Below are 49,574 nucleotides of genomic sequence, written 5' to 3'. Positions count from 1 at the left end.
TGAAAGATGATCAGGTTGATAGGTTCGAGGTGGAAGCATGGTGACATGTGGAGCTGACGAATACTAATAGATCGAGGACTTAACCATATAATATGAAGCAAATGTTATCTAGTTTTGAAGGAATATACCTTCATAAGTCTGGTAATGATGGCAGAGAGGTCACACCCGTTCCCATACCGAACACGGAAGTTAAGCTCTCTAGCGCCGATGGTAGTTGGGACTTTGTCCCTGTGAGAGTAGGACGTTGCCAGGCAAAAACCTAAGTCGTTTCGACTTAGGTTTTTTTGTGTTCATTTTTATCCTGCTATTTGTGGGAGATAACTGTCTGTAAATACCCGATCGGTGAGAGCTTTTCATCAACGGAGGATGAAGAAAAGCCCATTGATGGAAGTTTCATTTTATTTGCCAAATGTCATAATCCACAAATTTAGCAATGCCAAAAGTGAAAAAAGAATAAAGAAGAGGCTATTTAAAATAATAGCAATTTGTTTTGGTTTTCCAGGTTTTCCGAAAGAACCTAAAATAATTCCGATAATGGGACTGATTATTTCTACAAAAAGTATAAATTTTAAGTAATGGGAATAGAAAAAGTGAGATGTTATAAAAGAGGATGCAATAATTGCAGCAGTTATTGCGATAGAAAAACATAAATATGACAAGATGTTAAGTTTCTGCATAATTAAATCACCTATAAATTAGTGTGAATTTATAATAATAGTATCATAGGTGATACTATTATTATACAAAAAATGGAATTATTTGCACCTTGAATTGATTACCTTTTCAAGTGTTCAGATTAAGGGGAGTATGAATTTGAAAATAAATAACTGTTATTGTTATAAGTTATAACTTTCGAAAATGAAGTTCGATTAAATCATGGTTAAGGTATTTTATCGCTAAACCACCAGATTTTCATATGATACATCTGATCCTCTTATCCTAATTTCGTTTTTTACTTGCATATATTTTCATTTATTCTTTTTATTATAACTAAAACACGAACGTTATAATGAACTGTCTAAAAAACATTCGATTATTTGTTGACATATTTGAATGACACCTGTTAATATAACGGTAGAAACAATATTATATCGTACCTCATATAATCGCGGGGATATGGCCTGCAAGTCTCTACCTAACGACCGTTAATCGTTGGACTATGAGGGGAAGTCACTCGGTATTTTTCTATTCACATGGGATACGTATGCCTGAGTAGAGCACTTTCTCTCATAGTAAAAGAGGAATGTTCTATATCAGGCTTTTTTTATTTGAATCGGGGGGATTCTAATATGAAACCACTAGTTGGAGTCATTATGGGAAGCACGTCAGACTGGGAAACAATGAAGTATGCTTGTGAAATATTAGAAGAATTAAATATTCCGTATGAGAAGAAAGTCGTATCTGCTCATCGGACTCCAGATTATATGTTTGAATATGCAGAAACTGCTCGTGAGCGTGGATTAAAAGTTATTATTGCTGGGGCAGGCGGAGCTGCTCATTTACCAGGAATGGTTGCTGCGAAGACAAATCTTCCTGTAATCGGTGTTCCTGTTCAATCAAAAGCGTTAAATGGTCTAGATTCGTTATTATCCATTGTTCAAATGCCAGGAGGAGTTCCAGTTGCAACTGTTGCAATTGGGAAAGCTGGTTCAACAAATGCAGGTCTACTTGCAGCACAAATACTTGGATCATTTCATGATGATATACATGATGCATTAGAACTGAGACGAGAAGCAATTGAGAAAAACGTGCGTGAAAGTAGTGAACTGATATGACGAGAATCATTTTACCTGGAAAAACAATTGGAATTATTGGCGGTGGCCAGCTTGGAAGAATGATGGCGCTAGCGGCGAAAGAAATGGGTTATAAAATTGCTGTGTTAGATCCAACAAAGCATTCACCATGTGCACAAGTTGCTGACATTGAAATTGTTGCATCCTACGATGATTTGAAAGCGATTCAGCATTTAGCAGAAATAAGCGATGTTGTCACATATGAATTTGAAAATATTGATTATAGATGTCTACAATGGCTTGAAAAGAATGCTTATTTGCCACAGGGCAGTGAGTTATTATATACAACACAAAATCGTTATACAGAAAAAAATGCAATCACGAAAGCGGGTTTACCAGTAGCACCATACAGACTCGTTCAGAAGCAAGACGAACTTTTAGCAGCAATTACGGAACTTTCCTTCCCTTGTGTGTTAAAAACAACAACAGGAGGATATGACGGTAAAGGGCAAGTTGTTTTAAGAAGTGAAGCTGATGTTGCAAGAGCAAAAGAGCTTGTCGATCAAACTGAATGTATTCTAGAAAAATGGGTGCCATTTGAAAAGGAAATATCCGTTATTGTAACTCGTAGTGTAAGTGGGGAAACGAAAGTATTTCCTGTAGCCGAAAACATTCATGTTAATAACATCTTACATGAATCTATTGTGCCAGCCCGTATTGCAGAAGAACTTTCACAAAAAGGAATTGAATATGCACAGGTACTTGCGGATGAACTTCAGCTTGTGGGAACACTGGCAGTAGAGATGTTTGCTACAGCTGATGGTGAGATTTATATTAATGAATTAGCACCAAGACCGCACAATTCTGGACACTATACACTTGATGCATGTGAAACGAGTCAATTTGGGCAACATATTCGAGCAATCTGTAATTTACCTCTTGGAGAAACAAATTTGTTAAAACCAGTTGTCATGGTAAACATTTTAGGCGAACATATAGAAGGGGTCCTAGGACAAGTGAATAGATTAACCGGGTGTTATTTACACTTGTATGGAAAAGAAGAAGCAAAAGCGCAGCGTAAAATGGGGCATGTAAATATTTTAAATGAAAATATTGAAGACGCTTTAGAAAAAGCGCAAAGTTTGCATATTTGGGACCATCAAGAACAACTGTTGGAGGGAAAAAGATGATTAGTCGTTATACACGCCCTGAAATGGGTGCGATTTGGACGGAAGAAAACAAATTTAAAGCATGGTTAGAAGTTGAGATTTTAGCTTGTGAAGCATGGGCTGAACTTGGAGATATTCCGAAAGAAGATGTGAAAAAGATTCGTGAACATGCATCTTTCGATATTGACCGTATTTATGAAATCGAAAAAGAAACACGTCATGATGTGGTAGCATTCACTCGTGCGGTATCTGAGACACCAGCATTAGGTGAAGAACGTAAATGGGTACATTACGGATTAACATCTACAGACGTAGTAGATACAGCGTTATCTTTCATCTTAAAACAAGCGAATGAAATTTTATTAAAAGACTTAGAGAACTTCATTAGTATCTTAGCGAATAAAGCAAAAGAACATAAATACACAATTATGATGGGAAGAACACATGGTGTTCATGCAGAACCAACAACATTTGGTTTAAAGCTTGGCCTTTGGTATGAAGAAATGAAACGTAACTTAGAGCGCTTTAAACAAGCAGCTGATACAGTTCGCGTTGGTAAATTATCTGGTGCAGTTGGTACGTACGCGAATATTAACCCATTCGTAGAAAAATATGTTTGTGAAAATTTAGGATTAGAAGCAGCACCGATTTCAACACAAACGCTGCAACGTGATCGCCATGCACATTACATGTCAACACTTGCACTAATTGCAACATCTATCGAAAAAATGGCAGTCGAAATTCGCGGTTTACAAAAAAGTGAAACACGTGAAGTAGAAGAGGCCTTTGCGAAAGGACAAAAAGGTTCGTCTGCAATGCCACATAAACGTAATCCGATTGGGTCTGAAAATATGACTGGTTTGGCTCGTGTTATCCGTGGTTACATGATGACAGCTTACGAGAATGTTCCATTATGGCATGAGCGTGATATTTCACATTCATCTGCGGAACGTATTATTTTACCGGATGCAACGATTGCATTAAATTACATGTTAAATCGCTTTGGTAATATCGTGAAAAACTTAACGGTATTCCCAGAAAACATGAAACGCAATATGACACGAACATACGGTTTAATTTACTCTCAGCGCGTAATGCTTACGCTAATCGATAAAGGTATGGTACGTGAAGAAGCTTATGATATCGTACAGCCTAAAGCGATGGAAGCTTGGGAAACACAAGTACAATTTAAAGAGCTTGTAGAAGCTGATGAGCGCATTACAAGCAAATTAACACAAGAAGAAATCAATGAATGTTTCAACTACGAACATCACTTACAACACGTTGATACAATTTTTGAACGTCTTGGCTTAAACTGATAATTTTATATGGCACAGAATAGGATCATTCTGTGCCATTCTCTTTAATTATACTATTCACATTTTTCAAACTACAGGGGGCTTGCGAAGTGCAAAAGCTAGAATTGCTGTATGAAGGAAAAGCAAAAAGAATTTATCGTACAGAAACAGCAGATATGGTTTGGGTAGAGTACAAAGATAGTGCTACTGCTTTCAATGGGGAAAAGAAAGCGACGATTTCTGGAAAAGGTCGCCTGAACAATGAGATTACAACTCTTTTATTCAGAAAGTTACAAGAAGTGGGAATCAAATCACACTTTGTTGAGAAAATATCGGAAACAGAACAAATCGTAAAAAAAGTGAGCATCATTCCATTAGAAGTTGTCACAAGAAATGTAATTGCAGGCAGTCTTTCAAAACGACTAGGAATGGAAGAAGGAACTGTACTTACAACACCGATTGTGGAATTTTACTACAAAGATGATGATTTAGGAGATCCACTTGTAACAGAAGATCATATTCGTGTGCTAAACGTTGCAACGCCAGAGCAAGTAAGCATATTACGAGAAAAAGCTCTACAGATCAATCAAGTATTGATTGAGCATTTCGCAAGTTGTCGTGTAAGATTAATAGATTTTAAATTAGAGTTTGGAGTAACAGAAGAGGGAGAAATTTTATTAGCGGATGAAATTTCACCTGATACATGCCGTTTATGGGATGAAACGAGCAATGAAAAATTTGATAAAGATGTATTCCGCCGCGATCTTGGTAATTTAACAGATGCTTATGAAGAACTTTTAAAACGATTAGGGGGAGCTTCACATGTATAAAGTAAAAGTATATGTAACGTTAAGAGAAAGTGTATTAGATCCACAAGGAACAGCGGTAAAAGGGGCGCTTCATAGTCTTTCGTTTACAGAAGTACAAGATGTTCGTATCGGTAAATATATGGAGTTAACAATTGATAAATCAGTTACAGATATTGATGCAATGGTAAAAGAAATGTGTGAGAAATTACTAACGAACGTAGTGATTGAAGATTATCGCTATGAAGTTGAGGAGGTTGTCGCGCAGTGAAATTTGCCGTAATCGTTTTCCCAGGTTCGAACTGTGATGTGGATATGTTTCATGCAATTAAAGATGAGCTTGGCCAAGATGTAGACTACGTTTGGCATGATACAGAAAACTTAGATGAGTACGATGGAATTTTACTACCAGGCGGTTTCTCTTACGGAGATTATCTTCGCTGCGGAGCTATTTCTCGCTTTGCAAACGCAATGAAAGGTGTACAAAAAGCAGCTGAAGCAGGAAAACCAATTTTAGGTGTATGTAACGGTTTTCAAATTCTAGTAGAGTCTGGATTGCTGCCAGGTGCATTAATTCGCAATAAAAACTTAAAATTTATGTGCCGTACTGTTCAGCTTCGTGTTGAAAATAATACGACAATGTTCACATCGCAATATGAGAAAGACGAAGTTATCGATATTCCGATTGCTCATGGTGAAGGAAACTACTACTGTGATGAAGCAACATTGAAACAGTTAGAAGAAAATAATCAAATCGTGTTCCGTTATGTAGAGAATCCAAACGGAAGCGTTTCAGATATTGCAGGGATTGTAAATGAGCAAGGGAATGTACTTGGCATGATGCCGCACCCAGAGCGTGCTGTTGATGAATTACTTGGAGGAGCAGATGGTCTAAAAGTATTTCAATCTATTTTGAAACATTGGAGGGAAACATATGTCGTTACTGCTTGAGCCAAATCCAACTCAAATTAAAGAAGATCGCATTTATGCAGAAATGGGATTAACAGACGAAGAATTTGCAATGGTTGAAAAGATTTTAGGTCGTCTTCCAAACTATACAGAAACAGGATTATTCTCTGTTATGTGGTCAGAACATTGTAGTTATAAAAACTCAAAGCCAGTTCTTCGTAAGTTCCCAACGACTGGTGAACGTGTATTACAAGGTCCTGGGGAAGGTGCTGGTATCGTAGATATCGGTGATAATCAAGCGGTAGTATTTAAAATGGAAAGTCATAACCATCCATCTGCAATTGAGCCGTATCAAGGTGCAGCGACAGGGGTTGGTGGTATTATACGCGATGTGTTTTCAATGGGAGCACGTCCAATTGCTATGTTAAACTCACTTCGCTTCGGTGAGCTACAATCACCGCGCGTGAAATATTTATTTGAAGAAGTTGTAGCAGGTATTGCAGGATACGGTAACTGCATTGGAATTCCAACTGTAGGCGGAGAAGTACAGTTTGATCCATGCTATGAAGGAAATCCACTTGTAAATGCAATGTGTGTTGGTTTGATTAACCATGAAGATATTAAAAAAGGTCAAGCGCACGGTGCTGGTAATACAGTAATGTATGTTGGTGCAGCAACTGGTCGTGACGGTATTCACGGTGCAACATTTGCATCAGAAGAACTATCTGAGGATTCCGATGCAAAACGCCCGGCAGTGCAAGTAGGCGATCCATTTATGGAGAAGCTTTTAATTGAGGCATGCTTAGAGCTTATCAAATCTGATGCACTTGTCGGTATTCAAGATATGGGAGCGGCAGGCTTAACATCATCTTCTGCAGAGATGGCAAGTAAAGCAGGTATGGGTATTGAAATGTACTTAGATGATGTACCACAACGTGAAACAGGTATGACGCCATATGAGATGATGCTTTCTGAATCACAAGAGCGTATGTTAATCGTCGTGAAAAAAGGCAGAGAACAAGAGATTGTAGAGTTATTTGAAAAATACGGTCTTGCGGCAGTAACAATGGGAAAAGTAACAGAAGATAAAATGCTTCGTTTATTCCATAAAGGAGAAATGGTTGCAGAAGTGCCGGCTGATGCATTAGCAGAAGAAGCACCTGTTTATCATAAGCCTTCAAAAGAAGCAGCGTATTTTGCAGAGTTCCAACAAATGAAGATGGAAACACCAAAAGTAGAGAATTATAAAGAAACATTATTATCTCTATTACAACAACCAACGATTGCAAGTAAAGAGTGGGTATATGATCAATACGATTATCAAGTACGCACAAGCACAGTTGTTACACCAGGATCTGATGCAGCAGTTGTTCGTGTACGCGGAACAAAGAAAGCATTAGCAATGACAACAGATTGTAACTCTCGCTACATTTATTTAGACCCAGAAATGGGTGGGAAAATTGCTGTGGCAGAAGCAGCTCGTAATATTGTATGTTCTGGCGGTGAGCCGCTTGCAATTACAGATTGCTTAAACTTTGGTAACCCAGAAAAGCCAGAAATCTTCTGGCAAATTGAGAAATCAGTAGATGGTATGAGTGAAGCGTGCCGCACGTTAAATACACCTGTTATTGGCGGAAACGTATCAATGTACAACGAACGCAGCGGTGAGGCAGTATACCCAACACCAACTGTTGGTATGGTTGGTCTTGTACATGACGTGAAGCATGTAACAACGCAAGAGTTTAAGCAAGCTGGCGATCTTGTTTATGTAATCGGTGAAACGAAAGCTGAGTTTGGCGGTAGTGAGCTACAAAAAATGTTACATGGTAAAATCTTCGGCCAGGCACCAAGCATCGATTTAGAAGTAGAAGAAAAACGTCAAAAACAATTACTAGCAGCTATTCAAAAAGGTCTTGTACAATCAGCGCATGACGTTGCAGAAGGCGGATTAGCAGTTGCTTTCGCAGAAAGTGCAATGGGTGCAAATGGATTAGGTGCAGATGTGAAGTTAGCTGGAGAAGTAACAGCAATGTTATTTGCAGAATCACAATCTCGCTTTGTTGTTACGGTAAAACGTGAGCAAAAAGAAGCGTTTGAAAATATGATAGATGCACTTTATGTTGGGGAAGTCACAAGTGCAAATCAATTAACAATTCGTAATGAAGAAAACGAAGTATTGCTTACAGCAGATGTTGATGAAATGAGAACGGCTTGGAAAGGGGCTATTCCATGCTTAATGAAATAAAGGGGCTAAATGAAGAATGCGGTGTTTTCGGAATTTGGGGGCATGAAAATGCAGCTCAAGTTACGTATTATGGACTGCATAGCTTGCAGCACCGTGGCCAAGAAGGCGCTGGCATTGTTGTAAATAATGGAGAGAAAATCATTGGTCATAAAGGGCTTGGTTTAATATCAGAAGTGTTTTCACGCGGTGAGCTAGAAGGTTTAAACGGAAAATCAGCGATTGGGCACGTTCGTTATGCGACAGCAGGCGGCGCTGAAGTTGCAAATGTTCAACCACTGTTATTTCGCTTCTCAGACCATAGTATGGCATTAGCTCATAACGGTAATTTAATTAACGCAAAAATGCTTCGTCGTGAATTAGAAGCAGAAGGAAGCATCTTTCAAACAAGTTCGGATACAGAAGTATTGCTTCATTTAATTAAGCGCAATACAAAAGGTACATTAATTGAAAGTGTAAAAGATGCACTAAACAAAGTAAAAGGTGCTTTTGCATATTTATTATTAACAGGAAACGAAATGATTGTTGCATTAGATCCAAATGGATTCAGACCTCTTTCAATTGGAAAGATGGGAGATGCGTACGTTGTAGCATCTGAAACATGTGCATTTGATGTTGTTGGTGCAACATACATTCGTGATGTAGAGCCTGGAGAAATTATTGTTATTAATGATGAGGGAATACACGCAGATCGCTATACAAATGATGTAGAACATGCAATTTGTAGTATGGAGTATATTTATTTCGCTCGCCCTGATTCAAACATTGCTGGCGTTAACGTTCATGCAGCACGTAAAAATATGGGGAAATTGTTAGCAAAGGAAGCTCCAGTTGAAGCAGATGTTGTAACAGGTGTACCGGACTCCAGTATTTCGGCTGCAATCGGTTACGCGGAAGCGACAGGAATTCCTTATGAATTAGGGTTAATTAAGAATCGTTACGTTGGACGTACCTTTATTCAACCTTCCCAAGAATTACGTGAGCAAGGTGTAAAAATGAAGCTTTCAGCAGTACGTGGTGTTGTTGAAGGGAAACGTGTTGTTATGATCGACGATTCTATTGTGCGTGGTACAACAAGCAAGCGAATTGTTCGTATGCTTCGCGAAGCTGGGGCAACAGAAGTACATGTAAGAATTGCTTCGCCGCCGCTTAAGTATCCGTGCTTCTATGGGATTGATATTCAAACAAGAAAAGAATTAATCGCAGCAAATCATTCAATAGAAGAAATTCGTCAAATCATTGGAGCAGACTCTTTAACATTTTTAAGTGAAGAGAGCTTAATCGATGCAATTGGCCGCCCATATGAAGGGAAATATGGCGGTTTATGTATGGCTTACTTTAATGGAGATTATCCAACCGCTCTTTATGATTACGAACAAGAGCTGTTAGAAAGTATGAAATAGAGTAGAGCAATAAGAAAGTATAGCAGCTTCTACTATATGCTGTGTAGAAGCTCGCTTTTTCTTGAAGTTTTATAGTTTTACTGTTCGGTAGACGGGAGAAATTCTTTCAGTATAAAAAGACGAGGTGTATAGAAACAATGGCGAATGCATATAAGCAAGCAGGAGTAGATATTGAAGCTGGATATGAAGCGGTATCTCGCATGAAAAAACACGTGCAAACAACGATGAGAAAAGAAGTGCTAGGTGGCTTAGGCGGTTTTGGAGGAATGTTTGATCTTTCAAAATTTGCATTAGAAGAGCCAGTGTTAGTATCTGGAACAGATGGTGTAGGAACAAAATTAATGCTCGCTTTCATGGTGGACAAGCATGACACAATCGGCATCGATGCAGTTGCAATGTGTGTGAACGATATTGTTGTTCAAGGGGCAGAGCCGCTCTTTTTCCTAGATTATATTGCTTGTGGTAAAGCAGAACCTAGTAAAATTGAAAACATCGTCAAAGGAATTGCAGAAGGATGCCGTCAGGCTGGTTGTTCACTAATCGGCGGAGAAACAGCTGAAATGCCAGGTATGTATTCTGAAGAAGAATATGACTTAGCTGGTTTTACAGTTGGTATTGTTGATAAAAAGAAAATTGTTACGGGACAATCCATTGAAGCAAATCAAGTATTAATCGGACTTGCTTCTAGCGGAATTCATAGTAATGGTTACTCTCTTGTACGTAAAGTATTGTTAGAAGATGGAAAGCTTTCACTTGATCGTATTTATGATCGTTTAGAACTACCACTTGGTGAGGAACTATTAAAACCAACGAAAATTTATGTCAAACCTATTTTAGAACTATTGAAGAAATATAACGTAAGTGGTATGGCTCATATTACTGGTGGTGGATTTATTGAAAATATTCCACGTATGTTGCCAGACGGCATTGGAGCACAAATTGAACTTGGTTCTTGGACAGTTCATCCAATCTTTAATTTACTGCAAGAAGTGGGTCAATTAAATAGAGAAGAAATGTTCAATATTTTTAACATGGGTATTGGTATGGTAGTAGCAGTTAAAGAAGAAGATGCACAAGGTGCTATTAAGCTTTTAGAAGAACAAGGGGAAAAAGCTCATATCATCGGACGTACTGTACAAGGTTCAGGGGTTACATTTAATGGGGGAACGCAATCATGAGCCGAGTAGCAATTTTTGCTTCAGGAAGTGGTTCTAACTTCCAAGCACTTGTGGATGCGGTAGAAGCTGGAAGATTAGATGCACAGCTTAGTTTACTTGTATGTGACCAACCTAGCGCGCGTGTTGCCCGGCGTGCAAATGATCATCATGTTCCTTGCTTTGCCTTTTCAGCGAAAGATTATGAATCAAAGGAAGCATTTGAACAAGAAATATTAAAGAAATTGCAAGAATCCGAGATTGATTGGATTATTTTAGCAGGATATATGCGTTTAATTGGTCCAACGTTACTAGCTGCTTATGGAGGCAGAATTGTTAACATTCATCCGTCGTTATTGCCAAGTTTTCCTGGAAAAGATGCAGTTGGGCAAGCGATTGAAGCTGGTGTGAAAGTAACAGGAGTAACAATCCATTACGTGGATGCAGGAATGGATACAGGACCAATTATCGCACAGGAAGCGGTAGCAGTTTCTGAAGATGATACACGAGAAAGTTTACAAAAGAAAATTCAACTTGTCGAACATAGATTGTACGTGGATACGGTGAAATCTTTATTACATTCTGAAGTAAAGTCATAAGAGCAGCATTTTAATACAACTAGGGGTGAAGGATAAATGAAAAAGCGTGCATTAGTAAGTGTTTCAAATAAAGCTGGAGTTGTAGAGTTTGTAAAAGGATTACTTGAGCAAGGTATTGAAGTTATTTCAACAGGCGGAACAAAAAAATTATTAGAAGAAAACGGCTTACAAGTGATTGGGATTTCTGAAGTAACAGGTTTTCCAGAAATTATGGACGGTCGTGTGAAAACATTACACCCAAACATTCATGGCGGATTGCTTGCAGTACGTGATAATGAAACACATATGTCCCAAATGAATGAGCTTGGCATTCAGCCAATTGACTTTGTTGTTGTAAACTTATATCCATTTAAAGAAACGATTGCAAAGCCAGATGTGACATTTATTGATGCAATTGAAAATATTGATATCGGCGGACCAACAATGATTCGATCTGCTGCGAAAAACCATGAGTTTGTAACAGTTATCGTTGATCCAACAGACTACGACGTTGTATTAGAGGAACTAAAGGGAAGCGGCGAAGTTTCAAAAGAAACAAAACGTAAATTAGCAGCAAAAGTATTCCGTCATACAGCGGCATATGATGCATTAATTTCAAACTATTTAACAGAACAAACAGGAGAAGAAAGCCCTGAAACGTTAACTGTTACGTTTGAGAAGAAACAAGATTTACGTTACGGCGAAAACCCGCATCAAAAAGCAACATTCTATAAAGCGCCATTTGCAGCAACTTCTTCTGTGGCATATGCAGAGCAGTTACATGGAAAAGAGCTATCTTATAACAATATCAATGACGCAGATGCCGCGCTTAGCATCGTGAAAGAATTTACAGAACCAGCAGTGGTAGCGGTAAAACATATGAATCCATGCGGCGTTGGTGTTGGTACAGATATTCATGAAGCATATACACGTGCTTACGAAGCTGACCCAGTATCAATTTTTGGCGGCATTATTGCAGCAAACCGTGAAATTGATAAAGCAACAGCAGAAAAATTACATGAGATTTTCTTAGAAATCATCATTGCACCTTCCTTCTCAGCTGAAGCGTTAGAAGTACTGCAAAGTAAGAAAAATTTACGTCTATTAACAGTAGATATCGCAAAAGCAGAAACAGCAAGTAAAAAACTAACTTCAGTACAAGGAGGTTTACTTGTACAAGAAGAAGATACATTATCATTAGATGAAGGTTCAGTAACAATTCCAACAAAACGCGAACCAACAGAGCAAGAATGGAACGATTTAAAATTAGCTTGGAAAGTTGTCAAACACGTAAAATCAAATGCAATTGTGTTAGCAAAAGATAACATGACAATTGGTGTTGGTGCCGGCCAAATGAACCGCGTTGGCTCAGCGAAAATTGCCATTACACAAGCAGGTGAAAAAGCACAAGGAAGTGCACTTGCATCTGATGCATTCTTCCCAATGCCAGATACGGTAGAAGAAGCGGCTAAAGCAGGCATTACAGCAATCATTCAACCAGGCGGATCCATTCGTGACGAAGATTCAATTAAAAAAGCGGACGAGTACGGCATTGCAATGGTATTCACTGGAGTACGTCATTTCAAACATTAATTTAGAAACAAAATAGGAGCAGAATAGCTCCTATTTTGTACTTATCCCGCTTTAATGGGCAGTAAGCTCCCTTACTGATGGAAGCTTCACTTTATTTGAATAATGGAGGATGAAATATGAATGTTTTAGTAATTGGCCGTGGTGGACGTGAGCATGCATTAGCATGGAAATTTGCACAATCCAAGCAAGTAGAGACTGTATATGTTGCGCCGGGAAATGAAGGAATGAAAGATGTCGCAACGCCTGTAGCAATCGATGAAAATGATTTTGATGCGCTTATTACTTTTGTGAAAGAAAATAATATTGGTTTAACGTTTGTTGGTCCAGAAATTCCGCTGATGAACGGAATCGTTGATCGTTTTGAGGCAGAGGGCCTTCGCGTCTTTGGACCAAATAGCAAGGCAGCCGTTATTGAAGGTAGTAAAGCTTTCACGAAAGAGCTTATGAAAAAGTATGATATTCCAACAGCGGCATATGAAACATTTACAGAGTATGAAGCAGCTGTACGATACATTGAAAAAGTTGGTGCTCCAATTGTAATTAAAGCAGATGGCTTAGCAGCTGGTAAGGGCGTAACAGTTGCCATGACATTAGAAGAAGCACTGCAAGCTGTAAAAGAAATGCTGCAGGACGTAAAGTTTGGAGAAGCGAGCAAAAAGGTTGTTATTGAAGAATTTTTAGACGGTCAAGAATTTTCACTTATGGCATTTGTAAACGGAACAACTGTATATCCAATGGTAATTGCACAAGATCATAAACGTGCTTTTGATGGTGATAAAGGACCAAATACAGGCGGAATGGGTGCTTATTCTCCGGTACCACAAATTCCGCAATCAGCAGTAGAACAAGCGATTGAAACTGTTCTACATCCAACAGCTCAAGCAATGATACAAGAAGGACGTTCTTTTACAGGTATTTTATATGCAGGGCTTATTTTAACAAGTGAAGGACCGAAAGTAATTGAATTCAATGCGCGCTTTGGCGATCCAGAAACAGAAGTGATCTTACCTCGTTTAGAAAGCGATTTAGTTGATGTATGCAATCATGTACTAGATGGAAAAGAACTTACTTTAGAGTGGTCTGAAGATGCAATAATTGGTGTTGTATTAGCTTCTAAGGGATATCCAGAAGCTTACGAAAAAGGTGCTGTAATTCGAGGACTAGAAACATTGGAAGATGTTATCGTATTTCATGCCGGAACAGATGTTAAAGATGGAGAATTTGTAACTAACGGTGGGCGTGTGTTGTTCGTTGCTTGTAAAGGAAAAGACTTACAAGAGGCAAAGGATAAAGTATACGCAGAAATTGCAAAGATTGAAAGTGATGGTTTATTTTATCGAAGTGATATAGGGTACCGCGCAATTGCGAAAGTGGATTGCTAGAGGAGGACTCCATTTAAATACCAGCTCTATTAAACAATAATGTTGATAACCGAGTGAGTTGCACTCCTTAAAACGACGAAATAAGGATCCAAAGTGAAAGTACATTTTGCTTTGGATCCTTTTATTTTATTCTACTATTTCCGGACAGCAAGACCCTCACCTCAAGATTGAGAGAGAAGTAAAGAATATAGGTGATAGATACAAATTTATCTTAATTTCATGGATATGTATGGTGCCTCCTATATTATAATTATATATATGATGAAACTTATATCTAAAAAGGGGGCTCTAATATGTACAAACTCAAAACAACAGAAACCGACAATAGTGTAATTGAGTTTATTGAAAGTGTTGAAAGTCCTAAAAAACGAGAAAACGCATATCAATTATTAGATATATTTACTGAAACAACAGGTTATACAGCAAAGATGTGGGGACCGAGCATTATTGGATTTGGAACATACCATTATAAATATGCATCTGGTCATGAAGGTGATGCCCCATTAGTGAGCTTTTCCCCTAGAAAAGCCAAAATTAGTTTATATTTTGCATCTGGTGACCCTAGGCGAGAAGAACTATTAAAAAACTTTGGAAAATACACATCTGGAAAATCATGTATATATATTAATAAAGTGGCAGACATTGATATTCATGTTCTAAAAGTGCTAATCAAACAATCTGTAAATTTTTTGAAAGAGACGTATCCAAATCAGTAATGAAATTTTATGTAGCTTTTTAAATAGTTCCTATTCATTCTTATTTAAGCTTAGCTTGATGGTGATACCCCTAAAAAGAAAACGAGTCCTACTTATTAAAAAGTTAGGACTCGTTTTCTTTTTTTATCTTACCTTTTTGCTTTGCCATTTCGCGAAGTAAATATTCAATATGACCATTTACACTCCGAAATTCGTCGTTTGCCCATTTTTCAATAACTGCATACAACTCGGGATCGATTCGTAATGGAAAGCTTTTCTTTTTCGCCATAATTACCGACAACCTTTAATATAAACTTCCTGCATTAATGACCGGCTGTGCTCCTTTATCTGAAACAATGGCAACTAATAAGTTATTGACCATATTTGCTTTTCGCTCGTCATCTAAATCAAGTATACCTTCTTCATCTAGTTTTTGAATAGAATCTTTCGCCATTTGTACGGCACCTTCTACAATTTCTTTTCTTGCAGCTAATACTGCTTTTGCTTGTTGACGCTGAAGCATTGCATGTGCAATTTCTGTTGCATAAGCTAAGTGTGTTAAACGAGTTTCGATTACTTCTACTCCTGCAATCTCTAAACGTGCTTCTAATTCTCGTTTTAACTCTTCAGAAATCTCTTCTGAGTTTCCACGCAGTGTAATGCTGTTTTCATCTTGGAAACTATCATACGGATATTTCGTTGCCACATGGCGAATTGCTGTTTCGCTTTGAATTTCTACGAAGGCATCATAATGTTCGACACCAAAGATGGCTTTTGCAGAATCAATGACTTTGTATACAACAACAGCGGCAATTTCAATTGGATTCCCATCTACATCATTTACTTTTAATTTCTGACTATTAAAGTTTTCCACGCGTAGTGAAACGGTTTGGCGAAATGCAAATGGAACTGTTAAAAACAGACCATTTTCACGGATTGTTCCTAAATAGTTACCGAAAAATGTAATAACTTTTGCTTGATTTGGTTGGACAATGCCAATGCCGCTTGCGAGGATTGATGCTAATAAAAACGCGATAACACCACTAGAAAATATTTCATTAATAAGGCTCAATACACCAATACCAACTAAAACTAAAACTGCAACCATTCCTAAAAATCCATTGACATGAAATACTTGTTTTTCTTTCATGACCTCGCCTCCTTTTGATATAAAAATGATATCACTTTTATATCAAAGATGACAATAGGTTCATATCCAAATTTTTCAAAAAAAATAAAAAATCCACAAAAAACGAACGTTAGTTCTTGTTTGTGGTAAAATAAAAGAAAACTTAGCCGCCCACTGCAGCAGCTAAGTTTCTTTTAGAGCATCTTGCCTAGTGACAAATGATTCAAAGCGGTTTGGACATAAGAGCCTTTTCAAGTTCAGACTCAATTTCCTTATCAGAAGCATCATAACTTTCAGAGCTTGTTTTTTCTTCGTCATGAGAAGTATGATGTGCTTCTTGTTTATTAGATTGTCCATTCTTCATAAAATCCATGCCAGGCATTTTTAAATCCGGGATATTCATATATTTACTGAATTTACATGCAGCTACAATAGGACAGAAACGAACGATTCCTTCTGCAATTTTCATTGCTCCAACCCAAAGCATAATTTTGGACCAAGTACACTGTGGTCTTCTTACAAGCTTTGCTGTATTGCAGCTAAGCAGAACAAGACCAATGGTAATACGAATAAAGGCATTCATTGTGCCGATGTTTTGCTTGAACAAGATATTCACTCCCTCTTCATCAGCTTTAAAATAGAAATATCTATTTCAAGAGTTATTGTTCCTTTCATACTTTCTCTATATACAATCCAACATTTGACGTAGAAAAAGATGTTGTGTGGAACGTGTGTCAGCACAGTATTTTTTGTTATAATGAAAGAATGTGTAAAGGCGATTAGATAAAAAGAAAGGGTGTTTTCATGTACGATATTTCACAGTGGAAACATGTATTTAAGCTTGATCCGAATAAGGAGTTAAGCGACGAACATTTAGAGCTTATTTGTGAATCAGGAACGGACGCTGTTATTGTAGGCGGAAGTGACGGAATTACAATTGATAACGTATTGCATATGCTAGTAAGCATTCGTAGATATGCGGTTCCTTGTGTATTAGAAGTTTCAACGATGGATTCTGTTACACCAGGATTCGATTTTTATTACATCCCGAGCGTATTAAATAGTCAAAAGGTGGAATGGATAACGGGCCTTCACCATGCGGCATTGAAAGAGTTTGGGGATATTATGAACTGGGATGAAATTTTCATGCAAGGATATTGTGTGTTAAATCCAGAAGCGAAAGTGGCAAGGTTAACGGAAGCAAATTGTGAACTATCAGAAGATGATGTGATTGCATATGCACGTATGGCGGATAAACTCCTTCATTTACCAATTTTCTATTTAGAATACAGCGGCACATATGGAGATGTGGAACTCGTAAGAAAAGTGAAAACCGAACTGCAAACTGCAACATTATATTACGGCGGCGGAATTGCAAGCGCAGATCAGGCGAAGGAAATGGCACAGTACGCGGATACAGTTGTCGTTGGAAATTTAATTTATGAAGATATAAAAAAGGCTTTAGCAACAGTAAAAGCTGTAAAAGGAGAGTAGGTGACCGAATACATGAGTATAACAGAAAAATTATTAACAGGATTAAATCCGCAGCAGCAAAAAGCTGTACAAGCAACGGCTGGACCGCTATTACTTATGGCAGGTGCAGGTAGTGGTAAGACGCGTGTGTTAACGCACCGAATTGCTTATTTACTTGGTGAAAAAGGTGTTGCACCGTGGAATGTATTAGCGATTACGTTTACAAATAAAGCAGCACGTGAAATGCGTGAGCGTATTGATAAGCTTGTTGGTCCAGAAGCGGAGGATATTTGGATTTCAACATTCCACTCCATGTGTGTTCGCATTTTACGACGCGATATTGATCGCATCGGCATTAATCGTAACTTTACGATTTTAGATGCAAGCGACCAATTAACAGTTGTGAAAAAAATTATGAAAGAGCGCAATATTGATCCAAAGAAGTTTGAACCTCGTTCTGTTCTTGCGACAATTAGTAATGCGAAAAATGAATTGTTATCTGCAGAAAAGTATGCGAAAGAAATCTCAATTGCAGATCCATACGAAAAGATGACAAGCGATGTGTATACAGAGTACCAAAAGCGTCTTCTCAAAAATAATGCGCTTGATTTTGATGATTTAATTATGACGACGATTCAATTATTTGAGCGTATACCAGAAGTACTGGAGTTTTATCAACGTAAATTCCAATATATTCACGTTGATGAGTATCAAGATACGAACCGTGCTCAGTACATTCTCGTTAATAAATTGGCCGCTCGTTTTAAAAACCTTTGCGTAGTCGGTGACTCGGATCAATCAATTTATCGCTGGCGCGGGGCAGATATTGCTAATATCTTGTCGTTTGAAAAAGATTATGAAAATGCACAGGTTATTTTACTGGAGCAAAACTATCGCTCGACGCAAAGTATTTTAAACGCAGCGAATGCTGTTATTGAAAATAATATGAACCGTAGACCGAAGAAGTTATGGACGGATAATCAAGTAGGGAGTAAAATTTCGTATTACCGTGCTGCAACTGAAAAGGATGAGGCTTACTTTGTCGCGAAAAAGATTCGTGATGAAGTGCAAATAGGCAATCGAAAGTACACAGACTTTGCGGTACTATATCGTACAAATGCTCAGTCTCGTATGGTCGAGGAGATTTTCCTGAAGTCCAATATTCCATATAAAATTGTCGGTGGAATTAAGTTCTACGATCGTAAAGAAATTAAAGATATATTGGCATACTTACGTTTAATTGCGAATCCTGATGATGAAATTAGTTTCGCTCGTATTATTAATGTGCCAAAACGCGGTGTTGGAGCAACATCAATTGATAAAATTATTAATTATGGTGTGCAAAACGGCCTTTCGTTGACGGCTGTATTAGATGAAATTGAACACGTTGGACTAAGTGCAAAAATTACGAAGACAGTAGCCGAATTTGCAAAGCAGCTTCATAATTGGGTGAACATGCAAGAGTATTTATCAGTAACAGAGCTTGTTGAGGAAGTATTAGAGAAGACAGGTTACCGTGATGCACTGAAAAATGAACGTACGTTAGAATCAGAAGGACGCTTGGAAAACTTAGAAGAATTCTTATCTGTTACACAAACGTTTGAATCGCAAAGTGAAGATAAGAGCCTCGTTGCTTTCTTAACTGATTTAGCACTTGTTGCTGACATTGACCGCGTAGATGAAGATCCAACTGCTGGTGAAGAAGTGATTTTAATGACGATGCACTCTGCAAAAGGATTGGAATTCCCTGTCGTCTTCATTTTAGGATTAGAAGAAGGGATTTTCCCGCATACGCGCTCTTTAATGGAAGAAGATGAAATGCAAGAAGAACGCCGCTTAGCATACGTTGGTATTACACGTGCAGAAGAAGAACTGTACGTAACGAATGCTCAAATGCGAACGATATTTGGTAGAACAAGCATGAATAAAGAATCACGTTTCATCTCTGAAATTCCTGGGGATCTTATTGAAACGCTTCATGAAGTAAAACCAAAGCGTGAAAGCTTTAGTACAGGGTCAAAACCTACAACTACAACGACAACTCGTTCACGCTCAGCCTTTGTTCGTCCTGCTGCGAAAACAACAGGCGGTGAACAAATTGGCTGGTCAGTTGGTGATAAAGCATCACATCAAAAATGGGGTATTGGTACTGTTGTGAGTGTGAAAGGCGAAGGAGATGCGAAAGAATTAGATATCGCGTTCCCAAGTCCAATTGGTATTAAACGATTATTGGCTAAATTTGCGCCAGTTACGAAAGTGTAAGAAAGGAATGAGGTTATGTCGAAAGAAGCAGCACAAAAGCGCATTGAAGAGCTTCGTGACATTTTAAATAAGTTTAATTATGAGTATCATGTGCTGGATAATCCATCTGTATCTGATGCAGAGTATGATCGTCATATGCAAGAACTTATAAAATTAGAAACAGAACATCCAGAATTATTTACAGAAGATTCTCCGTCCGTTCGCGTTGGCGGAGAGATTCTTGATATTTTTGAGAAAGTAACGCATAAATCACCTATGTTAAGTTTAGGGAATGCTTTTAATGAAGGAGATTTACGCGATTTTGATCGCAAGGTACGTCAAGGAATTGATGGACAAAATGTAAGATATGTGTGCGAATTAAAAATTGACGGACTTGCCGTTTCCCTTCATTATGAAAAAGGGCGCTTCATTCAAGGCGCAACTCGTGGTGATGGTATAACGGGTGAGGATATCACACAAAATTTAAAAACAATTAAAGCGATTCCTCTGCGTTTAACAGAAGAAGTGACGCTAGAAGCGCGTGGTGAAGCGTACATGCCGAAACGTTCATTTGTTAAATTAAATGAAGAAAAAGAACAGAACGGTGAAGCTGTATTTGCGAACCCTCGTAATGCAGCAGCGGGTTCGTTGCGTCAGCTTGATCCAAAAATTGCGGCAAAGCGTAATTTATCTTTATTTGTATATGGACTTACCGATTTAGAAGGAAAGACAATTACATCACATAGCGAATCGTTAAACCTTTTAGGGGAGTTGGGGTTTAAAACAAACCCTAATCGCCAAGTTTGCGAAACAATTGATGAGGTCATTCATTATGTACAAGATTGGCAAGAAAAACGTCCACATCTTGATTATGAAATTGATGGCATCGTTATTAAAGTAGATGATGTGTCACTTCAGGAAAACTTAGGGACAACAGCAAAAAGTCCGAGATGGGCAATTGCGTATAAGTTCCCAGCTGAGGAAGTTGTTACGAAGCTGACGGGTATTGAACTAAGTGTCGGACGTACAGGTGTGGTAACACCAACCGCTGAATTAGAACCAGTGCGCGTTGCGGGAACAATTGTCCGTCGTGCTTCCTTACACAATGAAGACTTAATTCGTGAAAAAGATATTCGCATTGGCGACTATGTTGTTGTAAAAAAAGCGGGAGACATTATTCCTGAAGTTGTAAATGTGATTGTAGACCGCCGCACAGGTGAAGAGGAAGAGTTTCATATGCCAACACATTGTCCGGCATGTGAGAGTGAGCTCGTTCGCTTAGAAGAAGAGGTTGCGCTTCGTTGTATTAATCCAGCGTGCCCAGCGCAAATTCGGGAAGGATTAATTCACTTCGTATCACGTAATGCAATGAATATTGACGGATTAGGTGAACGTGTAATTACGCAGTTATTCGATGCGAACTATATTCGTACGTTTGCAGATCTTTATACATTAACGAAAGAACAACTATTACAGCTAGAACGTTTTGGAGAGAAATCTGCATCAAACTTAGTACAAGCAATTGAAGCTTCAAAAGAAAATTCACTGGAGCGATTGTTGTTCGGTCTTGGTATTCGCCACGTTGGTGCAAAAGCTGCTCGTACATTAGCGGAACATTATGAAACGATGGATCACATAGCGAAGGCGACAGAAGAAGAGCTCACAACAATTAATGAGATCGGCGAAAAAATGGCGCAATCTATCGTTACGTATTTTGACAATGAAGATGTACAAGAGCTATTACAGCAATTTAAATCATATGGCGTAAACATGACTTATAAAGGGATAAAACGAGCAGATTTAGAAAATGTTGAGTCCTATTTTGCAGGGAAAACAGTCGTTTTAACTGGTAAACTTGAAGTGATGGGGCGCAGTGAAGCGAAGAAGAAAATTGAAGCGCTTGGCGGAAAAGTCACAGGTAGTGTGAGCAAAAGTACAGATTTAGTCATTGCAGGAGAAGCTGCTGGCTCTAAGTTAGCGCAAGCGCAAAAACATAACGTTGAGATTTGGGATGAAGAGAGGTTCTTACAAGAGCTCAATAATTAAGAGGTGCAAAGTTACCATGAAAAAAGTGATATTAACAGTGTTAAGTCTTGGGTTACTTCTCAGTGGATGTAGCACTAGTTTGAAAAAAGAAGATAAAGTTGTGGACAAAACAGGTAATTCCAAAAGTCAAAAGATTATTCCGAAATACTCTATTTCAGATGATTATTATAAAACGGCAGTTCCATTTGAAACAGGTTCAGCACGTGGGTTAGTTGTACAGGGATTAAATACCCGTTTAGATGTTGATGAATTTGAAACAGGATTAATGCGTATTGCGAAAGAATCATTTAATACGAAAGATTATATATTTCAAGGTGGTAAGTATTTAGATAAAGATACGGTACAAGCACTAGTGGGTAGGAAACGTACACCTGAGCAGCAAGCTAATTTAGAAAAAATAGCGAAGAAGAAGCTGCCAGATGGTTTAAATCCAGCGTTACCAGAAGGAGAATCAGAAACATTAACAGCAAGAAATGAAAAGAATCCACTTTATTTAGCACAAATTTTAGAGCAAGATTATTTAAAAGTAAAAGATAACAAACAAGCAGAGTTAGGCGGAGTTGTCATTGGTCTTGCGATGAATTCCGTTAATTATTATGCAGAAGAACACGGTTATCCGCGTGAAAATAAAATCTCTGACGAAGAATTGTTAAAACAAGGTAAGCAAATGGCTCAAGAAATTTTACCGATTTTGCAACAGAAAGATGAATTAAAAAATGTCCCAATTACATTTGCAATTTATCGACAAGAAGCGAAATCTTCACTTGTACCAGGTTCATATTTATCATATGCAACAGTTGATAAAGGTAGTAACAAAGTTGACAATTGGAAAGCGATAGATGAAAAGTATTATTTGTTCCCTTCGAATGCAGCAGACTCGGATTATCGTCAAGATGCAACAAACGTAAAGAATTTTAATACTCATATAGCGGATTATTTTAAAGATGATTATACTGCAGTTGTTGGCAGGGGATTCTATAAAGACGGTCAATTAAAAGAAATGAAACTTGAGATTCCAGTTCAGTTTAGTGGAAAAGCGGAAGTCATTGGATTTACACAATTTGTAGCTGGGAAAGTTATGGAGGATTTTCCTAACTATGTTAAAGTGCAAGTAACGATTAAGTCGGTAGAACGTCCGGAAGCGATTATTATTCGTGACGTGAAGCAAGATAATCCATTTGTCCAAATTTTAGATTAAAGATAAAGCCGTTCCTTATTATAGGAATGGCTTTTTTTATTGTATTATTTACGACATTTATACCTTTGGTCAGGAAGTTTCACTTTATCCCGCTATTCGCGGGCAGTGATACTCCCATCTTAAAGTTTGATGAAAGCATTGTCCAGCTCTAGCGGCTAGAATCTCCGGTCGTTTCGCCCCCTCGGACGAGGCAAAAAGCACCTCTCTGTCGGGGGCTCCAACGTCCTGCGATTCTGAGAGAGCCGCTTCCGCTTTTCTAAAGAAGTTAGGTGGGAGATAAACTGCTCGTAAAAGCCCGATTGGTTCAACTAATAATCAGTGGGGGACAAAGAACCCCCACTGATTAAAGTTTCACTTTATATTAGAAATTTTGTTATAATTTTTAATGTTGTTAATTAAAAGGGGATAGAGGGAAAGTACAGATGGAAGATTTAAATTTGCAAGTCATTATACTACTCATTGCTTTCGGTTTTTTAGCGTCATTTATCGACTCTGTGGTTGGAGGGGGCGGTTTAATTTCACTTCCGGCACTTATGTTTATTGGGTTGCCGCCGGCTTCGGCTATTGCTACAAATAAATTGGCAGCAACAATGGGATCATTTACGAGTACGGTTTATTTTATTCGTTCTAAAAAAGTAGATTTTCGCATTGTAGGAAAGCTCATTCCGTTCACAATTGTTGGGGCAGTTGCAGGGGCATTTGTTGTCAAGTACATCCCACCAGCTGTTTTGCGGCCTCTTGTGCTAGTTTTACTTGTATTAATTGCCATTTACATTATTCTAAAAAAAGATTGGGGTAGTGTAGCTACCTATAAAAAAATGACGAAAGGAAAAACATTATTATTTTATTTTGTCATTTTAATGCTTGGATTTTATGACGGTTTTTTTGGACCGGGAACAGGTTCATTTTTAATTTTTGCATTTTTATTAATTGGGTTGGATTTTATCGGTGCAGCAGCATCTGGTCGAGTTTTAAATTTTGTTAGTAATATTGTATCATTGATTACATTTTTATTTTTAGGTGCAATTCAGTTTAAATATGGCTTGATCATGGGTTTATCAATGATTGCAGGGGCATATTTTGGTTCAAGATTTGCTGTTCAAAAGGGTGTAGGATATATACGGATTTTATTTTTGGTCGTAACCATTTTGTTAATTGGAAAAAATTTCTGGGAATACGTTCACGTTTTATAACAGGATGCATATGCATCCTGTTGTTTTTTTATTTATTATATTTAAAAAATTATTTAATTTTAAAAATATAAGTCTAAGAATATTTGAACAAATCTAAATTATCGTGTAGAATAATGTTGTATTATGTAAACGTTTTTTTCTAAGGGGAGGCTAAAATAATGGTAGTAGCATACAAACATGAGCCATTTACAGATTTTACAGTAGAGGCAAACAAAGTAGCGTTTGAAGAAGGTTTAAAGAAAGTAGAATCTTATCTTGGACAAGACTATCCATTAATTATTGGGGGAGAAAAGATCACTACAGACGATAAAATCGTTTCTGTAAATCCTGCAAATAAAGAAGAAGTCGTTGGCCGCGTTTCAAAAGCAAGTCGTGAATTAGCAGAAAAAGCAATGCAAGTAGCGGATGAAACATTCCAAACTTGGAGAAAAACGAAGCCAGAAATGCGTGCAGACATTTTATTCCGCGCAGCTGCAATCGTTCGCCGCAGAAAGCATGAGTTTTCCGCAATTCTTGTGAAAGAAGCAGGTAAGCCATGGAATGAGGCAGATGCTGATACAGCAGAAGCAATCGACTTCATGGAGTATTATGGTCGTCAAATGTTGAAATTAAAAGATGGCATTCCAGTAGAAAGCCGTCCAATTGAATATAACCGTTTCTCTTACATTCCATTAGGAGTAGGTGTTATCATTTCTCCTTGGAACTTCCCATTTGCAATCATGGCAGGGATGACAACAGCTGCAGTAGTGTCTGGTAACACGGTATTATTAAAACCAGCTAGTACAACACCTGTAGTAGCAGCGAAGTTTATGGAAGTATTAGAAGAAGCTGGCTTACCAGCAGGCGTAGTAAACTTCATTCCTGGTAGCGGATCTGAAGTTGGAGATTACTTAGTTGATCATCCTCGTACACGCTTCATCAGCTTCACTGGATCACGTGATGTTGGTATTCGTATTTACGAACGCGCAGCAAAAGTAAATCCAGGACAAATTTGGTTAAAACGTGTTATCGCTGAAATGGGCGGTAAAGATACAATCGTTGTTGATAAAGAAGCAGATCTTGAATTAGCAGCAAAATCTATCGTTGCATCTGCATTTGGTTTCTCAGGACAAAAATGTTCTGCATGTTCTCGTGCGGTAATCCATGAAGATGTATACGATCACGTATTAAATCGTGCAATTGAATTAACAAATGAATTAACAGTAGGAAACCCAGCTGTACAAGGTACAAACATGGGACCAGTTAACGACCAAGCTGCATTCGATAAAGTAATGAGCTACGTTGCGATTGGTAAAGAAGAAGGTAAACTTGTAGCAGGTGGCGAAGGTGATGATTCTCAAGGTTGGTTCATCAAGCCAACAATCATCGCTGACGTTGCAGAAGATGCTCGTCTTATGAAAGAAGAAATCTTCGGACCAGTTGTAGCATTCTGCAAAGCAAAAGATTTTGATCATGCACTTGCAATTGCGAACAATACTGAATACGGTTTAACAGGAGCTGTTGTTTCTAATAACCGTGAACATATTGAAAAAGCACGTGAAGACTTCCACGTTGGTAACTTATACTTCAACCGTGGATGTACTGGTGCAATCGTAGGTTACCAACCATTCGGTGGCTTTAACATGTCTGGTACAGATTCTAAAGCTGGTGGACCTGACTATATAGCATTACACATGCAAGGAAAAACTACTTCTGAAACTCTATAAGAAGTATAAGAAAGGCCTTCTCAACCGAGAAGGCCTTTTTGTGTATTAAATAGAATGATCTTGAAGAAGTGGACATTTTTCTTGTACTTTTTCTATAAATAAATCGGGGTCTTTTGGTAATGATATGAGCGCTATATCATAATTGCTATAAGTAATTTCTAATCGCTTAAACGTCCAGGCGGGAGCAGAAAGTAAGTTGTATGTATATCTGATGTTAGTTATTTCGTGAAGTGGAATCATAATTTTGACAAAGCCAAATACAGCAACGAGACGTGTATTCGTAATCTCGTGATAAGAATGAAATAATGCCCATAGAAGCATAAGTATAATAGGTAAAATGATAATACCTATTATAATAGAGCCTACATCAGCCTTTTCATTAAAAAAGAGAATAAAAGGTATTGGGCATAATGCAATAATGAGTAAGGCAAGTAGTGGATTTCGTTGAATTGGAAATCTCATTCGTTGCACCTCCTTCTTTATCATTTTACCTTATTTTGGTTTTTTTGATTAATTTAAATAAAAAACACACAAAATGACAAGAAAATTTGACCCATTCGTCATATTTCCTTGTATAAATTTTATAAATTTCCTGTATAATACAATTTGAAGGAAAATCTATGATTAGACAAGAAGACACCGCTTTCAGTTTGCTCGCTGAAGGCGGTGTTTCTTTTTTTATACCTTAATAAGAATATAGAATTATAGGAAATGAAAATGTACTAGAATACAAATTTGTCCCGCTATTCGCGGGCCCCCCGCCTTCGCTTTTCTACAGAAGCTAGGTGGGGGATAAAGAAAACCCCCACTGATGGAAGAGTAAGAGAAGTGAAACGATACAAAGAAAATCCCTTTGGTTAAGACCAAAGGGATTTTTCATGTTGTAAAAACTCTTCTGTGCTAATTACCTTAGCATACACTTCATTTAAAGAAGCTAGAATTGTATTGTGAATGTATACAGCTGGAATAGAAACATTTTTAAAGATTAAGTCTTTCGTTGCACATGCATCATGTATCACTGTACATGTAAAGCCAAAATCAAAGGCAGCTCGTACTGTAGCATCAATGCACATATGAGTCATCATGCCGCATATAACAACTTGTTCGATCTGTAAATCTTGTAATTCTTGGAATAGAGAAGTTTCTCGAAAACTATTTGGATAATGTTTCAATATGACTGTTTCTTGCAGCAAAGGACGAACATTCTCATGAATGTGTATACCTTCTGTATTTGGAAGAAAAAATGTTGCATTTTCGCGAGTGGAAACATGCTGGATATGAAAAATAGGCTGATTTGTTTCACGGAAATGTTGAAGTATGCGTTTTGCATATTCACTTGCTTCGCTAGCATTTCGCAGTTCCATCTTTCCGTTTGGAAAATAATCGTTTTGGATATCAACGAGTAAAAGAGCAGTTTTCATTTCAGTTACAGCCTCCAGTTTTGATTTTGTATTCGTTTAATTATTCCATTATTTTAGAGAGTTTTCCTTTTAGAAAAATGTGAGATAAAGAAATTTACATTAAATTAAAACTGAAAAGTTTAATTTTTTAGTTGACTCTTACTTTTCAGAGTTTTATAATGAAAATTAATTAAATGACAACTAAATCGATATGAATTCTTATCCAGAGAGGTGGAGGGACTGGCCCTATGATACCTCAGCAACGGATTCTTTTGAATACCGTGCTAATTCCAGCAAGCTCTTTGGAGCTTGGAAGATAAGAAGATGTGAGCGTAGCATATTCAAGTGCCCTTCTTCTTATGAAATTGGATAAGAAGAAGGGCATTTTTTATTTGCCTCAAGAATGACTTGGAGTTGTTACAGCAAATAGGAGGGAATAGGATGATTTCATTCGACAGAGTGAGTAAAGTTTATGAGTCGAGCGGTCAATCTGTACATGCGGTGGAAGATGTATCCTTAACGATTGAGCAAGGGGAAATTTTCGGTATTATCGGTTTTAGTGGTGCCGGGAAAAGTACACTTTTACGTTTAGTCAATATGTTAGAGCGTCCAACATCAGGTATTGTGTCTATTGATGGGAAAGATATTACATCGTTATCGACAAAAGAGTTACGACGGTTGCGTCAAAGGATTGGGATGATCTTTCAAAGCTTTAATTTGTTCCATTCACGAACAGTATATGGAAATATTGCTTATCCACTCAAATTAGCGAAGTTACCAAAGAATGAAATTAAAAGGCGAGTAACAGAATTATTACAATTTGTCGGATTAGAAGATAAGGCGAATTATTATCCAGAGCAATTATCTGGAGGGCAGAAACAGCGCGTTGGCATCGCAAGAGCACTTGCTACATACCCAGATGTACTAATTTGTGATGAAGCTACATCGGCATTGGACCCAGAAACAACGTCAGAAATTTTAAATCTATTAAAAAAGGTAAATAAAGAATATAAGGTTACAATTCTTCTTATTACGCATGAGATGCATGTTGTAAAAGAAATTTGTCACCGGGTTGCTGTTATGGAAAAGGGAAAGGTGATTGAAGAAGGCACGATTTTTGATGTATTTACAAGACCGAAAACAAAAACGACACAAAACTTCGTAAGGTCTGTTATTAATGATCACTTACCAGAGAGTGTAATCGCTAAAATTCAAAATGGAGGACTCATTTACCGTATAACATTTACAGGTGAAGCAACAGGACAGCCGTTATTGTCCTATATTGCTAAGCATTATCACGTGGATGTAAATGTACTCTATGGAAATATTATTGAATTACAAGGTATTTTATTTGGGAATCTTCTTGTTGAACTACAAGGAGAGGCAAAAGAAATTCAAAAGGCAATTCAGCATCTACGCTTGCAAGTTCAATTGAAGGAGGTCGAAAGTCGTGCAAGTTGATTGGAGTACATTTTGGCCGCGGATTGTAGATGCGACTGGGGATACGGTATTAATGGTTATTGCTACCCTTATATTCGCTACAATTCTTGGTATACCTCTAGGTTTACTTTTATATGTAACAAGAAAAGGTAATTTTTTAGAAAATAAACTGGTCTTTTCTATCCTTAATATTGTTATTAATACGATTCGTCCTATTCCGTTCATTATCTTTTTAGTAGCTCTTAGTCCTGTGACGCGTGCTGTTATTGGAACAACGATTGGAACAGCTGCTGCCATTTTTCCAATGACAGTTGTTGCTTCTATTGGAATTGCCAGAATGGTAGAAACGAACCTTGTTTCTGTTCCGAAGGGAGTTATTGAGGCAGCCCAAGCAATGGGAGCTTCTCCGTTAAGAATTGTTTTTGAAATTCTCGTTCCAGAAGCTTTAGCACCATTAATTTTAGGGGTTACGTTTATGACAGTTGCACTAATTGAATTTTCAGCAGTAGCCGGTCTAGTTGGCGGCGGCGGTCTAGGAGATTTATCAATGACATACGGATATCAACGTTTTGATACATCCGTTATGTTTGTAACAGTTGTATTATTAATCATTCTTGTACAAATTGCGCAAAACTTAGGGAATTATTTTGCGAAGAGATTTTTACGTAGATCATAAATCAGAAAAAGAAAAGAGGAAAATGAAATGAAAAAAATATTAGCATTTGCACTTTCAGCCCTTGTGAGTGTATCGGTATTGAGTGGTTGTGGGAAAGATTCAAAAGAAGCAGCCGCGAAGGAAAAAGTGGTTCGTATTGGTGTAACTGGATCAGACGGGGAATCATGGAATATCCTCAAAAAGAAAGCTGAAAAAGAAGGAATTAAAATTAAGCTAGTCGAGTTCTCTGATTATACTACACCAAATAAAGCGTTAGCCGATGGAGATATTGAACTAAATGCCTTTCAACATATTGCATTTCTAGAGCAGTTTAAAAAAGAACATAAACTAGATATTACAGCAATTGGTACAACGCAAATTGCCCCAATGGGATTATTCTCAGAAAAGTATAAGAAACCAAGCGACATTCCAAATGGTGCAGAAATTGCAATTCCGAATGATCCAACAAACCAAGCTCGCGCGTTAAAACTTCTCGATGCAGCTGGATTATTAAAATTGAAAAAAGATTTTGGTTTATTTGGTGATCCAAGTGGTATTGTTGAAAATCAAAAAAAATTAAAAATCACACCGGTTGTAGCGCAGCAAACACCGCGCGTATTAAAAGACGTAGCAGCATCTGTTATTAACAATGGCGTAGCAGGACAAGCAAAACTTGATCCAGTGAAAGATGCTATTTTCTTAGAAGATCCAAAGAATGATAGTGCAAAACCATACTTAAACATTTTTGCTGCTCGTACGAAAGACAAAGATAACGCAACATACAAAAGGATTATTGAATTGTATCACTCTAAAGAAGTAGAAGAAGCACTAAAGAAAGAAACAAATGGTGGATCTATTTCTGTGAATCTTCCATTGAAAGAGATTGAGAAGATTGTGAAATAATATTGGGTTTAATTAATTATCAGATGAGCCCCCTCTGCTGATAAGTAGTTCAACATATAGCACCTAACAGACAATACCCTAATTTTGTACCCTCTAATTCTGTGAAATATAGAATCTCATATTTGTTAGGTATAGCAAGTAGAAGAGGCCAAGATTTTTCTTGGTCTCTTCTTATATAGTTATCCCGCATTAACGCGCAGTAAAATCCTCCACTGATGGAAGTTTCACTTTATTCAATTGTCACACGTTTTAAAGAGGTTTCCGCAGGGTGTTTCTGTTCTTGTATATAGGAAGTTAGCTCTTCATGAAACATGTTCAGCACCTCGTTTGCTCGCTGCTGAAGCGGGGCAGGTAATTCGTTTATCACATACGCTCCAATCTCAATTTTCGTCCGAATTATTTTCCGCAATAAATCTTCACGCATGAACAACACCTCCAAATCGAATGTTGAGTACATCACCTTCAAATTTTGCTCCTTGGATGGACAAATGCGTTAATGTTTTTGGTAAGGTAATGTTTCGTTTGACGGAACCAGCGCGAATAATAAGTTCGTCACCTTTTTGATTTAAAGAGAGTTCACTTTTATCAGAGAACGGAATCGAAAGAACAAAAATATATTCGTCCCCGTTCTTTGTTACATATTGCGTCCGTCCGTTGAATTTCACTGCAGTTGGATCCGAATCATTTTTAAACAAAGCATCCCCAACACGCTCTAACATAGATAAACCAACTACTTCCTGTTCAAACATTGGTGCTTCATAAATAGGAAGCGGCTGAAAACTATCTTGAATCAATGCTTTATATTTCTTTTGTGTATCTTTCCAGGCCTGAAAATAAGAATCTGTGACAGTGTCAGGAATGATGCGATTAATCATGATGGCATCAACATTGTAGTCATATAAGTTTAAATATGTGAAGCTACGCTGTGCTTCTTTAATAACCATTTTTTCTGGATTTACAACAACACGAATACTTGTTACTTCTCGGTTGGATAAAATATCTCTCATTTCACCAAGCTGTTCGAGAGTATGAGTTAATTCACCCATGACATCATCGGTAGGAAGAGGGAATCCAATAAGAGGCTGTGCAACAGGACGTACAACTTTTAATACTTTACGTTTAATTGGAAAGAGTTTTTCCATCCACCAGCCGAGCATATCGGGGAAACTTAGCATAGCTAATGTTTCACCAGTGGGAGCACAATCAATAATGATGACATCGTATGTTTTTTGCTTATAGTAATCTAATACACGTAGTAAGCTAATTAAATCTTCCATACCTGGGAACATAGTAAGTTCCTCTGTAGTAATATCGTCAGCTGCTTTTGATGTAAACAGTAATGTAATATATTTTTGCAGTTTACCCCAGCCCTTTTCCATTTCATAGATTGTATTAATTTCTTGCGCCCATAGGTTTTCACGGATTTCTTGTGGCTCTGAAGACAGTTTCATCCCAAAGGAATCTCCTAAGCTATGTGCAGGGTCTGTACTCATGACTAACGTTTTTAACCCTTGTTTTGCACTTTTGATTGCTGTTGCTGCTGAAATACTTGTTTTTCCTACGCCGCCTTTACCTGTGTATAAAATAATTCTCATTATTCATATCCCCTTTGTTTCGTTAGTCGAATATTACGAGAGTCGAAATATATATATGAATAAAAACCCATAAAGGGCTTTACTCAATCGGAATGTTTTTCATTTTAGGTGAAGTAAGCTTTTCTTCTGTTTTTTGTTGCGATGTAGCAATGTGATTCATTATTTTCTGGAAGATTTGCAGTAAAAATGCTTTTTCTTCTTCAGATAGCGCTTCTGTTACAAGGTTAAAGTAATGAGCAGCATTTTGCTTTACTTCTTCTACAAGCTCTAGGCCAGTTTCCGTTAAACGAATCAATACAATGCGACGATCGCTTTCACTTCGGTAGCGCTCAATATATCCTTTTTTTACGAGACGATTGACTACACCTGTTGTTGTACTCATTGGAATATCGAGAAGTTCCGCAATTTTACTCATCGTAATGTCTGTATTTCGCTCCATCCATAGTAGACAAAATACTTCTGTTTTTGAAAGTGATAAATCAAGGCTTACCCATTCTTCTGGATAGAAAAGCTTCTTGGCGTTATCAAGCAGTAAGTCTAAAAAATGTTCGTATTGCAGCAATTATTTCCACTCCCGTATATTTCGAGGTTCGTAATATTTATTATCATTCTATGTTCAATTTCAATAAATGTCAAATGATTATTTTTGACTTTTCAGACTATATCCATTTTGTTCTTTATAAAGAATCATATGTATGCTAGAGTAATACAAAAGATAGGGTATTTTACATGAGATTGTATAGTATGAATGGTAGTATATCCACCTAATAATGGATTAGGTAATGATAAGGGGGAGAAGAACAATGAGAAGGAGAAACACTCAAGCGTTCACGTTTTTAGCATGGATATCTTTCGTTTGTGCGCTTTCTGGCATGTTAATTGGTATATATACGCTAGATGAACCACTTAGTGTAAAAGGATACTATTTAATAGGTACATTATTTCTAACAATGTCATGTTTTGTACTGCAAAAAACAATTCGTGATAATGAGGAAGATAATGAACATATTCCGAAAAAAGAACCGATTGAGAAATGATAAAGTGACATGGAAGGCAAAAGCCTTTCTTTTTTTATGTAAAAATGCTGTAAGTCCCATGTGTTCACTTGCTTGAACTACTGAAAATTTGGTATCATCAATAGTATTGTAGATTGTACGATATATTATGGAGGTGGCCTAGCCGTGTCAAGAATTTCCGTTGAGAATGTAAAGCATGTTGCGCATTTAGCACGTCTTGCAATTACAGATCAAGAAGCAGAAAAATTTCAAAAACAACTCGATGCAATTGTTACATTTGCTGAGCAGTTAAATGAATTAGATACAACAAACGTAAAACCAACAACTCACGTACTAGATATGAAGAATATTATGCGTGAAGATGTACCTGAAAAAGGTTTACCAGTTGAAGAAGTATTAAAAAATGCACCGGATCACAAAGATAATCAAATCCGTGTTCCAGCAGTTTTAGAATAGAGGAGGGGAATTTCGATGTCATTATTTGATCGTTCTGTATCAGAGTTACATAAAAAATTACAAAGCAAAGAAATTTCCGTTACGGATTTAGTAGACGAATCTTACAAACGTATTGCGGATGTTGAAGATAACGTAAAAGCGTTTCTTACATTAGATGAAGAAAATGCACGTGCAAAAGCGAAAGAATTAGATGCGAAGTTAGGCGCTGAAGATAATGGTTTACTATTTGGTATGCCGATTGGTGTGAAAGATAACATCGTAACAAAAGGTCTTCGTACAACGTGTGCGAGTAAAATATTAGCAAATTTCGATCCAATTTACGATGCAACAGTTGTGCAAAAGCTAAACGCTGCTGACACAATTACAATCGGTAAATTAAACATGGACGAGTTTGCAATGGGTTCTTCTAATGAAAACTCTGGTTTTTATGCAACAAAGAATCCATGGAATTTAGATTATGTTCCAGGTGGATCTAGTGGTGGTTCTGCAGCAGCAGTAGCGGCAGGAGAAGTATTGTTCTCTTTAGGTTCTGATACAGGTGGTTCGATCCGTCAACCGGCTGCATATTGCGGCGTTGTTGGTTTAAAACCAACATATGGTCGTGTATCTCGCTTCGGTTTAGTTGCGTTTGCATCTTCACTTGACCAAATTGGACCGATTACACGTACAGTAGAAGACAATGCATACTTACTGCAAGCTATTTCAGGTGTTGACCGCATGGATACAACTTCTGCAAGCATTGAAGTTGGTAACTACTTAGCTGGTTTAACAGGTGACGTAAAAGGCTTACGCATTGCTGTACCAAAAGAATATTTAGGTGAAGGTGTTGGCGAAGAGGCTCGTGAGTCCGTACTAGCTGCTTTAAAAGTGTTAGAAGGCATGGGCGCAACTTGGGAAGAAGTGTCACTTCCACACTCTAAATATGCATTAGCAGCATACTATTTAATTTCTTCTTCTGAAGCGTCTGCTAACCTTTCACGTTTTGATGGCGTACGTTACGGCGTTCGTTCTGATAATGTGAATAACTTAATGGATCTTTATAAGAATACACGCAGCGAAGGCTTCGGTGACGAAGTAAAACGTCGTATTATGCTTGGTACATTTGCACTTAGCTCTGGTTACTATGATGCATATTACAAAAAAGCACAACAAGTACGTACATTAATTAAAAATGACTTTGAAAATGTATTTGCAAACTATGACGTTATTATTGGGCCAACAACGCCAACTCCAGCGTTTAAAGTGGGCGAAAAAATCGATGATCCAATGACAATGTATGCAAATGACATTTTAACAATTCCAGTAAACTTAGCAGGTGTTCCAGCAATTTCTGTTCCATGTGGATTCGGCGCGAACAACATGCCTCTTGGACTGCAAATTATTGGTAAACACTTCGATGAAGCAACAATTTATCGCGTTGCACATGCGTTCGAGCAAGCAACAGATTATCATACAAAAAAAGCAAGTCTGTAAGGAGGCGAGCATAGATGAATTTTGAAACAATTATCGGTTTAGAGGTTCACGTTGAGTTAAAAACAAATTCGAAAATTTTCTCTGCGAGTCCAACAGAATTCGGAGCGGATCCAAATACGCAAACAAGTGTAATTGACTTAGGATATCCTGGGGTGCTTCCAACTCTAAATAAAGAAGCAGTTAACTTTGCAATGAAAGCTGCAATGGCATTAAACTGTGAAATCGCAACAGAAACAAAATTTGACCGTAAAAACTATTTCTATCCAGATAACCCGAAGGCTTATCAAATCTCTCAATTTGATAAACCAATTGGGGAAAATGGTTGGATTGAAATCGAAGTAGACGGCAAAAAGAAACGTATCGGTATTACACGTCTTCATTTAGAAGAAGATGCTGGTAAATCAACGCATACAAGCGAAGGATACTCCCTAGTAGACTACAATCGCCAAGGTATGCCGTTAATCGAAATCGTATCTGAGCCAGATATGCGTACACCAGAAGAAGCGTATGCATATTTAGAAAAACTAAAATCAATCATTCAATATACAGGCGTATCTGATTGTAAAATGGAAGAAGGTTCTCTTCGCTGTGATGCGAACATTTCTCTTCGTCCAGTTGGACAAGAAAAATTCGGTACAAAAGCAGAACTGAAAAACTTAAACTCTTTCACTTACGTACAAAAAGGTCTTGAGTTTGAACAGGCACGTCAAGAAAAAGAACTATTATCTGGTGGTATCATCCAACAAGAAACACGTCGTTATGATGAAGCAACGAAGAAAACAATCTTAATGCGTGTAAAAGAAGGGTCTGACGATTACCGTTACTTCCCAGAGCCAGATTTAGTTGAACTTTACATCGATGATGAGTGGAAAGAGCGCGTACGTGCTTCTATTCCTGAACTTCCAGATGCTCGTAAAATACGTTATGTTGAAGAACTTGGCTTACCAGCTTATGATGCACACGTATTAACATTAACGAAAGAGATGTCTGATTTCTTCGAAGCAACAGTTGTAGATGGTGCAGACGCGAAATTAACATCAAACTGGTTAATGGGTGAAGTACTAGCATACTTAAACAAACAACAAAAAGAATTAAAAGATGTAGCATTAACACCAGCTGGTTTGTCTAAAATGATTCAATTAATTGAAAAAGGTACAATTTCGTCTAAAATTGCGAAAAAAGTATTTAACGAATTAATTGAAAAAGGCGGAGACCCAGAAGAGATCGTAAAAGCAAAAGGTCTTGTTCAAATTTCTGACGAAGGAGCGCTTCGTCAGATCGTAACAGAGATTCTTGATAATAACGAACAATCTATTGAAGACTTCAAAAACGGTAAAGACCGTGCAATTGGTTTCTTAGTTGGTCAAATTATGAAAGCAACAAAAGGACAGGCAAATCCACCGCTTGTTAATAAAATCTTACTTGAAGAGATTAATAAACGATAAGCTGGAAAACAACAAAGATTAAACAGAAAAACACCCAAATATGGGTGTTTTTCTGAGTTAATCAAACGTTTGTTTAAATAATATTTCGTTTAAATAAACGTTTGATTAACTGACAAATATAAGGAAAATGCCTTCCGTTAAGTATGGTATGATAGTTGCAAAAAGGTTGTAATAATGATAAATCTAAATCTAGAGGTAATTTTTTCATGATATGATATGAAATAAATGTTGATTTAGTGTTAACAATGAAACTATATGCTTTGTCAGGTTTAAGGAAGTATATGTAGAATTGAGAGGAGGGTATGCATAGGAATGCTAAGCAAATGCTTGGCGGCTATTCCTTTCCCTTTTTGATGAATGAGGGTTTTCCTGTGCTAATGTTATATGAAACGTGCAAGAATTATTTATAATCCAACTTCTGGTCGCGAGTTATTTAAGAAGAACTTACCAGAAGTACTACAAAAATTAGAGAAAGCAGGGTATGAAACGTCATGTCATGCGACGACAGGCCCTGGAGATGCGACTGTGGCAGCGAGGCAAGCGGCAGAGCGAAAGTTTGATGTTGTGATTGCAGCAGGCGGCGATGGTACGTTAAATGAAGTTGTGAATGGCTTAGTTGGAAATGAACATCTTCCCAAATTTGGAATTATTCCAGTTGGAACGACAAATGACTTTGCCAGAGCGATTGGTGTACCGCGTTCAATCGAAGAAGCTACTGATATCATTTGCGCTGGTCAAACGGTACCTCTCGATCTTGGAAGAGCAAATGATACATACTTTATTAATATTGCAGGCGGTGGCCGCATAACCGAATTAACATATGAAGTACCAAGTAAGTTAAAAACAGTACTTGGACAACTTGCGTATTATTTAAAAGGTATTGAAATGTTACCATCTTTACATCCAACATATGTAGAAATTGAATATGATGGAAAGTTATTGCAAGAAGAAATTACAATGTTTTTGATTACAAATACACGATCAGTCGGCGGCTTTGAAAAAGTAGCGCCGTATGCCTCTATTAATGATGGTTTGTTTGATTTGTTAATATTAAAAAAAGGATCGATTGCGGATTTAATTAAAGCGGCATCACAAGCGCAGCGCGGTGAGCATATAAATAATCCGAAAGTATTATATACACAAGCAAATCGAATTAAAGTACATTCAACAGAAAAATTAATGATTAATTTAGATGGTGAATACGGCGGGGATGCACCGATGGAGTTTGAAAATGTGTATCACTGTTTGGAATTATTTATTCCAGAACAAAAAGAAACTACCTTGTAAAAGGTAGTTTTTTGTAAAGAGTGTAAATTGGTGTTTTGTTGTTTCTTTATTGTATCTTTACAATTCCTTCATAGTTCATATATATTCCCTTGTTACAATAAAGGTGAGTAACAAAGGGGAGGTAGGAGGTTATGGGGGAAATGAAAGCAATTTTATTTGATAAAGATGGTACATTAATGGATTTTCATTCCATTTGGGTAAAAGTTGCAGAGGAAGTTGTTGCAGAGCTAATCCGAACATATAAACTACCTACAACGTTACAAACAACGTTGCTGCAAGAGATTGGCGTAGAAGAAATGTTTGTGAATCCGCATAGTGTATTAGCTGCGGGAACAAGTATGGATTTAGCATATATTTTTTGTAAGTATGTCCCATCAATTTCTGTAACTGAAATGCGAGAATGGATAAGTGAAAAGTTATTTTTCTTTATGTATAAGCAGCGTTCGCATATGAAAATGACAGCAGATTTACCAAAGTTACTAACAAAATTAAAGGAACAAGGGTATATTCTCGGTGTTGTAACAGCAGACGATTATGAACCTACTCAGTTATTTCTACAGCAATATCAACTACAATCGTTTTTCGAATTTATTGTAACGTCAGATACATTTCCAGCACAAAAACCAAATAAACAAATTGTAGACGTATTTTGTGAGCAGTTTCAACTGCATCCTTCTGAAGTTGTGATTGTAGGAGATACACCAACAGATATGTATTTGGCTCAAAATAGTGGAGCGGGTTATGCGATTGGTGTTCTTTCAGGAACAGGCGATAAAGAAACGTTAGATCCATTATCTGATATATTGTTGCCATCTGTAGGGGAGCTAATTTCTGATTCTGGTAAGTTAGTATGGAATGAAACGGAAAAATTCATGGTAAATAGATAGAAATCTTTTGAATAAGTCTACAAAGACTCGATTTAAGTCTTTGTAGACTTATTTTTTATGTCAAAATCTATAGAAATATAGGAGTACAGTGTGCTTTAAAGTTGGCATGGATTTTGCATTATAAAAAGCAAATCATTAAAAGAGGTGGAATATACAATGAAAACAAATTTTGCTAAAGTTAATCAAAATATTCCGGGTTCAAAAGCAGCTTCATTATTTGAACGCCGCCAAAATATCGTACCAAGAGGAGTAAGTAATGGAATTCAAACATTTGTACAATCGGCTCATGGGGCGCTTGTTACAGATGTGGATGGAAATCAATTTATCGACTTTGCTGGGGCAATCGGTACAATCAACGTCGGACATTGTCACCCGACTGTTACAGAGGCTCTTCATAAGCAAATCGATCAATATATCCATACCGGTTTTAACGTAATGATGTATGAGTCGTATATTGAATTAGCAGAAAAACTAGCTGCGTTAGCACCAGGTGCTTTTGATAAACAGGTATTGTTTTTAAACAGTGGAGCTGAAGCTGTTGAAAATGCAGTGAAAATTGCTCGTAAGTATACGAAGCGAACAGGAATTATTGCATTTTCAAAAGGGTTTCACGGTCGTACATTAATGACGATGACAATGACAAGTAAAGTAAAGCCGTATAAGGATGGATTTGGTCCGTTTGCACCAGAGGTTTATAAAGCTCCATTCCCTTACGAATATCGCCGTCCAGCTGGATTAACAGAAGAACAATATGAAGATTTTATCATTGAAGAGTTTAAAAACTTTTTAATCACAGAGGTTGCGCCGGAAAGTATTGCAGCTGTTGTGATGGAGCCTGTACAAGGAGAAGGCGGCTTTATCGTTCCTGGTAAAAAGTTTGTGAAAGAAGTACATCGTTTATGTGCTGAACATGGCATTTTGTTTGTTGCTGATGAAATTCAAACAGGATTTGGCCGTACGGGTAAATATTTTGCTATTGACCATTATGATGTAGTACCAGATCTAATTACTGTGTCTAAATCGCTAGGAGCTGGTGTACCAATTAGTGGTGTAATTGGTCGAAAAGAAGTAATGGATGCGGCTGCACCCGGTGAATTAGGCGGAACGTATGCTGGAAGTCCATTAGGATGCAGTGCTGCATTAGCTGTTCTTGAAGTGATGGAGAAGGAAAATTTAAATGAACGTGCTATGCATATTGGAAAAGAAGTAATGGATCGTTTTCACCAAATGGCTGAAAAATATGAGTGCATCGGTGATGTTCGCGGATTAGGAGCAATGTGTGCCTTTGAATTAGTAAAAGATAAAGTAACGAAAGAGCCAGATAAAGCGTTAGCTTCAAGTCTTACTGCAGAAGCAAATAAGAGAGGTTTATTGCTATTAACGGCAGGCGCATATGGAAATGTCGTTCGCGTTTTAATGCCGCTTGTTATTACAGATGAGCAACTTGAAGAAGGGCTTAACATTCTTGAAGAATCGCTTCAAGCTTGTTATGGAAAAGTAGATAAAGCACACGTATAAGCTAAAAGCGTATTGAGTTTCCTGTAAAATATTCATTTTAAAAACTTGTTTGCAACTGTTCCAGCGCTCCCTGTTATATAATAATGACAAAGTATTATATATAAATTGGACGTATTTGAGTATCTATTTAAACTTCAGGGAGTGACTGGAATGGTGGCGGAAAAGGAACGAGTATTTATGGATTTAAAAGATGTATTTGAACATGCATTTGATGAGATTTTTGTAACAGATGAGAAAGGTATTGTTGTTCGTGTCAACAGCATGTGCGAAAGACATTACCAGTTACCAGCAGAAAAATTGATTGGTAAGAGTGTAAAAGAGTTACAAAAGGAAGGGATTTTTTATCCGTCTGCAACACTTGAAGTCATCGAAAAAGGGAAGCCGATTGAATTAGTGCAGACAACAAAGTCAGGGGAATACTTACATGTTCGAACACGTCCGGTTTTCGATGATCACGGTAATATAAGAAGGGTCATTAGTTACTCGCGCGATTTAACAGAGCTCTATCAATTGCGAAAAAAGGTAGAGACAATGACGGACCAATTAAAAACGTATAAAAAAGAATTACGAGAAACATATGAGCATGAAGGGCTTATTTTTAAAAGTGCAGCTATGCAGAGGATAGTTGAAACAATCAAAAAAGTATCCGTAGTAGATAGCACGGTTCTTGTTTTAGGAGAAACAGGAGTTGGAAAAAGTAGATTAGTACGCCATTTACATGAACTTAGCCATCGTAAAAATGAAATGTTTTATGAAATCAATTGCGCAGCCTTGCCAACAAATTTAATTGAATCTGAACTGTTTGGATATGCCAGTGGTTCTTTTACAGGTGCACATCGCGAAGGGAAAAAAGGGATTTTAGAACTGGCTCATAAAGGAACGCTCTTTTTAGATGAAATTGGAGAAATGCCTCTTGAAATTCAAGCGAAGCTGTTACAAGTATTACAGGAAAAAACATTTCGCCCAGTAGGAGGCAGAGAATTAAAAAAAGTAGATGTGCGCATTGTGGCTGCAACGAATAGAAATTTGAAAGAAATGGTGAAACAGGGGACGTTTCGAAAGGATTTATATTACCGCCTGAATGTGATTCCGATTTATATTCCTCCTTTACGTGAGAGACAAGAAGATATTTTACCACTAGTCTATTATTACCTGCAGCATTTTAATGAGAAGTATGGGCGTAATGTGAAGCTATCTCCGCATGTATTACAAGCATTTTTAGAATATCCTTGGGAAGGAAATAACCGAGAAATAGAAAATGTGATGGAACGTGTTGTTATTACTACGGATGAGCTCGTTACAATGGAAGACTTACCATTATCTATGCAAAATTCTACAATTGAACAATCCGGAAAAAGTTTGTATGAAATGTTAGAGGAAGTAGAGCGCAATATTATTTTAAAAACGTATAAAGCACATCAATCAAGCTACAAAGTAGCAGAGACTTTAAAAATTAGTCAGTCCGCAGCAACTAGAAAAATTAAAAAGTTTATTGGAGAAGAACTTCTCATTGGCGGAGAAGAAGGAATTTAAAAAAGTACCATTGCATTTGGATGTTTCTTTTGTGATTGGTACAGTAAATATAAAGGAGGATGAAAAGGTTGGATAAAAAAACAATGGCTATCAATTTAGATAAGAAAGCAATGTATATTAATGGGGAATTCGTTCATTTACATGAACAAATTGAAATTAACAATCCGGCTACACAAGAAGTATTTGCTACTGTTCCAAAAGGAGGAGTAACTGAAGCAAAGCAAGCGGTAGATGCTGCACATGAAGCATTTAAGACTTGGTCAAAGCTAACGGCAGCTGAGCGTGCGAACAAATTGAAAAAGTGGTTCACATTAATTGATGATCATAAAGAAGAAATTGCAGCTATTATGACAAAGGAACAAGGAAAACCATTCGCAGAAGCGCTTGGTGAAGTAAACTATGCGAATAGCTTTGTAGAATGGTATGCAGAAGAAGGGAAGCGCGTATATGGTCAAATGATTCCTGCTTCTCATCCTAATAAGCGCATCCTTGTATCGAAACAGCCTGTTGGGGTAATTGCAGCAATTACGCCATGGAACTTTCCAGCAGCTATGATTACAAGAAAAGTGGGGCCAGCATTAGCAGCGGGATGTACGGCGGTCGTGAAGCCAGCGAGCCAAACGCCATTAACAGCATTAAAACTAGCTGAGCTTGCACATGAAGCAGAAATTCCAAAAGGTGTCTTAAATATCGTAACAGGAAGTGCGAAAGCTATTGCTGATACATGGATGAATGATGGACGTGTGAGAAAAGTATCCTTTACTGGATCAACGGAAATTGGAAAAGAATTGATGCGTGGTGCAGCTGAAACAGTGAAAAAAGTTTCATTAGAATTAGGTGGTCATGCACCGTTTATTGTAATGAATGATGCAGATTTAGATAAGGCTGTGGAAGCAGTAATCGGCTCAAAATTCCGTAATGCTGGTCAAACGTGCATTTGTACGAATCGAGTTTTTGTTCAAGAAGATGTGTATGAAAAATTCGTAGAGAAGTTCCAAACAGCTGTAGGAGAACTAAAAGTAGGTGACGGTTTTGCAGCAGGCACGACTGTCGGACCGCTTATTGATGAGTCAGCTGTTGAAAAAGTGCAAGAACATATAGAAGATGCGATTCAAAAGGGTGGAAAGGTACTTAATGGCGGACAAAAGATCACAGAATTAAACGGCCATTTTGTTCAACCAACTGTAATCGGCGAAGCAAATGATGATATGTTATGTATGACAGAAGAAACGTTTGGACCACTGGCACCTGTTGCGAAATTTAAAACAGCTGAAGAGGTAATTGAGCGTGCAAATAACACGCCATATGGTTTAGCGGCATATATCTTTACAACAAATATTAGCCAAGCATTCCAAATTAGCGAAGCATTGGAATACGGAATTATTGGCTTAAATGATGGTCTTCCATCTGTTGCACAAGCTCCATTTGGCGGATTTAAAGAAAGTGGTATTGGCCGTGAAGGCGGTCACTTTGGAATTGAAGAGTATTTAGAAATTAAATATATTTCATTAGGATTATAAAAAAAATCGCATCAACGAAACCGTTGATGCGATTTTTTTAGTACGCTTATTAGAATGCCCAGTTTCCTTTACGGAAGATTGGTTCATGTGTACCATCTGCTGTAATACCGTCAATATCTAACTCAGCAGAACCGATCATAAAGTCTACGTGTGTAATACTAGAGTTTGCACCGTTTTCTGCAAATTCTTCTTTAGACATCGTTTTACCGCCGTCTAAGTTAAATGCATAGGCATTACCAATTGCTAAATGACAAGATGCATTTTCGTCAAATAGCGTATTGTAGAATAAAATATTTGTATTAGAAATAGGTGAGTCGTAAGGTACTAATGCAACTTCTCCTAAGAAGTGAGAACCTTCATCTGTTTCGATTAAATGTTTTAATGTTTCTTCACCAGCTTCAGCTTTGAAGTCTACGATGCGGCCGTTTTCAAATGTAAGCGTAAAGTTATCGATAACATTTCCTGCATAAGCTAATGGTTTTTTACTTGTTACATAGCCGTTTACACCTGTTTTTAATGGCATTGTAAATACTTCTTCTGTTGGAATGTTTGCCATGAATGGTACATTCTTTTCGTTAATGCTGCCAGCACCTACCCATAAATGCTTTTCAGGAAGTTCGATTGTTAAATCTGTTCCTGGTCCTTTATAGTACAGTGATTTATAGTGTTTGTCGTTTAAATAGTCTACTTTCGTATGTAAGTTACTGTTATGTTCGTTCCAAGCTTGAACAGGATTTTCTAAATCAGCACGAGTTGCTTTGAAAATTGCATCCCATAATTTTGCTACTTGTTCTTCTTCCGGTACATCAGGGAATACTTTTGCTGCCCATTCTATCGTTGGAACAGAAATAACGCACCAGCTTACTTTATCAGCCATCATATATTCGCGAACTGCTTTCATTGCTTCTCCAGCTGCTCGATTTGCGCTAGCAATGCGCTTTGGGTCTACACCTTTTAATAAATCAGGGTTTTCCGCGTAAATGGATAAAAATGCTGCTCCTTCTTTTGCTAGTTCTTCACGTGCACGCGCTTTCCATGCAGGAAATTCAGAGAATGCTTCTTCTGGTGCTAAGTCGAATTTTAAGCGTGTTAAATTTTCATCAACCCAATCGACATACACATGCTTTGCACCGGACTCATAAGCTTTCTTTGTAACAAGACGAACAAATGGAGCAGCTTCAATTGGCGCGCCAATATTTAATGTTTGTCCTGGTTGAATATTTACTCCGACATTTACTGCTAGAGCAGCATACTTTTCTAACGTTTGTTCAAATGACATATATATTCTCCTTTACGTAAATAGTTCTTATGTACATAATACAGGAAAATTCTGAAAATATAAATAGAACCCGATTGGAATCGGGTTCTATTTTCTTATTTAATTGCCAGCGCAAACTGTTCCACTGTTGTTGAGTTATGAATGCGGACGCGTTTTATACGTAACAATTCATCTGGCTCGCCTTTTTCAATAAATTGACCGGGTTTTGTTGTTGTTGCAAATTGGTAATATTTTTTTGTTTCAGCAACAACGCGGTCATTTACATGACCAAATGGATAAGCGATAGCGATAACGGGTTTTCCTGTAATCTTTTCGAGTTTTTCCTTTGAACCTTTTAGCTCTTCTTCATAGTTTGTAATTTTCGGCAAGTCCGCATGTGTTTCTGTATGAGACTGAACAGAGAAAATGCCGGAATCTATCATTTCTTTTATATCTGCTGTAGATAGTGAGCCTTCTGTATCGATGGAATTGATAATTGCATATTCTGTCGCGGTTGGCTTGAATTTATCATCTTTCAGCTTTTGTAAAATATGAAAGGCATTCAAATTATTTTTCATACCATCATCAAATGTAACAAAAATCGGTTTGTTGACTTTGTTAATGTCCCCCCAGCGTTCAAAAGTTAACAATGTGTAGCCGTTGTCTTTTAAATATTGCATTTGCGCTTCAAAGTTAGCAGGAGATACAAACAGATCTTTCAGGCCATTGCCTTCTTTATAATCATCAATCGCATGGTACATTAGAACCGGTGCGTATTGCTGGAAAACAATTGCTGATGTTGTAAGTGGAATGGTTTTTCCATCTTCTTTTACACCATTTGCTTCAATTTGATACTCACCGCGTTTTTCTTCAAACTCTTTTAGATCAAACGGTAAAGAAAAAGAGTTCTCTTTTTCTTTAGAAGAAAATGTTTTTGCGCTCTCTTTTCCGTCAGCAGTGCGCCAAATTTTATATTGTACTTCCGTAATTGGAGTTTTTACATCTTTCGTATATAAAACTGTATTTTTTGATTCGTATGTAATCGGATTCCAAGAAATAGTTCCTTGTGGCTGCACTTTCTCTTCTGTTTTCTTTTTTGTTTGCTGTTCAGCAGCTTGAACTTCTTTTTTTGGATCTTGTTGAGGTGCATGACTACAACCAGAGATAAACAGCGTAGACAGTAATATAGTTGAAATATATTTTTTCATCGTGTAAGCATCCTTTAATCAAAATGTATAAAAAGAGCTGGTCTTTACAATGCAGCAGTTTTAAAATCGTTAACTGCGTTCTTTTACCAATGCTGCAAATTGTGCCATTGATGTTTTAGGTCCGACAAAATGTCGTTTAATTAAATATTGTTCGTTCGGCTCACCTTTTGTAATATGACTTCCATGATTTGTCGTCACGGCAAACTCATAATATTTTTTCGTTTCTGCAATAGTTTGATCATTATAAGAGCCTACAGGGTAAGCAAGAGCAATTACTTTTTTACCAGTAATACTTTCGATTTTTTCTTTTGATCCATGTAATTCTTCATCGTAATTACTTGCATAAGCCATCATAGTATGATTGGCTGTGTGTGATTGTATGGAGAAGATACCGGAATTTAACATTTGTTTAATATCATCTGTTGATAGACGATTTGGCGTATCGATTGTATTCGAAACAAGAAACTCTGTCGCTGCTGGCTGAAATTTATCATCTCTTAAATTTTGTAAAATATGAAGGGCATTCATATTATTTTTTCGCCCGTCATCAAATGTTACAAAGACAGGCTTATTGACGCGGTTAATATCGCCCCAACGTTCAAACGTCAGCATTGTATACCCATTATCTTTTAAATACTTCATATGTGCTTCGAATTGTTCTGGGGGCACATATAAGCCTAACTCACCATCACCTGGTCCTGAATATTTTTCAATCGCATGATACATTAGAAATGGTACGTATTGTTGAAAGGTAATTGTAGATTTAGCAAGAGGTACTTGTGTGCCGTCTTCTTTTATTCCTGTTGTTTCAATTTGATATTCCCCGCGTTTCAAATTGAAGGTTTTTAAGTGGAATGGGAAAGCAAAGTTATGTTCTTTTTCTTGAGATGAAAAGGTTTGTTTGCTTTCAGGGCCATCAGCAGTGCGCCAAACATTGTATTGTACTTGTTTAAACGCATCTTGTAAATTAGTCATATAGAGCACCGTATTTTTTGCATCAGGTGCAAATGGCTCCCATGTTATGTTTCCTTGCGTTAAGGGAACAGTTACTGTTTTTGCTTCAACTTTTTTCGGTTCCATTTTTTTCTCAGCGGTTGCATCTTTTTTCTGTTTATCACCAGTTACACTAGTGTTGCAACCTGTGAGAATGGTAGAAGAAAGTAAAGCAATTAGTACATATTTCTTCATTATATCCATCCTTCTATTGTGTATTATACCCTTGTTAATCATATCACTCTCAAATATAGAGGGAAATATCCTTTTTTGGTTAATTACGACAAAAATACTGTATTTTCTTAGCTTATGAGCAAAATGTAAAATTTGTGTGAAGAAAACAAAAAGAAACTCCCTATTTTAAATAGGGAGTTTCTTGCATAGTTAAATAAATAATCCTGCGATTGTTGCAGATAAAATAGAAGCCAGTGTCGAAGCAAAAAGGAGTTTCCATCCAAAGCGTGATACAATGCGCCCTTGTTTTTCAGATAGGGCACGAATTGTACCGACAATTGCACCGATTTGACTAATGCTTGCAAAGCTGATTAAGAAGACTGTAACAATCCCAACTGTACGCGGGGATAAGGTAGTTATGATTTTCTTTAAATCTAGAATAGCAACGAATTCGTTTAATGCAATTTTTGTCCCCATAATACCGCCGGCAGAAATCACATCGTGTGCTGGAATTCCCATTAAGAATGCAAACGGTGAAAGAATGTAACCGAAAATTTGTTGTAGTGTAATTTTATGACCAAGTGCGCCTGATGCGTAAGAAATTACGAAGTTTACAACTTCCATTACACCAATAAATGCAATCATTAATGCCGCAACAATTCCAGCTACTTTTAAACCGTCTAATGCACCGTTAATCAGCGCGTCGATTAAGCTGTTGCCAAAAAGATTTTTATCGAACTTTTGCAGTTTTTCATCTTCTTGCGCCGTATCAACTGGTGTTAATAGTGAACAAACAATGAGACTAGAGAATAAGTTCAGCGGCAGGGCCACTAATACGTATTTTGTATCTAACATCATCACATAAGATGCTGTGACAGAAGCGGATACAGAGCTCATTGCTGAACAGCAAATGATAAACATTCGATTAGCATTAAAATGCTGCAGGTCATTTTTTATAACAAGTAATGCTTCGCTTGATCCAAAGAAGACAGAGTTTACAGCGTGGAACGATTCCACACGTGGCAAACCTGTAATTTTCGAAATCGCACCGCCAACAACGCGAACGATGAAAGGTAAAACACCAAGATAACTAAAAATAGATAGTAGTGCTGAGAAAAAGACAATAATTAATAATACATTGAAGAAAAAGACAAAATCTTTATGAATTCCGTTAAATAAAAAGTCTACACCCGTAGTACCAAGTTTAATCAATTTATTGAAGACCTTACCGATCCAAACAATAATTTGCTGACCAGTTTTTGTACCAAATACAAACCAACCAATTAAAACTTGGAAAACAAGCATAATAATAATAGCGCGGAAATTAACTTTTGCTCTGTTGTTAGATAAAGCAAAACAAATTCCTAATACAGCAAGAATGCCGATGATACTCATTACATAGTGCACAAAATTTTCTCCTTTCAGACGCTGTTAAGTAAATAGAAGAGTGAACCTCAAAGGTTCCAAGTCATACGTATGATGTCTGACCTTTGAAAATAAAAATAAAAAAAAGACCCATACAGATCGACTTCCTTCTATGCGAGAAAGCTAATCAATATGAGTCTTTATATACATAAAAAAGCTAATATTCATTAGTTTTCCCCATAGTCCAGCAATTTCCGGTTGCCGGGTAGAGACTCTCGATCCATATCATCAAGTATATATGAGGTAACACCATCCGTATGCAATTAGTAGTAGCGTAACATCAATAAAGAATTGTCGTCAATAGATTTTTTCTTCCAATGGCTAAAGAGCGAGGGAATATGGTAAAATGTAACGCAGTGTTATGAAAAAAGAGAGGTCGGAAAATGAGTAATAAAATGACGCCACCAGTTGAAAAAAACGAGTTTATAGATGTAGTGTTTGAAGATTTAACGCATGATGGTGCCGGAGTTGCGAAAGTAGATGGCTATCCTATTTTCGTGAAAAACGGATTACCAGGTGAAGAAGCACAAATTAAAATCATTAAAGTGAAAAAGAACTTTGCTTTCGGTCGTTTAATGAAGCTTCATAAAGAGAGCGCATATCGCAAAGAGGCAGAATGTCCAGTATATAACCAGTGCGGCGGTTGTCAGCTTCAGCACTTAACATATGAAGGGCAACTGCAAGCAAAAGAAAAACAAGTGCGTGACGTTATGCAGCGCATCGGTGGACTGCATGATGTGCCTGTTCACCCTGTCCTTGGCATGGAAAATCCATGGGTATATCGAAACAAAGCACAAGTGCCAATTGGAGAACGTGAAGGCGGACTTGTCGCTGGTTTCTACCGCCAAGGAACGCATGACATCATTAATATGGAAACATGCTTAATTCAAGCAGAAGAAAACGATACATTAATTCAAGAAGTAAAACGCATTTGTGAGAAGCACGGCATTACGGCATACAATGAAGAACGTCATAAAGGAACACTTCGTCACGTAATGGCTCGCTACGGACAAGTAACAGGCGAAATCATGCTTGTCTTTATTACACGTACCGCAGAGCTTCCAAACAAAAATGCAATCATCGAAGAAATTACAGCGAAGTTTCCAAGTGTAAAATCTATCGTTCAAAACGTAAACAACAAACGTACGAACGTCATTTTCGGTGACACAACGACAGTCTTGTACGGATCAGAATATATTTATGATTTCATCGGCGATATTAAATTTGCCATTTCAGCTCGTTCATTCTATCAAGTAAATCCAACGCAAACGAAAGTACTGTACGACAAAGCGCTTGAGTACGCAAAATTAGATGGAAACGAAACCGTTATCGACGCATATTGCGGTATCGGAACAATTTCCTTATTCCTAGCGCAAAAAGCGAAAAAAGTATACGGCGTTGAAATCGTACCAGAAGCAATCGAAGACGCAAACCGAAACG

At 37.4% G+C, this 49,574-nt stretch carries 45 protein-coding genes, 2 rRNA genes and 3 riboswitches (1 of these 50 cut by a window edge); of the genes, 34 read left to right on the top strand and 13 right to left on the bottom strand.

Features of this window, described 5'->3' with window-relative positions; translation table 11 throughout:
- Both WAX78_RS20855 and rrf read left to right on the top strand, forming a co-directional pair.
- Positions 1 to 87 (top strand): 23S ribosomal RNA (locus tag WAX78_RS20855); the annotation flags it as partial.
- A 50-nt stretch (positions 88 to 137) separates the two neighbouring features.
- Positions 138 to 253: ribosomal RNA gene (gene rrf / locus WAX78_RS20850) — 5S ribosomal RNA — on the top strand.
- A gap of 145 nt (positions 254 to 398) precedes the next feature.
- Here rrf and WAX78_RS20845 read toward each other — a convergent pair.
- Positions 399 to 677: a hypothetical protein gene (locus WAX78_RS20845; protein ID WP_336483934.1), complete on the bottom strand. Its 279-nt coding sequence runs from the start codon at positions 675 to 677 to the stop codon at positions 399 to 401.
- 401 nt (positions 678 to 1,078) lie between these two features.
- A riboswitch (purine riboswitch) is annotated at positions 1,079 to 1,180 on the top strand.
- Between the two features lie 109 nt (positions 1,181 to 1,289).
- Between WAX78_RS20845 and purE the strand changes: the two genes are divergently transcribed.
- From purE to WAX78_RS20780, 13 genes are all read left to right on the top strand, one after another.
- Entirely contained in the window at positions 1,290 to 1,775 is a 486-nt protein-coding gene (purE, locus tag WAX78_RS20840; RefSeq protein ID WP_336483933.1) for a 5-(carboxyamino)imidazole ribonucleotide mutase, read from the top strand.
- Positions 1,772 to 2,923, top strand: coding sequence for a 5-(carboxyamino)imidazole ribonucleotide synthase (gene purK / locus WAX78_RS20835; protein ID WP_336483932.1), 1,152 nt, complete (start codon positions 1,772 to 1,774; stop codon positions 2,921 to 2,923). Before purE ends, purK begins: the two co-directional genes overlap by 4 nt.
- A complete protein-coding gene (gene purB / locus WAX78_RS20830) occupies positions 2,920 to 4,221 on the top strand; it encodes an adenylosuccinate lyase (RefSeq protein ID WP_336483931.1) in 1,302 nt (433 codons plus the stop codon). Before purK ends, purB begins: the two co-directional genes overlap by 4 nt.
- Positions 4,222 to 4,310: 89 nt before the next feature.
- Positions 4,311 to 5,030: a phosphoribosylaminoimidazolesuccinocarboxamide synthase gene (purC, locus tag WAX78_RS20825; RefSeq protein ID WP_336483930.1), complete on the top strand. Its 720-nt coding sequence runs from the start codon at positions 4,311 to 4,313 to the stop codon at positions 5,028 to 5,030.
- Entirely contained in the window at positions 5,023 to 5,277 is a 255-nt protein-coding gene (gene purS / locus WAX78_RS20820) for a phosphoribosylformylglycinamidine synthase subunit PurS (RefSeq protein ID WP_098309204.1), read from the top strand. Before purC ends, purS begins: the two co-directional genes overlap by 8 nt.
- The gene (gene purQ, locus WAX78_RS20815; RefSeq protein WP_098309203.1) at positions 5,274 to 5,957 is read left to right on the top strand and encodes a phosphoribosylformylglycinamidine synthase subunit PurQ; all 684 of its coding nucleotides are present in this window, start codon (positions 5,274 to 5,276) and stop codon (positions 5,955 to 5,957) included. The genes purS and purQ overlap by 4 nt, the downstream gene beginning before the upstream one ends.
- Positions 5,941 to 8,160 carry a phosphoribosylformylglycinamidine synthase subunit PurL gene (purL, locus tag WAX78_RS20810; protein ID WP_336483929.1) on the top strand — a complete coding sequence of 740 codons (2,220 nt, stop codon included), beginning with the start codon at positions 5,941 to 5,943 and terminating at the stop codon, positions 8,158 to 8,160. Before purQ ends, purL begins: the two co-directional genes overlap by 17 nt.
- Positions 8,145 to 9,560: an amidophosphoribosyltransferase gene (gene purF, locus WAX78_RS20805; protein WP_336483928.1), complete on the top strand. Its 1,416-nt coding sequence runs from the start codon at positions 8,145 to 8,147 to the stop codon at positions 9,558 to 9,560. Before purL ends, purF begins: the two co-directional genes overlap by 16 nt.
- A gap of 137 nt (positions 9,561 to 9,697) precedes the next feature.
- The gene (purM, locus tag WAX78_RS20800; RefSeq protein ID WP_336483927.1) at positions 9,698 to 10,738 is read left to right on the top strand and encodes a phosphoribosylformylglycinamidine cyclo-ligase; all 1,041 of its coding nucleotides are present in this window, start codon (positions 9,698 to 9,700) and stop codon (positions 10,736 to 10,738) included.
- Complete coding sequence (gene purN, locus WAX78_RS20795; protein ID WP_336483926.1) at positions 10,735 to 11,313, top strand: phosphoribosylglycinamide formyltransferase; 579 nt, start codon at positions 10,735 to 10,737, stop codon at positions 11,311 to 11,313. Before purM ends, purN begins: the two co-directional genes overlap by 4 nt.
- Positions 11,314 to 11,349: 36 nt before the next feature.
- Positions 11,350 to 12,885, top strand: coding sequence for a bifunctional phosphoribosylaminoimidazolecarboxamide formyltransferase/IMP cyclohydrolase (purH, locus tag WAX78_RS20790; RefSeq protein ID WP_336483924.1), 1,536 nt, complete (start codon positions 11,350 to 11,352; stop codon positions 12,883 to 12,885).
- Between the two features lie 116 nt (positions 12,886 to 13,001).
- Positions 13,002 to 14,267 (top strand): phosphoribosylamine--glycine ligase, encoded by a 1,266-nt coding sequence (gene purD, locus WAX78_RS20785; protein WP_336483921.1) that lies wholly within the window; start codon positions 13,002 to 13,004, stop codon positions 14,265 to 14,267.
- Positions 14,268 to 14,560: 293 nt separating this feature from the next.
- Entirely contained in the window at positions 14,561 to 14,983 is a 423-nt protein-coding gene (locus WAX78_RS20780) for a DUF1801 domain-containing protein (RefSeq protein WP_336483919.1), read from the top strand.
- Between the two features lie 103 nt (positions 14,984 to 15,086).
- Here the strand turns inward: WAX78_RS20780 and WAX78_RS20775 are convergent, their stop codons facing one another.
- The 3 genes from WAX78_RS20775 to WAX78_RS20765 all read right to left on the bottom strand — a co-directional run bounded on the left by WAX78_RS20775 (position 15,087) and on the right by WAX78_RS20765 (position 16,674).
- Positions 15,087 to 15,251, bottom strand: coding sequence for a type II toxin-antitoxin system antitoxin (locus WAX78_RS20775; RefSeq protein ID WP_336483918.1), 165 nt, complete (start codon positions 15,249 to 15,251; stop codon positions 15,087 to 15,089).
- A 15-nt stretch (positions 15,252 to 15,266) separates the two neighbouring features.
- Entirely contained in the window at positions 15,267 to 16,112 is an 846-nt protein-coding gene (locus WAX78_RS20770; RefSeq protein WP_336483917.1) for an SPFH domain-containing protein, read from the bottom strand.
- 202 nt (positions 16,113 to 16,314) lie between these two features.
- Positions 16,315 to 16,674, bottom strand: coding sequence for a YgaP family membrane protein (locus WAX78_RS20765; protein ID WP_336483943.1), 360 nt, complete (start codon positions 16,672 to 16,674; stop codon positions 16,315 to 16,317).
- Positions 16,675 to 16,895: 221 nt separating this feature from the next.
- On the opposite strand from WAX78_RS20765, the gene pcrB reads away from it, so the two are divergent.
- The 6 genes from pcrB to pruA all read left to right on the top strand — a co-directional run bounded on the left by pcrB (position 16,896) and on the right by pruA (position 25,948).
- Complete coding sequence (pcrB, locus tag WAX78_RS20760; protein ID WP_336483916.1) at positions 16,896 to 17,585, top strand: heptaprenylglyceryl phosphate synthase; 690 nt, start codon at positions 16,896 to 16,898, stop codon at positions 17,583 to 17,585.
- Positions 17,586 to 19,826, top strand: a complete 2,241-nt coding sequence (pcrA, locus tag WAX78_RS20755) for a DNA helicase PcrA (protein ID WP_336483915.1) — start codon at positions 17,586 to 17,588, stop codon at positions 19,824 to 19,826.
- Positions 19,827 to 19,841: 15 nt separating this feature from the next.
- Entirely contained in the window at positions 19,842 to 21,851 is a 2,010-nt protein-coding gene (ligA, locus tag WAX78_RS20750) for an NAD-dependent DNA ligase LigA (protein ID WP_336483913.1), read from the top strand.
- A gap of 16 nt (positions 21,852 to 21,867) precedes the next feature.
- Entirely contained in the window at positions 21,868 to 23,049 is a 1,182-nt protein-coding gene (locus WAX78_RS20745; RefSeq protein ID WP_336483912.1) for a CamS family sex pheromone protein, read from the top strand.
- Between the two features lie 422 nt (positions 23,050 to 23,471).
- On the top strand, positions 23,472 to 24,242 hold the full coding sequence (locus WAX78_RS20740) for a TSUP family transporter (RefSeq protein ID WP_336483911.1): 771 nt from the start codon (positions 23,472 to 23,474) through the stop codon (positions 24,240 to 24,242).
- 158 nt (positions 24,243 to 24,400) lie between these two features.
- Positions 24,401 to 25,948, top strand: coding sequence for an L-glutamate gamma-semialdehyde dehydrogenase (pruA, locus tag WAX78_RS20735; protein ID WP_336483910.1), 1,548 nt, complete (start codon positions 24,401 to 24,403; stop codon positions 25,946 to 25,948).
- 45 nt (positions 25,949 to 25,993) lie between these two features.
- Here the strand turns inward: pruA and WAX78_RS20730 are convergent, their stop codons facing one another.
- The gene (locus WAX78_RS20730; protein WP_336483909.1) at positions 25,994 to 26,410 is read right to left on the bottom strand and encodes a PH domain-containing protein; all 417 of its coding nucleotides are present in this window, start codon (positions 26,408 to 26,410) and stop codon (positions 25,994 to 25,996) included.
- A 395-nt stretch (positions 26,411 to 26,805) separates the two neighbouring features.
- Positions 26,806 to 27,369 (bottom strand): cysteine hydrolase family protein, encoded by a 564-nt coding sequence (locus WAX78_RS20725; RefSeq protein ID WP_336483907.1) that lies wholly within the window; start codon positions 27,367 to 27,369, stop codon positions 26,806 to 26,808.
- A 195-nt stretch (positions 27,370 to 27,564) separates the two neighbouring features.
- A riboswitch (SAM riboswitch) is annotated at positions 27,565 to 27,671 on the top strand.
- A gap of 118 nt (positions 27,672 to 27,789) precedes the next feature.
- Here WAX78_RS20725 and WAX78_RS20720 point away from each other — a divergent pair.
- Genes WAX78_RS20720 through WAX78_RS20710 form a run of 3 tightly spaced genes read left to right on the top strand, consistent with a single transcriptional unit; the run spans position 27,790 to position 30,346 of the window.
- Positions 27,790 to 28,809 carry a methionine ABC transporter ATP-binding protein gene (locus WAX78_RS20720; protein ID WP_336483906.1) on the top strand — a complete coding sequence of 340 codons (1,020 nt, stop codon included), beginning with the start codon at positions 27,790 to 27,792 and terminating at the stop codon, positions 28,807 to 28,809.
- On the top strand, positions 28,799 to 29,464 hold the full coding sequence (locus WAX78_RS20715; protein ID WP_336483904.1) for a methionine ABC transporter permease: 666 nt from the start codon (positions 28,799 to 28,801) through the stop codon (positions 29,462 to 29,464). Before WAX78_RS20720 ends, WAX78_RS20715 begins: the two co-directional genes overlap by 11 nt.
- A 27-nt stretch (positions 29,465 to 29,491) precedes the next feature.
- Positions 29,492 to 30,346 (top strand): MetQ/NlpA family ABC transporter substrate-binding protein, encoded by an 855-nt coding sequence (locus tag WAX78_RS20710; RefSeq protein WP_336483903.1) that lies wholly within the window; start codon positions 29,492 to 29,494, stop codon positions 30,344 to 30,346.
- Between the two features lie 229 nt (positions 30,347 to 30,575).
- Here WAX78_RS20710 and WAX78_RS20705 read toward each other — a convergent pair whose 3' ends face one another.
- The 3 genes from WAX78_RS20705 to WAX78_RS20695 form a co-directional block, all read right to left on the bottom strand.
- Positions 30,576 to 30,770: a DUF3926 domain-containing protein gene (locus tag WAX78_RS20705; protein WP_336483902.1), complete on the bottom strand. Its 195-nt coding sequence runs from the start codon at positions 30,768 to 30,770 to the stop codon at positions 30,576 to 30,578.
- Positions 30,763 to 31,944 carry an ArsA family ATPase gene (locus tag WAX78_RS20700; RefSeq protein ID WP_336483941.1) on the bottom strand — a complete coding sequence of 394 codons (1,182 nt, stop codon included), beginning with the start codon at positions 31,942 to 31,944 and terminating at the stop codon, positions 30,763 to 30,765. Before WAX78_RS20700 ends, WAX78_RS20705 begins: the two co-directional genes overlap by 8 nt.
- A gap of 76 nt (positions 31,945 to 32,020) precedes the next feature.
- On the bottom strand, positions 32,021 to 32,503 hold the full coding sequence (locus tag WAX78_RS20695) for a MarR family winged helix-turn-helix transcriptional regulator (RefSeq protein WP_336483901.1): 483 nt from the start codon (positions 32,501 to 32,503) through the stop codon (positions 32,021 to 32,023).
- A gap of 241 nt (positions 32,504 to 32,744) precedes the next feature.
- Here WAX78_RS20695 and WAX78_RS20690 point away from each other — a divergent pair, with 241 nt between their 5' ends.
- From WAX78_RS20690 to WAX78_RS20650, 9 genes are all read left to right on the top strand, one after another.
- On the top strand, positions 32,745 to 32,978 hold the full coding sequence (locus tag WAX78_RS20690) for a YiaA/YiaB family inner membrane protein (protein WP_336483900.1): 234 nt from the start codon (positions 32,745 to 32,747) through the stop codon (positions 32,976 to 32,978).
- Positions 32,979 to 33,122: 144 nt separating this feature from the next.
- Positions 33,123 to 33,413: an Asp-tRNA(Asn)/Glu-tRNA(Gln) amidotransferase subunit GatC gene (gene gatC / locus WAX78_RS20685; RefSeq protein WP_017154187.1), complete on the top strand. Its 291-nt coding sequence runs from the start codon at positions 33,123 to 33,125 to the stop codon at positions 33,411 to 33,413.
- Positions 33,414 to 33,428: 15 nt separating this feature from the next.
- Entirely contained in the window at positions 33,429 to 34,886 is a 1,458-nt protein-coding gene (gene gatA, locus WAX78_RS20680; protein ID WP_336483899.1) for an Asp-tRNA(Asn)/Glu-tRNA(Gln) amidotransferase subunit GatA, read from the top strand.
- 14 nt (positions 34,887 to 34,900) lie between these two features.
- Positions 34,901 to 36,331, top strand: a complete 1,431-nt coding sequence (gene gatB, locus WAX78_RS20675; protein WP_336483898.1) for an Asp-tRNA(Asn)/Glu-tRNA(Gln) amidotransferase subunit GatB — start codon at positions 34,901 to 34,903, stop codon at positions 36,329 to 36,331.
- 384 nt (positions 36,332 to 36,715) lie between these two features.
- A complete protein-coding gene (locus WAX78_RS20670; RefSeq protein ID WP_336483897.1) occupies positions 36,716 to 37,618 on the top strand; it encodes a diacylglycerol kinase in 903 nt (300 codons plus the stop codon).
- Positions 37,619 to 37,749: 131 nt separating this feature from the next.
- The gene (locus WAX78_RS20665) at positions 37,750 to 38,505 is read left to right on the top strand and encodes an HAD family hydrolase (RefSeq protein ID WP_336483896.1); all 756 of its coding nucleotides are present in this window, start codon (positions 37,750 to 37,752) and stop codon (positions 38,503 to 38,505) included.
- A 156-nt stretch (positions 38,506 to 38,661) separates the two neighbouring features.
- Complete coding sequence (gabT, locus tag WAX78_RS20660; RefSeq protein WP_336483895.1) at positions 38,662 to 40,023, top strand: 4-aminobutyrate--2-oxoglutarate transaminase; 1,362 nt, start codon at positions 38,662 to 38,664, stop codon at positions 40,021 to 40,023.
- A 150-nt stretch (positions 40,024 to 40,173) separates the two neighbouring features.
- Complete coding sequence (locus WAX78_RS20655) at positions 40,174 to 41,556, top strand: sigma-54 interaction domain-containing protein (protein WP_336483894.1); 1,383 nt, start codon at positions 40,174 to 40,176, stop codon at positions 41,554 to 41,556.
- 110 nt (positions 41,557 to 41,666) lie between these two features.
- Positions 41,667 to 43,076, top strand: a complete 1,410-nt coding sequence (locus tag WAX78_RS20650; RefSeq protein WP_413789217.1) for an NAD-dependent succinate-semialdehyde dehydrogenase — start codon at positions 41,667 to 41,669, stop codon at positions 43,074 to 43,076.
- A gap of 49 nt (positions 43,077 to 43,125) precedes the next feature.
- Here the strand turns inward: WAX78_RS20650 and WAX78_RS20645 are convergent, their stop codons facing one another.
- From WAX78_RS20645 to WAX78_RS20630, 4 genes are all read right to left on the bottom strand, one after another.
- Positions 43,126 to 44,355, bottom strand: coding sequence for an aminopeptidase (locus tag WAX78_RS20645; RefSeq protein WP_336483892.1), 1,230 nt, complete (start codon positions 44,353 to 44,355; stop codon positions 43,126 to 43,128).
- A gap of 95 nt (positions 44,356 to 44,450) precedes the next feature.
- Positions 44,451 to 45,542: a polysaccharide deacetylase family protein gene (locus WAX78_RS20640; protein WP_336483891.1), complete on the bottom strand. Its 1,092-nt coding sequence runs from the start codon at positions 45,540 to 45,542 to the stop codon at positions 44,451 to 44,453.
- 69 nt (positions 45,543 to 45,611) lie between these two features.
- Positions 45,612 to 46,730, bottom strand: a complete 1,119-nt coding sequence (locus tag WAX78_RS20635) for a polysaccharide deacetylase family protein (RefSeq protein WP_336483890.1) — start codon at positions 46,728 to 46,730, stop codon at positions 45,612 to 45,614.
- 189 nt (positions 46,731 to 46,919) lie between these two features.
- Positions 46,920 to 48,116: a NupC/NupG family nucleoside CNT transporter gene (locus WAX78_RS20630; protein WP_336483889.1), complete on the bottom strand. Its 1,197-nt coding sequence runs from the start codon at positions 48,114 to 48,116 to the stop codon at positions 46,920 to 46,922.
- Between the two features lie 178 nt (positions 48,117 to 48,294).
- Positions 48,295 to 48,396: riboswitch (purine riboswitch) on the bottom strand.
- Between the two features lie 121 nt (positions 48,397 to 48,517).
- Here WAX78_RS20630 and rlmD point away from each other — a divergent pair.
- Positions 48,518 to 49,574 carry the 5' portion of a 23S rRNA (uracil(1939)-C(5))-methyltransferase RlmD gene (gene rlmD, locus WAX78_RS20625; protein WP_336483888.1) on the top strand. Its footprint extends 320 nt past the window's final position, so only the first 1,057 of its 1,377 coding nucleotides appear in the window; it begins with the start codon at positions 48,518 to 48,520; its stop codon lies off the right edge, out of view.

The organism is Bacillus yunxiaonensis, from assembly GCF_037104695.1.
GTDB classification, from domain to species: Bacteria; Bacillota; Bacilli; order Bacillales; family Bacillaceae_G; genus Bacillus_A; species Bacillus_A yunxiaonensis.
The sequence above is the reverse complement of the archived record's forward strand: the minus strand, read 5'-3'. Positions and strand labels throughout refer to the sequence as shown.

What these genes read in the sequence shown, in the direction of transcription:
- WAX78_RS20665 (WP_336483896.1), top strand. Translation starts at nt 37,750, where the DNA reads ATGGGGGAAATGAAAGCAATTTTATTTGATAAAGATGGTACATTAATG.
- WAX78_RS20765 (WP_336483943.1), bottom strand. Translation starts at nt 16,674, where the DNA reads ATGAATGCCTTTATTCGTATTACCATTGGTCTTGTTCTGCTTAGCTGC.
- WAX78_RS20740 (WP_336483911.1), top strand. Translation starts at nt 23,472, where the DNA reads ATGGAAGATTTAAATTTGCAAGTCATTATACTACTCATTGCTTTCGGT.
- WAX78_RS20705 (WP_336483902.1), bottom strand. Translation starts at nt 30,770, where the DNA reads ATGCGTGAAGATTTATTGCGGAAAATAATTCGGACGAAAATTGAGATT.
- WAX78_RS20775 (WP_336483918.1), bottom strand. Translation starts at nt 15,251, where the DNA reads ATGGCGAAAAAGAAAAGCTTTCCATTACGAATCGATCCCGAGTTGTAT.
- gatB (WP_336483898.1), top strand. Translation starts at nt 34,901, where the DNA reads ATGAATTTTGAAACAATTATCGGTTTAGAGGTTCACGTTGAGTTAAAA.
- WAX78_RS20725 (WP_336483907.1), bottom strand. Translation starts at nt 27,369, where the DNA reads ATGAAAACTGCTCTTTTACTCGTTGATATCCAAAACGATTATTTTCCA.
- WAX78_RS20635 (WP_336483890.1), bottom strand. Translation starts at nt 46,730, where the DNA reads ATGAAGAAATATGTACTAATTGCTTTACTTTCTTCTACCATTCTCACA.
- purK (WP_336483932.1), top strand. Translation starts at nt 1,772, where the DNA reads ATGACGAGAATCATTTTACCTGGAAAAACAATTGGAATTATTGGCGGT.
- WAX78_RS20650 (WP_413789217.1), top strand. Translation starts at nt 41,667, where the DNA reads ATGTATATTAATGGGGAATTCGTTCATTTACATGAACAAATTGAAATT.
- WAX78_RS20770 (WP_336483917.1), bottom strand. Translation starts at nt 16,112, where the DNA reads ATGAAAGAAAAACAAGTATTTCATGTCAATGGATTTTTAGGAATGGTT.
- gabT (WP_336483895.1), top strand. Translation starts at nt 38,662, where the DNA reads ATGAAAACAAATTTTGCTAAAGTTAATCAAAATATTCCGGGTTCAAAA.
- WAX78_RS20670 (WP_336483897.1), top strand. Translation starts at nt 36,716, where the DNA reads ATGAAACGTGCAAGAATTATTTATAATCCAACTTCTGGTCGCGAGTTA.
- purH (WP_336483924.1), top strand. Translation starts at nt 11,350, where the DNA reads ATGAAAAAGCGTGCATTAGTAAGTGTTTCAAATAAAGCTGGAGTTGTA.
- WAX78_RS20640 (WP_336483891.1), bottom strand. Translation starts at nt 45,542, where the DNA reads ATGAAAAAATATATTTCAACTATATTACTGTCTACGCTGTTTATCTCT.
- purB (WP_336483931.1), top strand. Translation starts at nt 2,920, where the DNA reads ATGATTAGTCGTTATACACGCCCTGAAATGGGTGCGATTTGGACGGAA.
- pcrB (WP_336483916.1), top strand. Translation starts at nt 16,896, where the DNA reads ATGTACGATATTTCACAGTGGAAACATGTATTTAAGCTTGATCCGAAT.
- purS (WP_098309204.1), top strand. Translation starts at nt 5,023, where the DNA reads ATGTATAAAGTAAAAGTATATGTAACGTTAAGAGAAAGTGTATTAGAT.
- pruA (WP_336483910.1), top strand. Translation starts at nt 24,401, where the DNA reads ATGGTAGTAGCATACAAACATGAGCCATTTACAGATTTTACAGTAGAG.
- purF (WP_336483928.1), top strand. Translation starts at nt 8,145, where the DNA reads ATGCTTAATGAAATAAAGGGGCTAAATGAAGAATGCGGTGTTTTCGGA.
- gatA (WP_336483899.1), top strand. Translation starts at nt 33,429, where the DNA reads ATGTCATTATTTGATCGTTCTGTATCAGAGTTACATAAAAAATTACAA.
- purM (WP_336483927.1), top strand. Translation starts at nt 9,698, where the DNA reads ATGGCGAATGCATATAAGCAAGCAGGAGTAGATATTGAAGCTGGATAT.
- purD (WP_336483921.1), top strand. Translation starts at nt 13,002, where the DNA reads ATGAATGTTTTAGTAATTGGCCGTGGTGGACGTGAGCATGCATTAGCA.
- WAX78_RS20720 (WP_336483906.1), top strand. Translation starts at nt 27,790, where the DNA reads ATGATTTCATTCGACAGAGTGAGTAAAGTTTATGAGTCGAGCGGTCAA.
- WAX78_RS20780 (WP_336483919.1), top strand. Translation starts at nt 14,561, where the DNA reads ATGTACAAACTCAAAACAACAGAAACCGACAATAGTGTAATTGAGTTT.
- ligA (WP_336483913.1), top strand. Translation starts at nt 19,842, where the DNA reads ATGTCGAAAGAAGCAGCACAAAAGCGCATTGAAGAGCTTCGTGACATT.
- WAX78_RS20655 (WP_336483894.1), top strand. Translation starts at nt 40,174, where the DNA reads ATGGTGGCGGAAAAGGAACGAGTATTTATGGATTTAAAAGATGTATTT.
- purE (WP_336483933.1), top strand. Translation starts at nt 1,290, where the DNA reads ATGAAACCACTAGTTGGAGTCATTATGGGAAGCACGTCAGACTGGGAA.
- WAX78_RS20690 (WP_336483900.1), top strand. Translation starts at nt 32,745, where the DNA reads ATGAGAAGGAGAAACACTCAAGCGTTCACGTTTTTAGCATGGATATCT.
- purL (WP_336483929.1), top strand. Translation starts at nt 5,941, where the DNA reads ATGTCGTTACTGCTTGAGCCAAATCCAACTCAAATTAAAGAAGATCGC.
- WAX78_RS20745 (WP_336483912.1), top strand. Translation starts at nt 21,868, where the DNA reads ATGAAAAAAGTGATATTAACAGTGTTAAGTCTTGGGTTACTTCTCAGT.
- WAX78_RS20645 (WP_336483892.1), bottom strand. Translation starts at nt 44,355, where the DNA reads ATGTCATTTGAACAAACGTTAGAAAAGTATGCTGCTCTAGCAGTAAAT.
- WAX78_RS20730 (WP_336483909.1), bottom strand. Translation starts at nt 26,410, where the DNA reads ATGAGATTTCCAATTCAACGAAATCCACTACTTGCCTTACTCATTATT.
- purN (WP_336483926.1), top strand. Translation starts at nt 10,735, where the DNA reads ATGAGCCGAGTAGCAATTTTTGCTTCAGGAAGTGGTTCTAACTTCCAA.
- WAX78_RS20710 (WP_336483903.1), top strand. Translation starts at nt 29,492, where the DNA reads ATGAAAAAAATATTAGCATTTGCACTTTCAGCCCTTGTGAGTGTATCG.
- WAX78_RS20845 (WP_336483934.1), bottom strand. Translation starts at nt 677, where the DNA reads ATGCAGAAACTTAACATCTTGTCATATTTATGTTTTTCTATCGCAATA.